Annotated in this window: 57 protein-coding genes, 2 pseudogenes and 2 riboswitches (2 of these 61 only partly in view); of the genes and pseudogenes, 17 read left to right on the top strand and 42 right to left on the bottom strand. The window is 38.4% G+C overall.

Annotated features, from left to right (window positions below; translation table 11 throughout):
* A protein-coding gene (locus ACI3K6_RS02450) for a PAS domain-containing sensor histidine kinase (RefSeq protein ID WP_435553556.1) crosses the window boundary here: on the top strand, positions 1-889 show its 3' portion. It extends 755 nt beyond the left edge of the window; the window shows 889 of its 1,644 coding nt (coding positions 756-1,644); the start codon falls outside the window, past its left edge; its stop codon occupies positions 887-889.
* A 36-nt stretch (positions 890-925) separates the two neighbouring features.
* On the opposite strand, the gene ACI3K6_RS02445 is transcribed toward ACI3K6_RS02450, so the two are convergent.
* Genes ACI3K6_RS02445 through ACI3K6_RS02435 form a run of 3 tightly spaced genes read right to left on the bottom strand, consistent with a single transcriptional unit; the run spans position 926 to position 4,863 of the window.
* Positions 926-2,053, bottom strand: coding sequence for a GerAB/ArcD/ProY family transporter (locus ACI3K6_RS02445; RefSeq protein WP_435553555.1), 1,128 nt, complete (start codon positions 2,051-2,053; stop codon positions 926-928).
* Between the two features lie 15 nt (positions 2,054-2,068).
* A complete protein-coding gene (locus tag ACI3K6_RS02440; RefSeq protein ID WP_435553554.1) occupies positions 2,069-3,277 on the bottom strand; it encodes a Ger(x)C family spore germination protein in 1,209 nt (402 codons plus the stop codon).
* Positions 3,274-4,863: a spore germination protein gene (locus tag ACI3K6_RS02435; protein ID WP_435553553.1), complete on the bottom strand. Its 1,590-nt coding sequence runs from the start codon at positions 4,861-4,863 to the stop codon at positions 3,274-3,276. Before ACI3K6_RS02435 ends, ACI3K6_RS02440 begins: the two co-directional genes overlap by 4 nt.
* Before the next feature lie 121 nt (positions 4,864-4,984).
* Between ACI3K6_RS02435 and ACI3K6_RS02430 the strand changes: the two genes are divergently transcribed.
* The gene (locus tag ACI3K6_RS02430; RefSeq protein ID WP_435553552.1) at positions 4,985-5,224 is read left to right on the top strand and encodes a YczF family membrane protein; all 240 of its coding nucleotides are present in this window, start codon (positions 4,985-4,987) and stop codon (positions 5,222-5,224) included.
* A 22-nt stretch (positions 5,225-5,246) separates the two neighbouring features.
* On the opposite strand, the gene ACI3K6_RS02425 is transcribed toward ACI3K6_RS02430, so the two are convergent.
* The 3 genes from ACI3K6_RS02425 to ACI3K6_RS02415 all read right to left on the bottom strand — a co-directional run bounded on the left by ACI3K6_RS02425 (position 5,247) and on the right by ACI3K6_RS02415 (position 7,150).
* Complete coding sequence (locus ACI3K6_RS02425) at positions 5,247-5,426, bottom strand: hypothetical protein (RefSeq protein WP_435553551.1); 180 nt, start codon at positions 5,424-5,426, stop codon at positions 5,247-5,249.
* A gap of 120 nt (positions 5,427-5,546) precedes the next feature.
* Positions 5,547-6,767, bottom strand: a complete 1,221-nt coding sequence (locus ACI3K6_RS02420) for an MDR family MFS transporter (protein WP_435553550.1) — start codon at positions 6,765-6,767, stop codon at positions 5,547-5,549.
* 116 nt (positions 6,768-6,883) lie between these two features.
* The gene (locus ACI3K6_RS02415; RefSeq protein ID WP_335476690.1) at positions 6,884-7,150 is read right to left on the bottom strand and encodes a phage holin; all 267 of its coding nucleotides are present in this window, start codon (positions 7,148-7,150) and stop codon (positions 6,884-6,886) included.
* Between the two features lie 171 nt (positions 7,151-7,321).
* On the opposite strand from ACI3K6_RS02415, the gene ACI3K6_RS02410 reads away from it, so the two are divergent.
* Positions 7,322-9,424, top strand: a complete 2,103-nt coding sequence (locus ACI3K6_RS02410) for a transglycosylase domain-containing protein (RefSeq protein WP_435553549.1) — start codon at positions 7,322-7,324, stop codon at positions 9,422-9,424.
* A 17-nt stretch (positions 9,425-9,441) separates the two neighbouring features.
* On the opposite strand, the gene ACI3K6_RS02405 is transcribed toward ACI3K6_RS02410, so the two are convergent.
* From ACI3K6_RS02405 to ACI3K6_RS02325, 17 genes and pseudogenes are all read right to left on the bottom strand, one after another.
* The gene (locus ACI3K6_RS02405) at positions 9,442-10,161 is read right to left on the bottom strand and encodes an ATP-binding protein (protein ID WP_435553548.1); all 720 of its coding nucleotides are present in this window, start codon (positions 10,159-10,161) and stop codon (positions 9,442-9,444) included.
* Between the two features lie 2 nt (positions 10,162-10,163).
* The gene (locus ACI3K6_RS02400) at positions 10,164-10,661 is read right to left on the bottom strand and encodes an ECF transporter S component (protein ID WP_435553547.1); all 498 of its coding nucleotides are present in this window, start codon (positions 10,659-10,661) and stop codon (positions 10,164-10,166) included.
* Positions 10,630-11,115, bottom strand: a complete 486-nt coding sequence (locus ACI3K6_RS02395) for a bifunctional adenosylcobinamide kinase/adenosylcobinamide-phosphate guanylyltransferase (protein ID WP_435553546.1) — start codon at positions 11,113-11,115, stop codon at positions 10,630-10,632. Before ACI3K6_RS02395 ends, ACI3K6_RS02400 begins: the two co-directional genes overlap by 32 nt.
* Complete coding sequence (locus ACI3K6_RS02390) at positions 11,067-11,678, bottom strand: histidine phosphatase family protein (RefSeq protein ID WP_435553545.1); 612 nt, start codon at positions 11,676-11,678, stop codon at positions 11,067-11,069. Before ACI3K6_RS02390 ends, ACI3K6_RS02395 begins: the two co-directional genes overlap by 49 nt.
* On the bottom strand, positions 11,636-12,424 hold the full coding sequence (gene cobS / locus ACI3K6_RS02385) for an adenosylcobinamide-GDP ribazoletransferase (RefSeq protein WP_435553544.1): 789 nt from the start codon (positions 12,422-12,424) through the stop codon (positions 11,636-11,638). Before cobS ends, ACI3K6_RS02390 begins: the two co-directional genes overlap by 43 nt.
* The gene (locus ACI3K6_RS02380) at positions 12,425-13,018 is read right to left on the bottom strand and encodes a bifunctional adenosylcobinamide kinase/adenosylcobinamide-phosphate guanylyltransferase (protein ID WP_435553543.1); all 594 of its coding nucleotides are present in this window, start codon (positions 13,016-13,018) and stop codon (positions 12,425-12,427) included.
* On the bottom strand, positions 12,976-14,076 hold the full coding sequence (gene cobD / locus ACI3K6_RS02375; RefSeq protein ID WP_435553542.1) for a threonine-phosphate decarboxylase CobD: 1,101 nt from the start codon (positions 14,074-14,076) through the stop codon (positions 12,976-12,978). The genes ACI3K6_RS02380 and cobD overlap by 43 nt, the downstream gene beginning before the upstream one ends.
* Positions 14,033-15,016 (bottom strand): adenosylcobinamide-phosphate synthase CbiB, encoded by a 984-nt coding sequence (gene cbiB / locus ACI3K6_RS02370; protein WP_435553541.1) that lies wholly within the window; start codon positions 15,014-15,016, stop codon positions 14,033-14,035. The genes cobD and cbiB overlap by 44 nt, the downstream gene beginning before the upstream one ends.
* Positions 15,010-16,479 (bottom strand): adenosylcobinamide amidohydrolase, encoded by a 1,470-nt coding sequence (locus tag ACI3K6_RS02365; RefSeq protein ID WP_435553540.1) that lies wholly within the window; start codon positions 16,477-16,479, stop codon positions 15,010-15,012. Before ACI3K6_RS02365 ends, cbiB begins: the two co-directional genes overlap by 7 nt.
* A complete protein-coding gene (locus ACI3K6_RS02360; protein WP_435553539.1) occupies positions 16,480-17,544 on the bottom strand; it encodes a FecCD family ABC transporter permease in 1,065 nt (354 codons plus the stop codon).
* On the bottom strand, positions 17,510-18,475 hold the full coding sequence (locus ACI3K6_RS02355) for an ABC transporter substrate-binding protein (protein WP_435553538.1): 966 nt from the start codon (positions 18,473-18,475) through the stop codon (positions 17,510-17,512). Before ACI3K6_RS02355 ends, ACI3K6_RS02360 begins: the two co-directional genes overlap by 35 nt.
* Before the next feature lie 170 nt (positions 18,476-18,645).
* Positions 18,646-18,838, bottom strand: a riboswitch (cobalamin riboswitch).
* A gap of 313 nt (positions 18,839-19,151) precedes the next feature.
* A complete protein-coding gene (gene ribH, locus ACI3K6_RS02350) occupies positions 19,152-19,622 on the bottom strand; it encodes a 6,7-dimethyl-8-ribityllumazine synthase (RefSeq protein WP_435553537.1) in 471 nt (156 codons plus the stop codon).
* A 57-nt stretch (positions 19,623-19,679) separates the two neighbouring features.
* A pseudogene (gene ribB / locus ACI3K6_RS02345) lies at positions 19,680-20,282 on the bottom strand (3,4-dihydroxy-2-butanone-4-phosphate synthase); the annotation flags it as partial.
* Positions 20,283-20,314: 32 nt separating this feature from the next.
* A complete protein-coding gene (gene ribE / locus ACI3K6_RS02340) occupies positions 20,315-20,971 on the bottom strand; it encodes a riboflavin synthase (protein ID WP_435553536.1) in 657 nt (218 codons plus the stop codon).
* A gap of 119 nt (positions 20,972-21,090) precedes the next feature.
* Positions 21,091-21,244, bottom strand: a riboswitch (FMN riboswitch).
* 62 nt (positions 21,245-21,306) lie between these two features.
* The gene (locus tag ACI3K6_RS02335) at positions 21,307-21,771 is read right to left on the bottom strand and encodes a GyrI-like domain-containing protein (RefSeq protein ID WP_335482629.1); all 465 of its coding nucleotides are present in this window, start codon (positions 21,769-21,771) and stop codon (positions 21,307-21,309) included.
* A gap of 370 nt (positions 21,772-22,141) precedes the next feature.
* Positions 22,142-22,342 carry a cold-shock protein CspD gene (gene cspD / locus ACI3K6_RS02330; RefSeq protein WP_335482631.1) on the bottom strand — a complete coding sequence of 67 codons (201 nt, stop codon included), beginning with the start codon at positions 22,340-22,342 and terminating at the stop codon, positions 22,142-22,144.
* A 542-nt stretch (positions 22,343-22,884) separates the two neighbouring features.
* Positions 22,885-23,010 carry a hypothetical protein gene (locus ACI3K6_RS02325; RefSeq protein ID WP_435553535.1) on the bottom strand — a complete coding sequence of 42 codons (126 nt, stop codon included), beginning with the start codon at positions 23,008-23,010 and terminating at the stop codon, positions 22,885-22,887.
* Positions 23,011-23,311: 301 nt separating this feature from the next.
* Here ACI3K6_RS02325 and ACI3K6_RS02320 point away from each other — a divergent pair, with 301 nt between their 5' ends.
* The gene (locus tag ACI3K6_RS02320; protein ID WP_435553534.1) at positions 23,312-24,223 is read left to right on the top strand and encodes a nuclease-related domain-containing protein; all 912 of its coding nucleotides are present in this window, start codon (positions 23,312-23,314) and stop codon (positions 24,221-24,223) included.
* 813 nt (positions 24,224-25,036) lie between these two features.
* On the opposite strand, the gene ACI3K6_RS02315 is transcribed toward ACI3K6_RS02320, so the two are convergent.
* The 7 genes from ACI3K6_RS02315 to ACI3K6_RS02285 all read right to left on the bottom strand — a co-directional run bounded on the left by ACI3K6_RS02315 (position 25,037) and on the right by ACI3K6_RS02285 (position 30,903).
* Positions 25,037-25,495 carry a GNAT family N-acetyltransferase gene (locus tag ACI3K6_RS02315; protein WP_435553533.1) on the bottom strand — a complete coding sequence of 153 codons (459 nt, stop codon included), beginning with the start codon at positions 25,493-25,495 and terminating at the stop codon, positions 25,037-25,039.
* 297 nt (positions 25,496-25,792) lie between these two features.
* A complete protein-coding gene (locus tag ACI3K6_RS02310; RefSeq protein WP_435553532.1) occupies positions 25,793-26,095 on the bottom strand; it encodes an iron-sulfur cluster assembly accessory protein in 303 nt (100 codons plus the stop codon).
* Positions 26,096-26,126: 31 nt separating this feature from the next.
* Positions 26,127-26,828, bottom strand: a complete 702-nt coding sequence (pssA, locus tag ACI3K6_RS02305) for a CDP-diacylglycerol--serine O-phosphatidyltransferase (protein ID WP_335482442.1) — start codon at positions 26,826-26,828, stop codon at positions 26,127-26,129.
* Between the two features lie 52 nt (positions 26,829-26,880).
* Entirely contained in the window at positions 26,881-27,537 is a 657-nt protein-coding gene (locus ACI3K6_RS02300; RefSeq protein WP_435553531.1) for a phosphatase PAP2 family protein, read from the bottom strand.
* A gap of 82 nt (positions 27,538-27,619) precedes the next feature.
* The gene (locus tag ACI3K6_RS02295; protein ID WP_335482438.1) at positions 27,620-28,222 is read right to left on the bottom strand and encodes an undecaprenyl-diphosphatase; all 603 of its coding nucleotides are present in this window, start codon (positions 28,220-28,222) and stop codon (positions 27,620-27,622) included.
* 98 nt (positions 28,223-28,320) lie between these two features.
* Positions 28,321-29,100 (bottom strand): TerC family protein, encoded by a 780-nt coding sequence (locus ACI3K6_RS02290; protein ID WP_435553530.1) that lies wholly within the window; start codon positions 29,098-29,100, stop codon positions 28,321-28,323.
* Between the two features lie 270 nt (positions 29,101-29,370).
* Positions 29,371-30,903 (bottom strand): carboxypeptidase M32, encoded by a 1,533-nt coding sequence (locus ACI3K6_RS02285; protein WP_435553529.1) that lies wholly within the window; start codon positions 30,901-30,903, stop codon positions 29,371-29,373.
* Between the two features lie 220 nt (positions 30,904-31,123).
* Between ACI3K6_RS02285 and ACI3K6_RS02280 the strand changes: the two genes are divergently transcribed.
* On the top strand, positions 31,124-33,196 hold the full coding sequence (locus ACI3K6_RS02280) for a peptidoglycan D,D-transpeptidase FtsI family protein (RefSeq protein ID WP_435553528.1): 2,073 nt from the start codon (positions 31,124-31,126) through the stop codon (positions 33,194-33,196).
* A 48-nt stretch (positions 33,197-33,244) separates the two neighbouring features.
* On the opposite strand, the gene ACI3K6_RS02275 is transcribed toward ACI3K6_RS02280, so the two are convergent.
* The 3 genes from ACI3K6_RS02275 to ACI3K6_RS02265 are packed head-to-tail and all read right to left on the bottom strand — an operon-like array spanning position 33,245 to position 36,899.
* On the bottom strand, positions 33,245-33,715 hold the full coding sequence (locus ACI3K6_RS02275; RefSeq protein ID WP_435553527.1) for a (2Fe-2S)-binding protein: 471 nt from the start codon (positions 33,713-33,715) through the stop codon (positions 33,245-33,247).
* A 32-nt stretch (positions 33,716-33,747) separates the two neighbouring features.
* Positions 33,748-34,581 (bottom strand): FAD binding domain-containing protein, encoded by an 834-nt coding sequence (locus tag ACI3K6_RS02270; protein WP_435553526.1) that lies wholly within the window; start codon positions 34,579-34,581, stop codon positions 33,748-33,750.
* Complete coding sequence (locus ACI3K6_RS02265; RefSeq protein WP_435553525.1) at positions 34,581-36,899, bottom strand: xanthine dehydrogenase family protein molybdopterin-binding subunit; 2,319 nt, start codon at positions 36,897-36,899, stop codon at positions 34,581-34,583. The genes ACI3K6_RS02270 and ACI3K6_RS02265 overlap by 1 nt, the downstream gene beginning before the upstream one ends.
* Before the next feature lie 184 nt (positions 36,900-37,083).
* Here ACI3K6_RS02265 and ACI3K6_RS02260 point away from each other — a divergent pair.
* Positions 37,084-38,467, top strand: a pseudogene (locus ACI3K6_RS02260) (MFS transporter).
* Positions 38,468-38,701: 234 nt separating this feature from the next.
* On the opposite strand, the gene ACI3K6_RS02255 reads toward ACI3K6_RS02260, so the two are convergent.
* Positions 38,702-39,586 carry a C40 family peptidase gene (locus ACI3K6_RS02255; protein ID WP_435553524.1) on the bottom strand — a complete coding sequence of 295 codons (885 nt, stop codon included), beginning with the start codon at positions 39,584-39,586 and terminating at the stop codon, positions 38,702-38,704.
* 304 nt (positions 39,587-39,890) lie between these two features.
* Here ACI3K6_RS02255 and ACI3K6_RS02250 point away from each other — a divergent pair, with 304 nt between their 5' ends.
* Positions 39,891-41,021, top strand: a complete 1,131-nt coding sequence (locus tag ACI3K6_RS02250; RefSeq protein ID WP_435553523.1) for a TIGR04053 family radical SAM/SPASM domain-containing protein — start codon at positions 39,891-39,893, stop codon at positions 41,019-41,021.
* Between the two features lie 37 nt (positions 41,022-41,058).
* Here the strand turns inward: ACI3K6_RS02250 and ACI3K6_RS02245 are convergent, their stop codons facing one another.
* From ACI3K6_RS02245 to ACI3K6_RS02235, 3 genes are read right to left on the bottom strand one after another with little or no spacing between them, the layout of a single operon-like run.
* The gene (locus ACI3K6_RS02245) at positions 41,059-42,159 is read right to left on the bottom strand and encodes a Ger(x)C family spore germination protein (RefSeq protein WP_435553522.1); all 1,101 of its coding nucleotides are present in this window, start codon (positions 42,157-42,159) and stop codon (positions 41,059-41,061) included.
* On the bottom strand, positions 42,156-43,226 hold the full coding sequence (locus tag ACI3K6_RS02240; RefSeq protein WP_335474855.1) for a GerAB/ArcD/ProY family transporter: 1,071 nt from the start codon (positions 43,224-43,226) through the stop codon (positions 42,156-42,158). The genes ACI3K6_RS02245 and ACI3K6_RS02240 overlap by 4 nt, the downstream gene beginning before the upstream one ends.
* A 19-nt stretch (positions 43,227-43,245) precedes the next feature.
* Positions 43,246-44,580, bottom strand: a complete 1,335-nt coding sequence (locus ACI3K6_RS02235) for a spore germination protein (protein ID WP_335474857.1) — start codon at positions 44,578-44,580, stop codon at positions 43,246-43,248.
* Positions 44,581-44,730: 150 nt separating this feature from the next.
* On the opposite strand from ACI3K6_RS02235, the gene ACI3K6_RS02230 reads away from it, so the two are divergent.
* The 9 genes from ACI3K6_RS02230 to ACI3K6_RS02190 all read left to right on the top strand — a co-directional run bounded on the left by ACI3K6_RS02230 (position 44,731) and on the right by ACI3K6_RS02190 (position 52,803).
* Positions 44,731-45,966, top strand: a complete 1,236-nt coding sequence (locus ACI3K6_RS02230; protein ID WP_435553521.1) for a hypothetical protein — start codon at positions 44,731-44,733, stop codon at positions 45,964-45,966.
* Between the two features lie 9 nt (positions 45,967-45,975).
* Complete coding sequence (gene corA / locus ACI3K6_RS02225; RefSeq protein WP_335474861.1) at positions 45,976-46,926, top strand: magnesium/cobalt transporter CorA; 951 nt, start codon at positions 45,976-45,978, stop codon at positions 46,924-46,926.
* A 55-nt stretch (positions 46,927-46,981) separates the two neighbouring features.
* Positions 46,982-48,031 (top strand): M42 family metallopeptidase, encoded by a 1,050-nt coding sequence (locus tag ACI3K6_RS02220; RefSeq protein ID WP_435553520.1) that lies wholly within the window; start codon positions 46,982-46,984, stop codon positions 48,029-48,031.
* A 177-nt stretch (positions 48,032-48,208) separates the two neighbouring features.
* Positions 48,209-48,358, top strand: a complete 150-nt coding sequence (gene dltX / locus ACI3K6_RS02215) for a teichoic acid D-Ala incorporation-associated protein DltX (protein ID WP_335474865.1) — start codon at positions 48,209-48,211, stop codon at positions 48,356-48,358.
* Positions 48,359-48,375: 17 nt separating this feature from the next.
* The gene (gene dltA, locus ACI3K6_RS02210) at positions 48,376-49,881 is read left to right on the top strand and encodes a D-alanine--poly(phosphoribitol) ligase subunit DltA (protein ID WP_435553519.1); all 1,506 of its coding nucleotides are present in this window, start codon (positions 48,376-48,378) and stop codon (positions 49,879-49,881) included.
* Positions 49,878-51,044, top strand: a complete 1,167-nt coding sequence (dltB, locus tag ACI3K6_RS02205; RefSeq protein ID WP_435553518.1) for a D-alanyl-lipoteichoic acid biosynthesis protein DltB — start codon at positions 49,878-49,880, stop codon at positions 51,042-51,044. The genes dltA and dltB overlap by 4 nt, the downstream gene beginning before the upstream one ends.
* Before the next feature lie 5 nt (positions 51,045-51,049).
* On the top strand, positions 51,050-51,286 hold the full coding sequence (gene dltC / locus ACI3K6_RS02200; protein ID WP_335474887.1) for a D-alanine--poly(phosphoribitol) ligase subunit 2: 237 nt from the start codon (positions 51,050-51,052) through the stop codon (positions 51,284-51,286).
* On the top strand, positions 51,283-52,485 hold the full coding sequence (gene dltD / locus ACI3K6_RS02195) for a D-alanyl-lipoteichoic acid biosynthesis protein DltD (protein ID WP_435553517.1): 1,203 nt from the start codon (positions 51,283-51,285) through the stop codon (positions 52,483-52,485). Before dltC ends, dltD begins: the two co-directional genes overlap by 4 nt.
* A 105-nt stretch (positions 52,486-52,590) precedes the next feature.
* Positions 52,591-52,803: a twin-arginine translocase TatA/TatE family subunit gene (locus ACI3K6_RS02190; protein ID WP_435553516.1), complete on the top strand. Its 213-nt coding sequence runs from the start codon at positions 52,591-52,593 to the stop codon at positions 52,801-52,803.
* Positions 52,804-52,844: 41 nt separating this feature from the next.
* Here ACI3K6_RS02190 and ACI3K6_RS02185 read toward each other — a convergent pair whose 3' ends face one another.
* On the bottom strand, positions 52,845-52,970 hold the full coding sequence (locus ACI3K6_RS02185; protein ID WP_435553515.1) for a hypothetical protein: 126 nt from the start codon (positions 52,968-52,970) through the stop codon (positions 52,845-52,847).
* Between the two features lie 105 nt (positions 52,971-53,075).
* Positions 53,076-53,639: a hypothetical protein gene (locus ACI3K6_RS02180; RefSeq protein WP_435553514.1), complete on the bottom strand. Its 564-nt coding sequence runs from the start codon at positions 53,637-53,639 to the stop codon at positions 53,076-53,078.
* Between the two features lie 250 nt (positions 53,640-53,889).
* Here ACI3K6_RS02180 and ACI3K6_RS02175 point away from each other — a divergent pair, with 250 nt between their 5' ends.
* Entirely contained in the window at positions 53,890-55,113 is a 1,224-nt protein-coding gene (locus tag ACI3K6_RS02175; protein ID WP_435553513.1) for an NAD(P)/FAD-dependent oxidoreductase, read from the top strand.
* 112 nt (positions 55,114-55,225) lie between these two features.
* Here ACI3K6_RS02175 and ACI3K6_RS02170 read toward each other — a convergent pair whose 3' ends face one another.
* The 3 genes in view from ACI3K6_RS02170 to ACI3K6_RS02160 are tightly spaced (at most 13 nt apart) and all read right to left on the bottom strand, a layout consistent with a single transcriptional unit that may run on beyond the window.
* Entirely contained in the window at positions 55,226-56,206 is a 981-nt protein-coding gene (locus ACI3K6_RS02170) for an ABC transporter permease subunit (RefSeq protein WP_435553512.1), read from the bottom strand.
* Positions 56,199-57,113 (bottom strand): ABC transporter ATP-binding protein, encoded by a 915-nt coding sequence (locus ACI3K6_RS02165; RefSeq protein ID WP_435553511.1) that lies wholly within the window; start codon positions 57,111-57,113, stop codon positions 56,199-56,201. Before ACI3K6_RS02165 ends, ACI3K6_RS02170 begins: the two co-directional genes overlap by 8 nt.
* Positions 57,114-57,126: 13 nt before the next feature.
* Positions 57,127-57,671: the 3' portion of an SGNH/GDSL hydrolase family protein gene (locus ACI3K6_RS02160; RefSeq protein ID WP_435553510.1), read on the bottom strand. Its footprint extends 232 nt past the window's final position; only the last 545 of its 777 coding nucleotides appear in the window; its start codon lies beyond the right edge, outside the window; the stop codon is at positions 57,127-57,129.

Below are 57,671 nucleotides of genomic sequence, written 5' to 3'. Positions count from 1 at the left end.
TAAAAAAGACTCACGCTATTTGCACAAATTTATCAGTTCAGTTGTTCAAGAGCAGAAACCCGCAAATTATGAAATCTCGATCCCAGATGTTCATGGTAAAATGATTATCCTTCAATGCACGGCTCAACCTATTAATATTAATGGCAATATAACCGGGATTATTGGGTACGCAAAAGATATTACATCCATTAGAGATACCGAAGAGAGACTCAGAAGAACGGAGAAGTTGTACGTTGTTGGTGAGCTTTCAGCAAGTGTGGCGCATGAAATTCGCAACCCGTTAACCTCTCTGAAAGGTTTTGTCCAGCTGTTGCAGACCGAAGATCACCGTCACCAATTTTATTATGAAATCATGTTAGACGAATTAAATCGGATTAATCACATTGTTGGAGAACTTTTGCTACTGGCAAAGCCCCAGCATATGAAATTCACCCAAACTTCCGTCCAAAAGCTTCTTCACGATGTTATTTCCTTATTAAATACGGAAGCTAGTCTATATAATGTTCAAATTCACTATGATTTTCCAGAAATTGATCTCGAAATCGAATGCGAGCCTAATCAATTCAAACAATTATTTATTAATATCATAAAAAATGGAATTGAAGCCTCACAAAATGGCGGCACTGTCTTTCTTACCCTTGAACGACTAGAAACGTCTGCCATGGCTTCTATCACAATCCGTGACAACGGTTGTGGAATATCTAAAGAAAGATTAAAAAGAATCGGTGAACCATTCTATTCCTCAAAAGAAAAAGGTACTGGTTTAGGACTGACAGTCAGTTACAAAATTGTTCAGTCTCATCACGGGACCATTCAAGTAGAAAGCCAAAAGAATCATGGCACAACAGTCAATGTTCAATTGCCAATATCTCAGAATATAACATCGTAATGAAATTATGCCCTCATTTTCTCCAAAATGAGGGCTTTATTGTGAGTATTCCTCTGTAGAACTTTTCTTTTTTGCTGTGAAACGATTTCTTATTACAGCAATCAATAATAATGTACATGGTATTAGGATTTGAAACGGCCAATGCAAATATATGGGAACCACTTTCAAACCTTCTTGAATGTGTTCAGTATAGTTTGGAGCAATAATGACTGCAGTCAATAAAATTAGAATGGCAAATGGAAAGCAAATTTGGCGATAGCTTTTCAACTTAAAAACATCTGCTGCCCCAATCACTGCAGCATAATAAAAAACCGTTACTTTTATAAAACCTGCGATCATCAAGTAGAGCATAAATAAAACATCCAGCCGTTCAATAAAATTAGCAAGTTGTATTTTACTGACTGTTGAAAGCAATGGATACGGTGAGCGCATAAACAGGTCCGTACCAAGAGTAGCAATATTAACGATCGCGGCAATTGTAAAATTAACCCCGCTTAACACCATTCCAAAAATACCAACATATCTTGTTTTTTCCGGCTTATTTACATAGGGAAGCAACATTGTAAAGACTACCATTTCACCAAAAGGAAAGGTTAATGTTTGTGTTAGCGTTGCTTTTAAAATAGCCTTCCAATCATTTTCAAACATCGGTTTAAGATTTTCCATATGAATTAATCCAGAAAATATTATTAGAAAGAAACCAACAATCGCCATAAAATAAATAACAGCAAAAAAGAGTTCCCCTACCCTTGCAATCACCTCAAACCCTTTATGGATTGCATAGGATGATGTAAGGATAAGAATGGTCATTAGAAAAAAAAGTGGTGTTTGAGTGTAGATTGTTGAAGTTAGCAGTTCACCGAAATCCCGTAAAATTCTTGATGCAAGGTACGTGTAGTAAATAATATATAAAAAGGCAATCACTTTGCCAACCCACTTACCGACAATCTTTTGAACATAGCCTGTTAGGGGAAGATCCGGATAAAATGTAAATAAACGATGGTAGACCAGGCAGAGCAAAACGCCTCCAGCCATCCCCAACGGAATTGGAATCCAGGCGTCCTGCTTTAATTGAGTAGGAAACCCCACTAATATTGCCGTACCCATTTCAAACAAAACGACGATGACAAATAACTGCTTCGCACTAATTTTTGCTTTTTCCATCACTTCCCTCCTTCTTTACTTATCCATATTCATCCAAAATGGATTATTGCGAATTCCAATTTCACGATAGATTGCCTCGACCTTTACACTAAAACCTAAGTTTGCAAATTGTTCATCCCAGTTCCTTTTCGTTTTTTTCCAATAATCAGGATAAGATCGATGGACGGAATCGCCAAAACCGAATATATCGGCCTTATATGACTGCGCGTATCGAATGGATTCTTCTATATCTTTTTTTATTATTACAGCTGTTTTTTTTTCGAGGGATTCGACACTCTCGATTTTAGTGATATCGAAGGAAGTATTCATTTCACTAAGTTTACATAATGTTTGTACCGAAATCTCCACGAACGGTTTTCCGTTGACCATTTTAACCGACACTTTTGTATCTGATAAATAGGGTGTCATACTCACGGCATCTTTTTTTCCTTTGAAATTGAAATCTATATAGGTTCCTTTCATTTTATTCATAACCCAAACGACCCCTTTGGCATTATCATTATTTAACCATCCGACTAATTTACCATTTTTCATTATGGCCATTCCGCTAGCCGTAATAATAGCAGGTGGAATGGTATTATTAATATTGTCCGGCGATGATCCTTTTTTTGTTTTACCAGTCAACGTAAAACCGTTAATGAGTGGCTCTTTCCCATCACTTACAATGGTAGAAATGATATCATCAATACTCATTTTAATATTCTCACCCAGAATGGCTTCCGTACCTTCTATTGTCTTTGTAAATTTATTAACGGGAAGCTTATCGAGATTTGTAAGAGTAGAAATGATATCCTTCGCTTTCGTGTTCTTGGATATGATTACTTCTGTCGTGGTTCGAAATTCTGAATCCCGATCCAATGCATCTAATAAATTCAAAATTCCTTCTTTAGCAACTTCCTCACTAATGATCAAAAGATTTGTATGGGAGTAGTAAATTCTCCTTGAAATAATTTTTGAGAGTTTTCTGCTTGCTTCAGTCAAATTATTACCCGAACTGCGGTAGACCACGACGGGAGGACCTTGGCTGCCACCACCAGTTTGACCGGAGGCTACATTCGAAGGGACAACAATCTGAAGGGACATTTCATACCTTTCTTTGGTTCCTTTGTCTATTCCCATTGCCGTAACAAAAGCCAAATCTGTCAATTCCCGATGGTTCCAGCACCCTTCTAATAAAGGGATCACAGTGAAGATTATGATAAATAGAGAAATTGTTTTTTTCATGATTGATTTCCTCCGTTTTGCTGTGGAGGTTCAGGCTTTTGATTGCTGCCGGTTCTAACTATGTTTCCTTTACTAATATTTTTAGGCCTTGCCTTAAATCCCCAAAGTGGAAAGCGAATAAAGACATCCTGTTGATTTTCCGGATCAAAAGGAGCTAATGGAGACATGTAAGGAACTCCAAATGAACGCAAAGAACATAAATGTATGGCCATCAAGATCAATCCAATCATTATTCCATAGAAGCCGATAAAAGCGGCAAGAACCATTAAGGCAAACCGGAGTAATCTTGCCGAAATCGCCATAGCAAAAACAGGTGTTGAAAAATTGGCGATGGCCGTGATCGACACGACAATAACCATTACCGGTGAAATAATGCTGGCCTGAACAGCAGCCTGACCGATTACAAGTGCTCCAACAATAGAGACAGCCTGTCCAACGGCCCTCGGAAGCCGCAAACCTGCTTCACGTAAAATCTCAAAAACAATTTCCATTCCTAAAGCTTCGACAAAGGCTGGGAATGGGACGTTTTCTCGTTGGGCGGCAATCGCAATCGCCAAGGTTGTTGGAATCATTTCCTGATGAAAGGTTGTGGCGGCAATATAGATAGATGGTCCAATTAAGGCAATTAAAAACGCCAGAATCCTTAATAATCGAATACTGGTTGATAAATCCACCCTGGAATAGTAATCATCCGGTGCCTGAAAAAATTGAACAAATAAAGCCGGTACCGTAAGAACAAACGGACTTCCATCTACAACGATGGCCACTCGGCCTTCTACCAGTTGAGATGTAACCACGTCAGGCCGTTCTGTATGATAGGTCGTTGGAAAGGAGGTAAACGTTTTATCCTCAATAAATTGTTCCACATAACCAGAATCCAGAATGGCGTCTATATTTATTCTTTTTAAACGCTTCTTCACTTCCTCCACAATTTTTTCATTAACAATTCCTTTTACATACATGATGGCAACATCCGTCTCTGTGACGGTACCGATTTTTAGAGGTTCAATCCAAAGGTTCGGACTTTTGATGCGTCTTCTTATTAAAGCTGTATTGGTCCTAATTGTTTCTGTAAAAGAATCCTTTGGTCCCCGAATCGATAACTGTTGAGTGGGTTCGGATATTGCACGTAATTCCCCACCTCTGGTTTCACAGCTAATGGCCTTGTTGTATCCATCAAGAAAAATAATGGTGCAGCCTGATAACAACCAATGATACATGTCATCCCATTTTTCTATGGTTTTGATTGATCCAATCGCAACTATTTTATCTATGACCAATTGAAAAAAATCTGTTTCTTGAACTAATGGCTTTGGCTCCATAATCATTTCCAAAAGATAGTCACTTATACCTTTACCGTCGACCAAACCATCTATATAAATCAGTGCCCCTGGAGTTCCGCCAATTTTCACTTCACGAATGGTTAAATCAACACTATTTCCAAGTTCTCCTCTTATACGGGATAGATTCTCCTGATAATCTCGTTGAAACATTAAATCTTTAGGTTTGTATGGATCCAGCCATTGACGATAATTGTCATTCTGTTTTTTCGGTTGTTTTTTCAACCATTTTGATAAAATTGACATGTTTACCGCCCCACTTGGAAAGCTTATTTATTAATGGTTATGTTATCCACCTAAGCATGTTTTATCCATGATAAGGGAACGATAAAAAAAATTGGATTATTTATATAAAAGGGTGGAATCGGTGAAAACAATCTTAATTATCGGCCTTTTAACAGCGTCATTATTAGTCCTTATCATTTCAATAGATTATGTTATGTATGGAAACCTACTGGAGGTTTTACATAAAGAGTACAAACCTTTTAAAGTTACTGAAGAAACAGAATTAATCACCCTGATCCTTTTTGCCCTTTATTTTATCGTTAAAGCAGTAGTTGGCTTTTTTAAAAAAAAGCAAAGTGATGTGCAAAAAAAGCCCAATTAAAAAGGCCCCGTCCCCGGAGCCTTTACATGTTTACATCTTTTTCGTGTTTTCGCTTCAAAATCTGTGTAAAACGGCTTATTCTACTCCTCCATTTATTAAATAATTCTTCATTTTTTCCATATAAATAGCGGTTCCACCAATAATAGATGGATTCTTCTAATAAAATAAGCAAGAAATAAATCAGAAATATCCAAACCCACATATCAAGAACCTCTTTTCTAACGGATTCTCAACCTCTCACATTCACAATGGTTATCTCTTTGATTGTTTTCTTTTATTTTACCAGAAATTCACTTATAATTGGTTATTTATGGAAATATTTCTATACAACTTTTTCCTTATCTGTTGCTTTCATTTTAATAAAAGTATGATTTCCAGCTTTAAAAAAGATGATGCTCGAAAAAGTAATCAAAGCAATGATCCAGAACATAATTCCGTCTTGAAATTCCTTCATGAAAAAACCACCTATAATCGGGCCAATGAAATCTCCAATTTTACGAAATTGACCAGCACCAAAATAAGTGCCCCTTAAATGCTCAGGTGCCAGCTGATCCAGCATCATGTTATTGGCAGGGAAAATGAGAATTTCACCAAAAGTTAAAAAAACAATTGCCGCTATGGCGGTGATCCACCCATTTACAAATCCAAAACCAATCAATCCAATCGTCATGAAAATGGATCCAACTACCATCCCTTGCATATGCGTATATTTTTCCGCTAAATGGCTAATAGGCATTTGCAAGAAGATTACCATAACAGCATTTATGGTTAATAAAACAGAAAAAATAACCACACCATTTTCAACTGTATTCTCTAAAAATTGCGGAAAATTAGAATCCATTTGGACATATCCAAGATTAATCAAGATAATCCCGAGAAGTAAAAAACGAAGGGCCTTGTCAGTCCTAACAATGTTCAATGCATCTACTAATGAAACCTTCTTCTTGTTAGGGACCTCTTGGGTAATGACTAATTTTTTCAATAAAATAATCAAGGCTACTCCATAAACCAAATAGGTCCCACCTGTAATGGCAAAGGATAGTTTAGCAGATGTATTTGCCAAGTAGGCTCCCATCAGCGGTCCAACCGAGGCTCCAATATTAATCGCCGTATACCTCAGAGAATATACCTTCATTCGATGGTTCTTTTCGGTGAGATCCGCCATCAATGCTTGAGATGTGGGTTCAAAAAACGAGGTACATAATCCATTAAAAGCATTGAGAAGAATAAACCACCCTTGACTATCGGCCATCATAAATCCAAAATATACAAAAGCCAAGCCAAACAATGAAAACAACATAATAGGCTTTCTCCCATAACGATCTGATAAATGGCCACCGATAAATCCGCCAATCGTTCCCATTAATGGACTCATTCCAACCGTTAATCCAATGATTATTGGTGACATTTCCATGTTTCTAGATAAATAGATCGACAGAAACGGGAGCGTCATAAAGGCAGATCCCCGGGTTAAAATAGTTCCGGTTAACAATACCCAGACAATAGGATGAAACTGTTTCATATACGTTTTGAATTTATACATATGTAAGTACCTCCCAATTTTGAGGGTGCTTTTTTAGTTAACTATTTTTCTATAAAAATGTAAAGAATTTTACAACAATAAAAAAATCAGCTCCAACTGGAACTGATTCGCACCTATTAATTAGGGTCCTTATAATTTAGTGCCCGCTCACTATCTCCATAGCCTTTCGTTGTCGGATCCTGTATGATCCCCAACAAGGATAATAGGACGAAAATGGCATTTGCAAATGTAATAACCCAGTCCTGCATCGCATTTGACAGTTGAAAATCAGTCACTCCTAAACTATTTAAACATGATAAAACTAATTGAGCGACGATAAAAAGCTGTGAAATAAATGCAATCACCCAGTTCCGATTTTTAAAACGGACCTTCCAGTTTATCATCGTATCATTCCTTTCCTAGATTCATTCTTTCTCTATTGTATGCATGGGATCAACTATGGTTGTCCACGAATGTCATCATTAGGGAAATAAAAAAAGATTTTTATTGGTCTTTTTCAAAAAAGATCATTATAATATTAGAAGCAAAACTAATGGATAAGGTAAGGAGATACCATGGACAAGCAGCATCCATTTCGAGAAATGTTCCTACGTTTCTGGAAACGAAAACATATTACTCAGATACTATTATTACTCATCCTCTTTTTTACTCTTGTAACAATTTCATACTTTGGCTGGCTTGCGTCAAGAGCCAATGTCCAATCTTTGAAAGAAGGCCTCAGTCAACCTACAGTCATTTATGATAAGGATGGTCAAAAAGCAACGAATGTGGCGACAAATCGGACACAAGGGATTAAAATCGAGGAACTACCAAAATATGTTCCTAATGCAGTAGTCGCCATTGAAGACGAACGATTTTATGACCATAATGGTTTTGACGTCAAAGGAATTGCCCGTGCCTTTTTCAGCAATCTATTTGCTGGAAGAATTACCGGAGGAGGCAGTACATTAACGCAACAATTAACGAAAAATGCTTTGCTCTCTCCCGAACGAACCTATAAACGTAAGGCCGAAGAGCTATTTTTAGCAGTAAAGATTGAAAAAGTTTATACAAAAGAAGAAATTTTGCAAATGTACCTAAATCAAGTGTATTTCGGAAGCGGTGCATGGGGAATCGGTAATGCATCTAAAAAGTATTTTAATAAAGATATAAAAGATGTTTCAGTAAGTGAAGCAGCTATGCTTGCTGGCCTTCTTCATGCTCCAAATTATCTAGATCCGTACAAAAACTATGATTTGGCCATGAAACGAAGAAATGTTGTCCTAGCAAAAATGAAAGAACTGGGGATGATTACAAAATCCCAATATAACGAAGCAAAGAAGGAAAAAATCAAGCTGGAGGATGGCGGCGGCAGCTTCGTAGATAGAAAATACCCATACTATGTGGATGCTGTCTTGAATGAAGCGATTTCCAAGTATGGTTTAACCCAGGATGAAATTTTAACTAGAGGCTATCGAATTTATACAGAATTGGATCAAAATCTTCAAACTGGTTTAGAACAAACCTATGCAAAAAAATACTTGTTTCCTAGGGGAACTGGAGATCAGTTGGTGCAGAGCGGCTCTGTATTATTGAATCCTGCAACAGGAGGCGTCATGGCCGAAGTCGGCGGCCGTGGAAATCAGGTTTTCCGCGGATTTAATCGGGCTACTCAATTAAGAGCCCAGCCGGGTTCATCGATTAAACCGCTCGTAGTATATACCCCGGCACTTGATGAAGGCTACTCTTATTCTTCCGAATTGGTAGATGAATCGATTACTTTTGGTACCTATAAGCCGGAAAACTTCTCAAAAAACTATTCTGGGAAGGTGCAAATGTATAAGGCACTTGAAGAATCTTTAAATATTCCAGCCGTCTGGTTATTAGATAAAATTGGGCTAAACAAAGGCATAGAGTCTTTAAACCGGTTTGGAATTCCTGTTGAAAAAGCCGATAAAAACCTTGCGATTGCCCTTGGAGGCATGAGTACCGGTGTGTCTCCACTGCAAATGGCCGATGCATTCTCCGCGTTTCCTAACGGTGGAACAAGGATGGACAGCCATTTCATTACAAAAATTGTTGGCCCAACCGGTAATGTCATTGCGGAAAGGAAAGAAACAGAGACAAGAGTCACGTCAGCAAAAAATGCTAAAGAGATGACTTCCATGCTCTTGAATGTGGTTGAAACAGGTACAGGAAAACTAGCCCATATTCCTGGAGTCCAAATTGCCGGAAAAACAGGATCAACACAGCTTCCATTTGAAGGCGTTACAGGCACAAAGGATCAGTGGATGGTTGGATATACTCCCAATCTTGTTGCGGCCATTTGGATTGGCTATGACCAGACTGACCGGCAGCATTACTTGCCGAGCACGAGCTCTTCTAACGTAGTGCCGATCTTTAAGGAGATAATGAGAACTTCTACCTCCTACCTGCCAAAGAAAAATTTTGATGTGGTATCGATTAATGCTCAACTAGCAGGTGAACAAAATACGGGTAAAAGCTTATCCGATCAGGCTTCAGAAATTAGCAAGGAATTAAATGAAAATGCTAAAAAAATTGGCACAACGATAAAAGAAAATGCACCACAATGGAAAAAGAAATTGGATCAGGCTATTTATCAGGTTGGAGAATCGATTAACTCTTTAATCGAAAAAATCAAAGCCCAACAAAAATAGCACGCTTTTATGGCGTGCTATTTTTGTATCTTTAAGCTATGAAAGTGGCCTCCTGCAAATTGTGTGACTGCACTTTCTTGATCTGCAGGATAACGAACAATAAAACAAGTTGCAGGTCCTGAAGATTTCTCCATGTCCAAATCGATTACTGCCGTTTCTTTGTTAAAATCACTATTAGGATACATCCTTTTCAATTCATGTAAAATCCCTTTTGATCCAACCGGCCAAGTTACAACATCCTGTAACCGAGATATTTCTTTAAACATGTGCAAAGGTGCTACTTGATTTTCAAGGGCTATTACTTCATCCCCAACTAATGGTTGACCAATTACCGCCAATTTCTTCTCGTTGGTGAACTCACCTACACTTGCGTTGGATTTCGTTCCTTCCCCCATGACGATTACCCCAATAGCTGATTGAAGCAGCGAAAAATTGCTTTCTGTACTTCCAGTTATCTCGGCATCTTTCACCCCAAGTTCAGACAATCCTTTCCGAATCCCCCGAACCAGCGCCTCCCAAGAGTCATCACCGCAAAAATTATTTAGTACTACTGCCTTTATATTCCCTCCTGCTGCCATACACTCCATTGCTGCAACGCGAAAAGAATAATAGGCAACCATTTCATAGGATACCTGAACATGGTCATGTTTCTTCAGTCCAATTGCCCCGCTGTTATCACTAGCAATAATAAGGTGATATCCATTTCCACTTGGAATCGTAATGACATTTCTCATCATGTTTATTTTCCTTCACTTATTTTGGGGTTCACAACACTCACAAGCCGCGGTACCACTACTAAGGTAATCACTATATTTATGAGAGACCCGACAAAAAGCGATGGAAGCATCCCGATAAAAAAGGCTTTACTTATTAAAAACATAAATGGAAGCGGTGCAACAATCGTATTTCCGAAGATAAAGATAAGGCCAGAAATAATCGTTTTATTTTTTCGATAAATGAAACCAAATAACCATACCAGGATGGCCATTTCTGCTGCGATAATCAAATGCATCGGGCCTAAAGGGAAACCACTGATCATGGCGGAAACTAAATGTCCTAATGCAGCCACGATTGCACCAGGACCACTGCCCATCAGTGCAGCCGCCGCTAATGCAGGGAAAGAATCAAGTGCCACACTCCCAACTAGAGCTGGTACCTTGATGGCGGCACCTACTGCCGATAAAGCTATAAATAAAGCCAGCCAACTATAAAATTTCACTTGTGTAGTATTCTTCATTATTTTCATCCCTTCTCTCCGTTTTAATGGTTTGATTCAAACCGTACCAAATCCATTCCACTTGGGTTGATCTAGCTGCTAAATCTTGATAAACCCATCCAGTGACATCCCGCCACAAACGCTGTTCTTTTTCAATCGGTACAATTCCTTTTGAGATATCTGTTCCAATAACTACCAATTGGCGGCATGTGTCTGCTTTTTCCCAAGTGTCCCAGACATCTAAGCACTCACGCCATTTTTCCAGACTACAATTACTGTCATATAGCTTGATTAATTGTTTTATCCATATTTCGAGCCCTTCTATAACAAGGAGGTCTCCCCTCACATTTGATAAATCTAACGGCAGAGAGATATTTGCGTATGCGGAGATCCAATGGTCCTTTTGAGTGAACTGATACGTTTTCTTTACCCAAGCTTTTTTTCCGTTAAAGGCACCACCTGTAATAAAGTGCATCGTTCTCCCCTCCTTAGCCCATTTCTATTAAATGCCAATTCAAACCCTTGTGAATGTGGTACTTGCCAACTCCAAAAATCCTGAATTTCGGGAGCGTATTCAGATAACAAATACCGAATCACTCCTCCATGTGTCATGACAGCACAACGTTCAAATGTTTGTGTTAAAACCATTTGGACAAGCTTTCTCCATCCAGCCTGCACTCTTTCGCTAAATTGCTGATAGGACTCGCCATTTGGAGGACTGTACCTGCTTGGGTCTGTTAGCCACTGTTCATACCGGGGTTCATCTTTTAATTCTTCATACGTTTTTCCTTCCCAATCACCAAAATTCATCTCTCTTAATTCAGACAACAAATAAGGATGTGCCTGTGGGAACACCAAATTCAGGGTGGCTGTACATCTTGGTAAGTCACTTGAAAAATAAATGTCATGTTCCTTCAGGTTCATTAGAACTGGTTCTCCCGGACATAAAGGAGAATCTGTCCAACCTAGGTAGGCTCTTCGTACATTTGCTTCTGTTATACCATGACGAAATAATGTAATAACCACACGATCATCCATAGGAATAATTCAGCCCCCTCCACAGTTGCCCCCAGTACATCACCTGTTATTCCTCCAAACCATTTCATCGCTTTTCGGCGGCAAAATAGACAGAAAACAACGGCTGAAAATATCAATATGCCCATAAATAAAATATGATTAAAAAAGAACAAACTGCCAATAAAATAAACCAGTAAATAAACTGGGTAAATCGTTAAGGCAGAAGCTCCCGCAGCAGATTGAAATAAATATCCCAGACCTTCTTGCTTAGCTGACTTAACCGTTAACAACATAACCCCCATAATCGTTTTGCTCAAAAAAGGAATAGTCATGATAAGGAAATAAGCGGAGTTCTGATTAGTGATCGTGATCTCATAGAGAAACAGGAACCGGCTGGATAATAATATAAGTATCGAAATAACCCCAAAAGCACCTGTTCGTGGGTCTTTCATAATTTCTAGTCTTTTTTCCTTATCTCGATAGGAGAAAAAAGCATCACTCGCATCCATCCAACCATCTAAGTGAATCCCACCAGTCAGAAGAATCATCGCCAGCCATAACAAAAAAGACATTGCCAAATGGGAAAACGGCGTATATTCTCTCATTACAAAAAACAACAAAGAGTATAAAATTCCTTGAAATAAACCGACCAGTGGAAAAGCTTGAATGGTCCTTTTTAAATGGCTCTGATCGATTGGTAATTCTTTGGTGATTGGAATAGCAGTAAAAAATTGTAGCCCAATTAAAAATCCTTTTATAAATTTCATTTACCTCTGATCCACAGCTGGACTTTTCTCCCCTTTCATTTTGATTGGGATTCCGTTTTCAACTAAATAAGCTTCATCAGCTAGCCTGACTAGTTCCTGATGAATATGTCCTAACACTCTTTGATACTTGAACACTAACTCATTTTCAGACGGTAGATCATTTATGACCTCATTACTGACCACTATAACTGTCATGGCATGCTCCTTTAACATGGAAATGCCCTGCACAATCGTTTCTTTTACGTTTAAAAGAAAGGTGTCCTCCATTTCTGCAGAGGTAGAAAACCATTCATTATTTAATAGAGTGGTAACGCAATCTAGTAAAATAATATCTTGAACACCCAACCATTCTAGTGCTTTTTCAATTCTGGTAGGCTGCTCGATCGTGATCCACTGATATCCGTCTGTAATACGATCCTGTTGATGCTTTTCAATTCGCCGCACCATTTCTTCATCAGATGGCATACCGGTGGCCAAATAATGTAAACGGGCACCGGTTTTTTTATGAATTTCAACTGCCTTTTTCTCTGCAAAGCTGCTTTTCCCACTTCTTACTCCACCGCTGATGAATACAAGGGATGGGATGTCCGCCATCGGGCTAACACCTCCATGAGTTTTGTATTTTCTTCTCTACTTTTTATCGCAAATCGAAGCCAATTGCCTTCTAAACCTGGAAAATTAAAGGTATGGCGAGGAATGATGGCATTTTTCACCAGGAATTCAAACATTTCATATTGATTCTTTACCGTTGGATCCTTAAATAAATAAAAATTTACAGTTGAATTTGTTACGAGAAACCTATGATGTTGAAAAAAATCAAATAGCCGATTTCGCTCCATAGCGATAAACTCCTGAGTGTTTAAAATAAAGTCATGATCACCAAGGCAAATCTCCCCAGCCAACAGGGCAATCGTATTGACACTCCAATGCGGCTGTAGAGGCAGCAATTCTCTTACCACTTTTGCACTTGCAGTTAAATATCCTAATCGCAGACCAGGTATCGAAAACATCTTCGTCATTGACCTAAGGATCATTAAATTCGGGTAATGATGGATGTAAGGAAGCATCGACTCGTATTCCACAACAAAATCGTAAAAGGCTTCATCCAGGATCACCACACATTGTTCCTCATTACAGACCTTAATGATCTCTAAGACGAGTTCCTGTGAATAGTGGATACCGGTAGGATTATTAGGATTGCAAAAAAACAGGGCGTCAACTCCCGCCAGACTCTCACGAAACTTATTCATTTCCCATTTAAATTCCGGACCCGTTAATGAAAAGTAGCGAATCTCGCATTGATTCGCGCGACAGGCACTTTCATATTCTGAAAAAGTCGGTTGCACGATTAAAACGGTTTTTCCAGTCAGCCACCGAGAAACAAGATGAATAAGCTCTGATCCGCCATTGCCAATCAGGAGTGATTCAGCTGGCAGTTTCTCCTTTTCTGAAATGAAGGTTTTGAGTTTTAATGAATTAGGGTCAGGATATACCATCAATTTATCGTAAAAATGAGGCCAATTTTCTTTTAAAACACTAGGTGGTCCCAATGGATTAATGTTTGCACTAAAATCAACATACTCTTGAGGTAATGGAAGCCCCATTGCTTTATAAAGATATTGTGGATTTGATCCATGTACTGGCCAGTTCAATCATCATCCCTCCCATCCAAAGAAAAAGTAAAAATAGAAACACTGTTTTATGTAAAATCATGTTTGCTTTTTTGATATCCTCTGCCACGATTGGTCGAAGGGGCTCCCCCATTTTTGCACGATTGGAAACAATACCTTTATAGTAATTAATCCCACCCAGTTGTATTCCCAAAATGACAGCAACAGCTGCTTCCCCCCAACCGCTGTTAGGGCTAGGGTGTTTTTTGGCATCTCTAAACAAAATCGACCATGCTTTTCGATAATGGAGGATCTTCGGCCGATTTCCCAATAACATGACCAATCCAGTTAGACGGCTAGGAATCCAATTCATCACATCATCCCATTTGGCAGAGGCCCAGCCAAATTCTTGGAATTTCTCATTCTGATAGCCAACCATTGAATCACAAGTATTCGTGGCACGATAGACCATAGCTAACGGGGCACCGCCAATCAATGCCCAAAATAGCGGTGCCGTAACACCATCACTCGTATTTTCCGCAACCGTTTCAATCGCCCCTCTGGCAATTTCACCTTCATCAAGCTCATCAGTGTCACGGCCAACAATATAGGATAGTTTTGTTCTAGCTTCACCCAAATCTCCATTTATAAGCGGTTGATAAACCTCAAGAGAGGCATTCCGCAAACTTTTTTGGGCAATGGTGGTCGATATGATGATACTTTCCACTGCAATTCCGAAAACGGGATGAATTTCATAGGCCATCCAGGTTACTAAGATGACTACAAAAAAGACTGTCAACAAAACAAAAAGGAGCATCAAAACCCCTTTCGTTTTCTTATCGTATCCGTTGTTCCAACGTTTTTCCAAATAGGCGATCAGTGAACCCATCCATTTTACTGGATGAGGCCACTTTGGTGGATCACCAATAACTAAATCGACTATGTAGGCAATGCTAATTGAAACTAAATGATAAACTAACATTTTTGTTTCCTTTTTTGAGATTTTTGTATAGCTTCTGTAGTACATTCGTAAACAGCTTTACTAATCAGTTTCCCTAATGAAGTGATCGTCCCCGCAAAGTCCAACATTTTTCCCGTTTGTGTAGCAGCGACTAAAATACTGTCAGTTGAAGTACCAGTGGCAATAGTTCCTGTTCGATTATCTTCAATCTTTAAATCATGCAATGCCTTAACCTTTGCTTCGGTTGCCGTCATAATACTTTGAATAAAAGATTCATCCGTCAGTTCTCCATTGATAAAGATCCAAGTATTAATAGTGCCTGGTACCTTTTCAACTTCATGAAGATGACTCCGTGCGGCATCAACAGCATTTCCAACTCCGGCAGTGACGACGAGAAATATCGAAAACCCTTCTCCATCTAGTTTTTTATAAACGACATCTTCCAAGATTACAGCTGTCATCATTCCGACTGTATCCGAAGGTTCAAATCCTCTCGCTAGTAAAAAATCAGTCATTTCTTGAATGTGATTACTGCAATTATAATCCTTATGTACATGTCGGTTCACGAACGTATCATGCCAGCCCACGCCTGACCCGATTACACCAGATGAAAGTGTCTTCAAAGGGATTGGTGACTTTAAAGAAATAATGTCATCGGATACATGAAGCATATCCTCAGTAACATGATAAGTGGGGCCATTATTATACACATTTGGCAACAATACCATTTGCGGCGCTGCTACTTTTGGATGAGGTTGCTTTTGGATACGCGTCCGATAAACGTCCTTAATTCGTTCTTCTTTTAAAACCTCATTCGGAATATGAAGACTATTGATCCTTCCCTTTTCCAGCAGTAATAAGCGATCACAATATAAACCCGCAAGATTTAAATCATGAAAAATCGAAATAACCGTTAATTTATGATCCAAAGTCCACTGTTTTAATAAATCCAGTAATTCTTTCTGATAAGATAAATCCAAATGATTCGTCGGTTCATCAAGCAAAAGAACCTCAGGCTCTTGAGCAAGTGCCTGTGCCAGAAATACTCTTTGCTTTTCACCCCCAGATAAAGCATTAATATCTTTATGCTGAAAATTTGAAATACCCACTTGCTTCATGACTAATTGTACTACTTCTTCATCTTGATTGCTCCAATTTTGAAAAAAACCCTTTTGATGAGCGTATCGCCCTAGTGCAACCGTTTCTTTTACAGAATAGGAAAAGGAATGTGAAGAGTGTTGTGATAATACAGCAATTTTTTTTGCAAACTGTTTTTGTGTGTATTCCTTCAGTTTTTTCCCGTTTATGAATAGATCGCCTGATCGGACGGGCAGTATGCCGCTAAGAAGTTTAAGGAGAGTAGTTTTTCCGCTTCCGTTAGGACCCAAAATCCCAAATAATTCACCTGTTTTTACTTCAAATGAAATATCTTTTACGACAAGTTCATTCCCATATCCTCCGGAAACATGTTGAACCGATAACATCTATTCATCACCTCTTTCCTTCCGTTTCCTCTGTAATAAGATAAGGGCAAAAATGGGAGCCCCAATTAAAGAGGTAATAACACCAATCGGAAGCTCGCTTGGAGATATAATTGTTCTTGAAATAAGGTCCGCGATAATCAAAAAGCCGCTCCCAGTCAAAATGCAAAGCGGTAAAAGATACTTATGATCTGGTCCCCACAACAATCTTGATAAATGGGGAATCACCAATCCGACAAACCCGATGGTGCCTGACACCGCTACTGCTGCCCCCGTTAGGATAGACCCTGAAATTAATACAATCATCTTTCTTTTTTGGACATTGACACCTAAGTGATGAGCCCGTTCTTCTCCAAAGGACATGGCATTTAATTCTTTTGCATTGTATAAAAGAATGGCAGAGCCTATGATAAAAAACGGTAATATGATATATATGTAGTCCCAGCCCCGCATCGAAACGCTTCCCAAAAGCCAACCGATGATTTGTCTTAGCTCCTCTCCCGTTAAGGCAATCATTAGAGAGATCAGTGCTCCTAAAAAAGAGCTAAAGATAATTCCAGTTAGGATGATGGTTTCCACTCTCATGGAATGCTCTATCTTTTTAGCAAATGACAAGACTAAAAAAATCGTCATTAACGAAAAAACAATACTTAAAATGGGTAATGTAAACATCCCCACTAGCGGAAGTGAAATCTGGAGGAATAGGGTTAGGACTGCACCTAGTGAAGCCCCTGATGAGACACCTAATGTATATGGATCTGCTAACGGGTTTCTTAATAAGCCCTGAAAGGCAGCACCGGCAATGGCAAGTGACGCACCAACAAGACCAGCTAAAATCACTCTAGGTAAGCGAATGTTGAGGACAATACTAGAATACATGGGGTCAATGCCACTTGTCGAGATTCCACCAAACAGCTTTGCACCTATTATCTTAATAATAGTAAAGATTGGAACTGAAACAGTTCCAATCGAAATACCAAATAAAATAGAAAGAATCAAAAAGATCCCTGCCACTAAGAAGGCTATATAATGTTTATTTAAATACTTCCGGGTAAACAGCCTTGGCAAGATCCTCTACTCCTTCAACAAGTCTTGGACCCGTACGAGTAACTTTGTCAGAATTGACATCCACAACTTGCTTGTTTTTCACAGCATTAACATTTTCCCAACCTTTTTGTGTTAACACTTGCTCTGTTGGATTTTTAACATAATAGCCATATGTAGTCACAATCACATCAGGATTGCGTTTAATCATGGCTTCCTCTTCAATCTTAATCCAGCCCTCTTGGTCGCCCGCAATATTTTCAGCATTAATCAAATTCAGCATTTCATTCATAAACGTATTTTTACCAGGAGCATAAATTTCAGGTGATGGTGATACTTCCACTAACACTTTTTTCTTCTCTTTAATATCTTTTGCTTTTGTTTTAATTTCCGCCAACTTATCTTTCATATGTTGAACGATTTCTTCGGCTTTCTTTTTCTCTCCGGTGGCAGTACCAATCATATTAATGGAATCATACACTTGTTCAAAATTTTCCGCATCATTGACAACTAGTACCTTGATGCCCGCATCGCGCAGCTGTTGAAGGCCTTCTTTTGAATTATGTACACCAGATGCATGTGCTAAAACAACGTCAGGCTTTAACGAAATAATTTTTTCAATATTAATTTCTTGTCCGCCGACTTTCTCTTTTTTAGCCGTATCTTCTGGATAATTATCAAAATCTGAAACGCCGACAACTTCTTTTCCAAGCCCTAATGCATAAGTAATTTCCGTGTTACTAGGAATTAGTGAAACAATTTTCTTAGGTTTTTTATCAATAACTACCTTTTGATCCACTGCATCTTTAATGGTTACTGGGAAGGAAACCTTTTCTGATTTCTTTTCCACGCTGGATTTTTTCTCTTCTTTAACTTGATCTTTTGCCCCTGTACAACCGGCCAAAGCCCCTAATGTTAATAGTACTACAAATAATAGTGAATACAATTTCTTCATTTCATACTCTCCCCTGCATGTTTACTATACAAAAAATAATAGGTCTTCCTTACGCCACCAAATAAAAAACATCTCCACACAAAATGGAGATGTTGGTCTGATTAGATTCAATTACTAACACATATGTAATAGTAGTCTAGTCGTCCACACCTCCCTATCCTCGTAGGTTATTTGGCGCATTCAAATAGGCAGGTCTCCTGGCTTATGGTCATCACTCCCCACGTCTTCCCATCGATTCGATAGTGACAATTTGTGGGTTGCTCCCATTTACAGTGGCGGGACCGCGTTGGCTTTTTACCAAACTTCCCTTTTAAGCAAAAATCCCTTTTCGAGGATTTTAGCACCTATTTTCATTATTTTTTGTTACTCCCATTATAAAAAACGGAATAGGATTTGTATACATTTATTTTAGGCACTTTTAAACTTGTCAGTTGATTTCCGCTCCAGGTGCTTCGCTTTCCGTGGGCGTTTCGGCGAGCCTCCTCGGCGCTTGCGCCTGCGGGGTCTCTCCAGAACCGTACTCCCACAGGACATTGATTTTCTTCTTAGAATTCACCCACGCACGAAGGAAATGCGTTAGCATTTTCGAGGAGTCTTCGCACCTTCCGCTACAATCAACAGAGTGTTAAAAATCAACTCTGTTCTTTAACACAGCCTTATTTTAAAATATTGCCTTTTACAACTCTAAGGTTCGGCAAAGATTCGCCATTTCAATAGCGGATGCCGCTGCTTCCCAGCCTTTATTTCCAGCTTTGGTACCGGCACGTTCAATGGCTTGTTCAATGGAATCTGTCGTTAATACACCGAAAATGACAGGAACCCCACTGCTAATAGAGGCAGCAGCTACACCTTTAGCTGCTTCGTTACACACATAATCAAAATGCGGAGTGGACCCTCGAATGACAGCTCCTAATGTAATAACAGCGTCATATTTTTTACTGTGTGCCATTTTTTGAGCTATTAATGGAATTTCAAATGCACCTGGGACCCAAGCAATATCTACATCCTCTTCACCAACGCCGTGTCTTTTCAGAGCATCTTGAGCACCACTGACCAATTTTCCAGTAATAAATTCATTAAATCGTCCGGCAATAATACCAATTTTCAGGCCTGAACCTACTAAATTTCCTTCATATAAATGTCCCATTTACTTTCCTCCAATCATGATTTAGACCTGGGTTGTCAAGTTGAGATTCATTGACGTTTCCATTGTCTTTCTGTATTCAATCAATTCCTTGATGGTAATCATCTTTAAATCCAGACGGTCTGCGATTTTACGAAGTTCCGGAACCCGTGCCATCGTACCATCCTCATTCATAATTTCACAAATCACTCCTGCTGGTTTAGCTCCCGATAATTTCGCCAAGTCTACAGCAGCCTCAGTATGTCCATTTCTCACAAGAACCCCACCGTTTTTAGCTATTAGGGGAAAAACATGCCCTGGCCTCTTGAAATCTTCACCCTTCGCATTTTGTTTAAGCAAATTCATGATGGTGGTTGAGCGTTCAAAAGCAGAAATACCTGTTGATGTAAATTTGTGATCAATACTAACGGTGAAGGCAGTGCCATGTGAGTCAGTATTTTTTTCTACCATAGGCTTTAGATCTAGCTTATGGGCCAACTCCTTTTCGATGGGAACACAAACTAACCCTCTTCCATAGGTCACCATGAAATTAATGATTTCTGGGGTTGCTTTTTCAGCTAAGGCAATAAAGTCACCCTCGTTTTCTCGGTCCTCATCATCACAGACTATAATAACTTTGCCTTGTTTTAAGTCAGCTATCGCCTCTTCAATTGAATCAAACATTTTCCTTCACTCCTTCTATGAAGCCCTGACTATTAAAACCCATGATCCTCTAAAAATTGTGCTGTAATCCCGCCGTTTTTGGTTGCAGATGTTCTTTTCGAAAAATGTTGAATATAGTGTTCCACATATTTACTAATCATATCGCACTCCAAATTAACAATATCACCCGTTTGTTTAAAACCAAGAACGGTTTCAGAGAGCGTATGGGGAATTAATGAAAGTGTGAAACCAGTTTCTGTAACTTCAAAAACGGTCAGACTCGTTCCGTCTACGGCAATAGACCCTTTTAAAATTACATACCTTAAAATATTGGGTTCAGTCTCGATCTCATAATAAACTGCATTTTCATAGGACTTTTTACTTTTGATTCTCCCTGTCCCATCAATATGCCCGGAAACAAAATGCCCTCCGAACCGGCCGCCTGCTGCCATGGCCCGCTCTAAATTCACTTTGGAACCCCGCCTAATCACATTCAAACTTGTCGCACGAACTGATTCAGGCATGACATCGACAGTGAACTGTTTTCCTGTAAACGATGTAACAGTCAAACAAACTCCATTCACAGCAATACTGTCACCCAAATGAACATCCTCAAGAATCTTTTGGGCTTCAATAGTCAGGACAATCGCCTCCCCTGTCCTTTGAACGTTTGAAACAATGCCAATTTCTTCAATTATTCCTGTAAACATCATTCCTTCTCCTATGCTTTATAAAATAAAAAACACCCCGTCATTCTCCTTCGGGGTGTTTAAGACAATAGTAAACTAAGGCTTAAAACCAAGCATTTTTTTGCCTGTTTTAAACCTGTCTTTTCCTTCTCCCATCCAGACTTTAACTGTCGGCTCTGGAATTTCACCAGATCCACCGGTTTACACAAACGTGTTAACCGGGTCACGGACTAAGAGACAATAGCCTGCCTCATCACCGCCGGTTCGGAATTTCACCTGACCCCGAAGGAATATGATATGTTTTTTTATATTATACAGAACTTTACCTAAATATAAAAATAATATTGCTTTTATTTTTAATAGGTTTTTACAGGCAAGTAAATCTCAAAATAGAGTTCTCCATTTGCATTCCTCTCTTTATGCTCTTGCTTGTAAATTTCCATACTAAGAGCTTGGTGATCTTGTTCATATCCATATTCATCCATAAAAGTAAACAAACGCTTATATGTCTCATCCACTTCATCCGCTTTTCCGTTATGTACGGTATATACATAGTTCTTTGCCGGAATTGTAAATCCTACCATACCTTTTGGGACCACTTCTATTTTTTCAACAGGCTTGGTCACATAATAAGTTAACTCTGTTTCACGGCTATGAAATGGAGCAACCATCATTGGTTCCACTACCTTATTTGGAATTTCTTCTAGACGTTCTTCCAATACGTTAAAGAGATTCGGGATCGTACCGGTCTCAGAATAAGTGCCACTCCAAGAAATCCCTACCACTTTCATACTTTCTTTTTCCACCACTTGAATACTCATGTTTTTCCCCCTTATTTAAAATATCTTACCTAAAATATTCGCATTAGTTAGAAAAAGTCCTGCTAAAATAATTCGACTAAATCCGAGTTTTATTATTTTGAAAGAATTTTCCATTTAAGCACAAAACTTACTTATCGTATGGAAATTACTGTATCTAAGAAAAAAAGGCCCAAAACATTATTGAATGGTTTGAAGACGGCTCCATTTTACTATGTTAGAAAAACTTTTTGTTGACTATTCCCTCTCCCCATTACCGTCCTTTCTAAAATGCCTCGGCCGCTCTCTTACATAAATATTAAAAAGAATAGACGTTATTCCTGCCTTATAAAAAATAAAAACAGACCCATAAATTGAGTCTGTTCTTCATCCATTATGCTCTTCTTACATTAACAGCTTGTGGTCCGCGCTGTCCGCTTTCAATTTCAAAGGTTACTTCCTGACCTTCTTCTAAGGACTTATAACCCTCCGTTTGAATGGCTGAAAAATGAACAAAAACATCATCCCCGCCTTCACGCTCAATAAAACCAAAACCTTTTTCGTTGTTAAACCATTTTACTTTACCATGTTCCATTTTCAAAAAAGCCTCCTAGCAAAATCTAATAATTTCTTTTGAAAATAGTATGGGCAGATTTCTTTTATTGTATTCATTATTCTATAGAAAAATTTATTTGGTTTACATAATATAATTATAATAAATCTATACTCTTAATGTGAGACATCCCAATTCATTTACAACTTTAGTTTGTCTTTCATACCCTTGATGAAGGACATCTCTCTTCCTTTTCCACTTCAGTTTGTCGTTCATACCCTGGATGAACGACATCCCCCTTCCTTTTCCACTTCAGTTTGTCGTTCATAACCTGGATGAAGAACATCCCTCTTCCTTTTCCACTTCAGTTTGTCGTTCATACCCTGGATGAACGACATCCCCCTTCCTTTTCCACTTCAGTTTGTCGTTTATAACCTTGATGAACGACATCCCTCTTCTTTTTCCACTTCTGTTTGTCTTTCATACCCTTGATGAACGACATCCCCCTTCCTTTTCCACCTCAGTTTGTCGTTCATACCCTTGATGAACGACATCCCCCTTCCTTTTCCACTTCTGTTTGTCTTTCATACCCGTGATGAACGACATCCCTCTTCCTTTTCCACTTCAGTTTGTCTTTCATAACCTTGATGAACGACATCCCTCTTCTTTTTCCACTTCTGTTTGTCTTTCATACCCGTGATGAACGACATCCCTCTTCCTTTTCCACCTCAGTTTGTCGTTCATACCCTTGATGAACGACATCCCCCTTCCTTTTCCACTTCAGTTTGTCATTCATACCCTGGATGAAGAACATCTCTCTTCCTTTACCACTTCAGTTTGTCATTCATATCTTTGATGAAGTGATCTGCTACTTCAACTTTTTATATTTATTCCCTTGGTGTTAGATCCCTAAAAATGTTAACGAAATATTCATACTTTTCTACCCGCTTTATCTTTATTTTTATTAAAATTAAAAATATAAATACATTTTTATAGGAAAGGATTTGAGCTATGATTATTAAGCCACGCCATGAACCACGTGATTTAAAAGTGTACCGGAGCTTAGACAACAGGATGATATTAACAAAAGATGAAAAGAACACCTATTTCACACTAGAAAAGGGCTATCAAGGAGAGGTGATGTTCGATGAATTTATAGAAGGAAATCTCCGAGCGAAAATGCTACTCTTAAACGACTTGTTATTCAAATCAGGAAATACCACATTTCAAGTTGATTCATTAATGATGTCAGACGGAATCAATTACCTTATCGATGTAAAAAATTTTGAAGGAGAATATTATTTCCATGATGGAAAGATGTATGTTGTTGGGAGTAATAAGGAAATACAGAATCCCTTTGATCAGCTTAAAAGGGCCAATATAATGCTACGTAATCTACTTCAAAAATCAGGTATTTTCACGCCTATCATACCTTACCTTGTTTTTATAAACCCCGAGTGCACCCTTTTTCAACTTCCACTAAATCAACCAGTTATTCTCCCCACTCAGCTAAATAGTTTTATAAGAAAACTAAATTCAACCCCTTCTTTCCTAAATCAAAAACACATGCATTTGGCAGAAAAAGTCATCAATTTACAAACAAATGAGACCCCATATTCAAATTTTCCGTCCTATTCATATAGCCAACTTAAAAAAGGAATCACCTGTTCAAATTGTCACTCTTTTTTCGGATTTGTTGAAGGTAGAAAATTTATTTGTAAAGCATGTGGATTTGAGGAGATAGTTGAATCGGCAATACTCAGAATGGTTGTGGAGTACAAGCTATTGTTTCCTGAAGAGAAAGTTACAACGAATCGGATTTATGACTGGTGTAAGGTGATTGAATCTAAAAGAAGGATCAGTAGGATACTTGAGAAAAATTATAAAATTACTGGAGCTCATCAATGGGCATATTACGAGTGATCGCGATTTTTTAGAACATCCATTCATTTGTTCAGTTCAATTCTACATTGAATTCTTTGTCCTTCATCTCCCGAATGAAAGACAATTTCTTTGGACTACTCCTTCTTTTGTCATTCATCTATCTCATGAAGGACAGTTGTTTTGGTTCTCCTCTTTCTTTTGTTCTTCATCAACCTTATGAACGACACTTACTCTGGGTCTCCTCCTTCTTTTGTTCTTCAGCAACCTTATGAACGACACTTGCTCTGGGTCTCCTCCTTCTTTTGTTCTTCATCAACCTTATGAACGACACTTGCTCTGGGTCTCCTCCTTCTTTTGTTCTTCATCAACCTTATGTACGACAATTGCAACGGTTCTCCTCCTTATTTTGTTCTTCATCAACCTTATGAACGACACTTGCTCTGGGTCTCCTCCTTATTTTGTTCTTCAGCAACCTTATGAACGACACTTGCTCTGGTTCTCCTTTCCCTTTTGTCCATCACCAACCATATGAAAGACAGTTATTTTGGTTCTTCCCAATCTTTTGTGATTCATCATTTTCCTTATAGACAATTTCAACTGTTCTTCCCTTCCCTTCCCTTTGGCTTTCATATGCCAAAACAGGTACACAATCATTCGTTTTTCCCAAATAAAGTATTTCCAACCAAAAAATGCACAAAGGTATTTCTCATGGATTCGTTAAGAAGTGCAAAATACCGATTTAAAAAGCAATTCGTATACATTTTTACAATAATTTAAATATTTGGCACTAATTTAACAATAGAAAAGCAGAGGTATGAGTTCACTCCTCTGCTTTCATTTCCTTTATTTTTTTCAAAGCTGTTTGATCATCCTATACTCTTTATATCTATTTCCGCCAGCCTCGTATTCGAACACTTCTTTTTTCTCAAATCCAAATTTTTCATATAATGAAATAGCGATTGGATTATCAACGGAAGTGCTCGTATAAAGTTGCAAATGACCATATTTGTTTGTGAAAAAATCAAGGAACTTATGTAAAGCCATTTTACCAATCCCTTTGTTTTGTTCATTTGCATCAATCATAAATCTGCTCATTGACCATCCGTTAAGTTCCTCATCAAAATCATATAAAATAAAACCAACCATTTTATTATCGCTATAAATACCTAGTGGATATAACTTGGGTTCGTATGCAGCTTGTACTAAAGAAAAATAATTAGGGGCGACATATTTTGCTTGTGCTTCATTTAAACTAAGTTCTATACATTCATTATAATTTGATTTATCAATTGGTCTAAACTCAATATTCATCTTGTACCTCCTAGGATTCTTTTTGTATTTATTTTCATTTTAGCAATCATTTTAAGCTTGTGGGTAAATAGATGTAGATTTTTCCAATATTGCATATAAATGAACATCTATTTCAGACTGTCTGTTTTCCAGCAGATTGTTGCTAATTTATTAAAACGATAAAAAAGCTTAATTAAATTTTCAAATAAAAAAATCCAATTCATATGAGAACTGGATTTCCACTTTTTTGATTTTTATGATTTTGCGCCTCTGGACAGAACCCGTTAAGTTCTTCCATGTGCTATTCCTTTGTAAAGCTTAGTGATGGTGATGTACACCTTTAGATGGGTTTGTGATGACCCATTCTTCTTTTGGTAGTTGGAAGTATTGGATCCAGACATTATCGAGGTATGCTTCCCCTTTTTCCAAAATGAAGTCAATGTCTTTATCTGTATGTACTACCTCGTCCTTTTCTGTTGGGGTGTCGAGCATTAGATCATAATGAGCATGATCTCCATGAACGCTGGAAACGTAGATACGAAAAAGCTTTCCTTGAGCTTCTTCCTGCGCTAGCATTTTCTTTAATTCTTTTGCTGCATTTTTGTTTACTTTCACTTTCATTGATTAAAGACCTTCTTTCAAGAGGTATCAATTAATTTGTTTTTCTTTTTCTATTGTTTTTGACTAGCTGGTAGCCAATAAACGCGATATAAAGCGGAATTGCCACATAAATAAAATAAGGAAAACGATGCTGTTCTTTTTTAAAGACCTGGTAAATGGCATAACCCAAAAAGGCAGTGACAATAATTCCGTATTTCGGCAGTGGCACTTCTTTTAAGCTTGGAATTTTAATGGTACTTACCATTAAAAAACAAATGGCAAAAAAAGCGATTGGTAGGATAATACTTGGCATTTTACCATGGAATAAGGTGATAAATGTCAGAATTCCCCCACCAGCAGTGATTGGAACACCGGTAAAATATTTGAGAGACGATTTGACGGCATTGATATTAAACCGTGCTAACCGATACGCACCAAACAGTGGAAACAAACCGGATATCGCCATACCCAAAACGCCAAAATCTGAAAAATATGAGTAGTAAGCCATCATCGCCGGAGCAACGCCGAAGGTAACAATATCAGCCAAGGAATCTAATTCTTTTCCTAAGTCACTTTGCACACGAAGCATACGGGCAATCCGACCATCCATGCTGTCCAACATCATCCCAATCAAGATCAGGATGGCTGCGTTCTTATAATCCCCGATGGCTGAATACATCACGGATAAAAAGCCGAAAAATAAGTTAAAAAGTGTAAATAAATTAGGAATACTGTTCCTGATAATATGTATCACTCCAATTTGTTTGAGGGGCTGGATGAGTTTATGATCACACCAACCATTATTCTCAACGATTATATTTTATATTATAACCTTTTTCTTTATAATATTGGAAAAACCAAATAGCCATTGTACACCAAAATCCGCTGGCTAAGTATCCGCCTAATACGTCACTTGGATAGTGGACACCTAAATAGATTCTGCTGACTCCAATTGCCAAAATCATCACTGTACTGATTAAGATTAACAGACATCTAGCCCATTTTCTTGGAATGTGACGCCATAACAGAAAGGTTATGATGACATAAACAGTAAATGCATTCATAGCATGGCCACTAGGAAAACTAAAACCAGATATATCAATCAAGCGATGAAAATCAGGGCGTGCCCGTTGAAAAAAGTGCTTTAATATTTCATTCAATATGGCTGATCCGCCTATCGCAAAAACAAACAAAATGAGTTCAGTTCGGTGGTGAAGGACCTTATAAAGAAAAAAGATCAACAATAGGCTCATTACGCTGACGAAAGAGGCTGATCCAATAAAGGTAAAAGTCTTCATCATTTTTGTTAATCCAGGTGATTCAAGCCCTTGTACTGCAGAAATAATTGTAGAATCAAAATGGGCAATTTCATGATCACTTATTAGGAAAGAAATCACACTGAAACCAATAACACAAACGACACTAATCATAAAAGCAATAACCAAATAAAACTTTAACTTCATTTACTATTCCTCACAATATTTTTTTCATTATCCCATAATAACATAAAAAAGGCCGATTTTCTAAAATCAGCCTTTTTTTATCCTAACGTGATATCGATTTTCGCTTTAACAGCATGTGTTCAAGTTTTTCATAAAATGCAATGATGGACTGAATCATTCTATTTCCCCATTGCCATCTTGCCAAGATCGTGTGAACCAATAATGCCGTTCCAACGCCAATAACCATTCCTGCAATCACGTCCAAAGGATAATGGACCCCCGTCCAAACCCGTGAAAGGGCAATTCCAGCTGCTAATAGCAACCATAGCCATCCCGCACCCTTGCGCCAAATCCAAATGGCTGTTGCGATGACAAAAGCCGCAGTGGCATGGTCACTAGGAAACGAATCATTTTTTACATGCGGAATTAACCAATTTACGTGATGTGTTACAAAGGGTCTATCCCGATAAATAAAGAGCCCGATCAAAACATTCAACCCTAAGGCAATTCCAGCAGAGATAATAGCTTCAATTACCATTCTTCTATTATTTTTTTTCTTTTGAAAAAACCAATATATTATAATTCCCAGAAAAAAAAGATATTGTGCTTTTTCCGCCAGCATGATCATAAATGGATTTAAAAATTGATCACTGATAGCCATGTGATTGATCAATTGAAAAGATGAATAATCCAAATGAGAAAGCATTAAACCCCTCCATACATTTAATACATTTATAGGATAGGCTTAAAGACTTAATACTGGATTAAGGAATAATTAAAAACGGATTAAATTTCTCATTTACTTTAAGAAGCTTTGGACGTTTTTTTCTGCGCCCCATCCTTAGACATAAACCAGCCGGCCAAAGCAATTCCAACTAACACCACATAAAAAGTAATTTTCCATTCTGTCGAATGAGCAAATTCTTCATTTAAAACTGATAATGCAGGGTGTGAAAGAGTATAGACAGCAAGCTTTATCCCCACCCAGCCCACAATGATAAAAGCGGCAATTTCTAAACTTGGGCGTTGTTCCAACAGTTTTACAAACAGGTTGGCTGCAAAACGCATGATGACCAAACCGATAAATCCGCCAGCAAAAATCACAAGGAACTTACCGCCATCAAGCCCGCCAATATTCGGCAGCGACGTATTCGGCAGTACCACCGCCATTGCTACAGCAGCTAGAATAGAGTCCACTGCAAATGCGATATCCGCGATTTCTACTTTTAAAACGGTGGCCCAGAAACCACTGTGCTTCTTAACCGTCTCATCCTCATGCTTTTCTTCCACTTTTCCTTTAAATATTTTTCGGAAAATATGATTTATTGCCATAAAGATTAGATAGAGCGCACCAATGGCTTGGACCTGCCACACATCGACCAGAAACGATATCACAAATAATGAGGCAAAGCGAATTACAAAGGCCCCGCCTAATCCGTAAAATAGGGCTTTTCTTCGCTCTTCTTCCGGCAAGTGTTTTACCATAATCGCCAGCACCAAGGCATTATCCGCTGCCAGAAGCCCTTCCAGTACAATTAATACCAGCAGAACCCACCCGTATTCCAGAAATAAAGATACATCCATCATTTTTCCCCCATTTTCTCATCAAATTTAAAATAAAATAGGCCTTTACCCATATCAGGTAAAGGCCTAAAAAAGCATAGAAAAAGACCTTTACTGGATAGTAAAGGTCTTGCTAACAACGTGATGTTGCCAATAAAGCCGGAGATTTTCATCCCGTAATGACGACTTTATTGTAGCAGCTACTCCCCTTTAAAAGGAACTATTTAATTACTATAAATATATATTGATATGTTTGGAATGTCAATGAAAGTTTTATAAGTTTGCAACTTTTTAGAGTTGATATACCTCAGCATATTTCTTCTCCATATACTCCACAAGATAATCAGCATTTAATTCTTCGCCGGTTACTTTTACAATTAATTCATTTGGAGTATAAAGTTTTCCATATTGATGGATATGTTCCTTTAACCAGTTTTGCAGCACATCGAACTTTCCATTTTCAATATCTCGATAGAAATCTGGCAGTTCTTTTTGGATGGTGTGAAGGATTTGAGCAGCATATAGATTCCCTAGTGCATAGGAAGGGAAATATCCGATCCCGCCAAATGACCAATGGACATCCTGTAAAACCCCCTCTGTATCAGTTGGAGGTATGATCCCCAAATAATCCTTCATTTTTTGATTCCAAATGGCTGGAAGGTCTTTCACCTCAATTTCTCCTGCCATTAGTGCTTTTTCAATTTCATAACGGACCATGATATGCAGATTATAGGTTAACTCGTCTGCCTCAACACGAACCAAAGAGGGTTCAACTGTATTTACAGCGCGATAAAACTCTTCAACTGTCATCCCATTTAATTGCTCTGGGAAATACTCTTCTAGTTTCGGATAAAAGTGATTCCAAAATTCTCTGCTACGACCAACCATATTTTCTAAAAAGCGGGATTGTGACTCATGAATGCCGAAAGAAGTTCCGCTTTGCAGCACCGACTCCTCAAACTCAGGATTAATATGTTGTTCGTAGATTCCGTGGCCCGATTCGTGAATGGTACCAAATAATGCTGATCGAACATTATCTTTTAAGTATCGTGTTGTTAGACGAACATCCCCAATATTGATGGTTTGGGCGAAGGGATGCACCGTTTCATCTAGTCGGCCAGCCTGTGTATCAAAGCCAATTAATGGCAAAATATAGCGATTAAATTCTTTTTGTTTTTCAATATCAAAATCCTGGTTAAAAACCTCAACCAGTGTCTTTTTCCCATGCTGTTGAATCCGTTCCAATAATCTCACACTAGATTCTCTTAATTTTGCAAATAACGGATCAAGGATTTTAACGGTCAGTCCAGGCTCAAATTCATCCAACATAGCATCATACGGATGTTCTTTATAGCCATAAAGTTCTGCAAACTGTCGTTTGAACGAAACGATTTTTTCCAAATATGGTTGAAAACGTTCAAAGTCATTGTTTTCTCTCGCCTCTTCCCAAGCATCATTTGCCTGGGCTGTTAACACGGAATATTCTTGGAAAAGGTCAGTTGGTATGGTTTTGGATTTTTGATAATAAGTATGGTACTCTCTAACCTTTGCTTTCGTTACTTCATCAAGGAGATCTTGGTTTTCTACTTCAGTAAGCGTTTTCAGCAAATTCCCCATTTCTTCAGAAATGGAACATTTAAATATCTCGGTACGTAAAGTTCCAATTGCCTTTGCAAATACATTCCGCCCCTTTTTCGGTGCCATAACCTTTTGATCCCAATCAGCTAAACCCAATATGCTGGAGAAATGGGTTATTTTTTCGTCTAAGGCTTGAAACTGCTCTAACGTTTTTTGTAATTCCGGACTTACCACTTTCTGTTCCATTATGTAGACCTCCTAAACATCTTCTTTTAAAAGAAACCATCGGTCTCCCTTTTTCATTATAAATTAAAAATTCAAATTTTGGATACTATTAATAACTATTTAATTTTAGTAATGTTGGAATACTTTTAACTTGAGCGCATTGGAATTTGTATAAATTTTACAACCTTTAACAAAATAAGTATGGTGTGGACATCTCGGTCGTAAAGGATGTGAAGATCATTTGGAGCAACAAAAAAAGAAAAAGTCACACTTTCCCTTTCGTTTAAATGTGTTATTTTTTAGTGTATTTTTGCTTTTTTCAATCCTGATTTTACGATTAGGGTTTGTTCAGATTGTATATGGCGAAAATTTCAAGAGGGATTTAGAGCGTAAAGAAGATATAACCATCAGTAATCCTGTTCCTCGCGGAAAAATGTTTGACCGTCATTACCGAGTGATCGTCAATAATACTCCCAGAAAAGCTATTACCTTTACGAATCAAGGGTATAGTCAGACTGAATTGTTGGAGACGGCAGAGAAATTGGCCGGATTAATTGAAAAAACTACTGAAAAAGTGACGGATAGGGATCAGCGGGATTTTTGGGTTTTAAAGAATCCGAAACGTGCTGAAGAAAAAATAACCAAGCAAGAACATGCCTTGTACGCCGCAAAAAAATTATCAGACATCGATTTATACAGGTTAAAGTTGGAACGTATCACGGAAGCGGAATTAAAAGAAATATCAGATAGAGATATGGAAGTACTGGCTATTTATAAAGAATTTAACAACGGTTATAAGTTTTCCCCACAGATTGTTAAAAATGAACATGTAACCGATCATGAAATTGCCGTAGTCAGTGAAAATTTACAATCCCTCCCTGGCGTCGATACCACCACAGATTGGGAACGTACCTATCCTTTTGATTTAACCTTGAAATCATTGTTGGGTAAGGTAACCAATTCTGAAGAGGGCTTGCCTGCTGAGCAATTGGAATACTACCTTTCCAAAGGATACAATAGAAATGATCGCGTAGGGAAAAGTCAATTAGAATTTCAATATGAAGAAATATTGCGCGGATACAAATCAAAAATCAGAAATGTTACGGATAAATCAGGCAATGTGATTGAATCTCATCCCATTACGGATGGAAAAAATGGCAAGGATTTAGTCCTGACGATTGATATGGATTTGCAAAAGGCAATTGATCGAATTATCGAAGACGAGCTGTGGGCTGTCAAAAAGTTGCCCGGGACCGTCCTAACTGACAGAGCGTATGTCGTCTTAATGGATCCCTTTACCGGAGAAATTTTGGCAATGTCCGGTAAAAAAATGATCAAAAATCCAGATACCGGAAGGACAGAAATGATTGATGATGCACTTGGGACCTTTACGACAACCTATAATGTTGGTTCTACTGTTAAAGGAGCTACCATTTTAACAGGGTATAAAACAGGTGCCATCTCACCAGGAACCACTTTTGATGATTCTGGGATCAAGATTAAAGACACTCCCATTAAAAAATCTTATGCCTATTTAGGGAGACTGAATGAAATAAGTGCACTAAAGAAATCGTCAAACGTATATATGTTTCATACTGCCATTCGAATGGGCAAAGGACATTATGAGTATGACAAGCCTTTAAACTTTAATAATCCTATGGCATTTGAAACGATTCGAAATTCCTTTGCTTCCTTCGGCCTCGGAACTCGGACTGGAATTGATCTCCCCAATGAACAGACCGGTTTTAAAGGGACCAGCAAGCTTCCCGGTTATTTGCTCGATCTAGTGATTGGTCAGTATGACACCTATTCTGCTATGCAGCTTGCTCAATATATTTCTACGATTGCTAATGGCGGCAATCGGATGCAGCCACATGTTGTGAAAGAGATCCGAAACGCACCAAGAGATACCGATGAAGTTGGTCCTGTTTTTCAAGAGATGAACCCCAAAGTTCTAAACACGATTGATATGAAAAAAGAATGGATGAACAGGGTTCAGATTGGCTTTAAAAAAGTAATGCAGGAACCCGGAGGAACGGCATATAAATTTTTTGGAAATGCTCGTTATTCTCCCGCTGGTAAAACTGGTACAGCTGAGGCATTTTATGATGGACCTTTCCGAAAAAACTACGGGAGCGAGCCCCCGCCTGTAATGAACCTGAGTTTAGTCGGCTACGCCCCTAGTACTCATCCCGAGGTTGCCATGGCCGTGCTGGTTCCTTGGGCGTATCAAGGTGAAAAGAACGACAACCGTGCTAATCTCAAAATTGGCCGCAGGGTCATGGATACGTATTTTCGATTAAAAAAAAGGTAGCAAGGTTGCCTTTTATAGGCAGCCTTCTCAGATAAAAAACATCCGCTTTTAGCCGGACGTTTCCTGTACGTTTCTTAGAACAGATTTAATGGCCTTTTCTATTTCAGCATAACCGGTACAGCGACAAATATTTGATTGTAACCATTTTTTTATAGTTTCATCGTCTGCATCCGGATGCTGTTTAATTAGTGCATGGCAATTCATAATAAAACCAGGTGTGCAATAACCGCATTGAAAAGCGAAGTTTTCAATAAATGCCTGTTGGATGGGTGCATTATTTAATCCTTCAACCGTCGTTATATCTGTCCCTACCGCTTCCACAGCCAACATTAGACATGACTTCATGGGCCAACCATCAATGTTAATAGAACATGCACCGCAGTCGCCATTTAAACACCCCGGTTTGGCCCCGGTCAAACCTAGTTGGCTTCTTAAAATATATAACAAGGTGTCAGAAGATTGAATGGTTACCTGTCGTTCCTCCCCATTTACGTGCAGTATACTTGTATGAATTTTCACGTTCTCCCCTCCCTATTTCATCACTACAAAACTTAATAACTATTAAAGGTTTCCAGGAGTTCATGTAATAAATTCTTTAACACGAATAACCGGTATTTGTCTGAACCCTCGATATCGTGTAATATTGGCTGTGGTAAAAATTCCATTGCTCTCATAATTCTCGTTTCAGCTGGTACATCAGTTTGGTTTAGAATTCCCTCAACCTCACTAGACCGGAATGGGAACGGACACAGTCCGCTGAAGGCCAGTCGTATTTCACCATCTATTTTAAGAGCTGCAAGCGTGATTAAGGGATACCCGGTTTCCCATTGCTGTCTGCGTTTGATGGAAATAAACGGTGCATCAATGTATTTTTTCTCAGTAGCAATTTGGGTTAATACTTCTCCACCCTTTAATTGAAGGGTTTGCTGAAAGATGGCATTGATATACTCCACTTTTACCCCTTCAGGACCAACAATAACCATTTGACTATCCGCCAACAAAAAGGGCAATACAGCTTCCCGATAAAAGATTTGCCCGCAGATATTTCCACCTAGAGTTATTTTTCCGCGGGCAGTATGATCAGCAATTTCACTAGATGTTTTGGATAATAACGGATAATAATTACCTTCCTCAATCTGTGTTAATGTTAATGTACTTCCTAGCACTAAATAATTTCCGTCATACCCCATTACCTTGCATTCGGCGATTTCCTTTATATCAATCACTACATCTGCATAGGAGAGGTCAATTCTACCTAATGTAATCAGCTCAGTTCCTCCTGAAAAAAAATAGGGGTGCTTTCCTTGATGCTGAAAGTATTGAAATAATTCAACTGCCTCCGTCAAGGTTTTGGGACGATAATAGTCAAAATTAAAGGGAAGCATTAACGAATTCCCTCCTTTGTCTTCCAGATAAGTTCTGGGGTTAGCGGCAGATTATGCAGAGATACTCCAGCCGCAATTGACAAAGCATTTGCAAGGGCACCCGGCATTCCCAAAAGACCATGTTCACCAGCTCCTCGAGAACCATAAGGAGAATCCTGCTGGGGTGTTTCTACAAAGCCAACTATATATTCAGGGTTTTCACCGTATCTTAATGGCCGATACGTTCTTAGCTGAGGATTTAAAATCCTCCCCAACTCATCAAAATAGAAGGTTTCCCTCCCGGCAAAAGCCAGACCCATGCTCATCGCACCCATGACTTGTCCCAATGCCGCTTTTTCATTCATTACTTTTCCAATATCGAGTACCGTACAAGCTTTTAGCAAACGGTAGGTATAATTTATTCGATCAAATTCAATTTCAACTCCATAAGCCGCAGGGGTCCATTCCGGTCCTGGCTTCCCCTCTCCCGTTTCCGGATCCAGATGGGTTAGTTGCCTTAAAATATAATGACCGCGCCCAATGACTTGCCCACCGATGGAGTTCCCATTTGGGAATTGGTATCCATATCCTATCTCCTTAAAATGCAACCCTTTTGAGGGGTCATCTCTCAAGTAGACACGACTATTCGCAATCTCTAAGTCATCTTTAGGGACTCTCATAACACAGGCAGCTACTTCTTTAAGCTGACGAATCACATCTTCTGCTGCTTCGAGTAAAGCCCTGCCCGCCATATAAGTTCCCCTACTCGCAACTGTTTTCCAATGCTCGGGTGTTGTTTGGGTGTCAACCTCCATTCGAACATGAATTTCATTAATATCCATCTTCAGCCTTTCCGCAAGAATTTGCGCAAGTACCGTTTTGGTCCCGGTCCCAATCTCAATTACGCCGGACATTAAATTGATGCTACCATCACGATTGAACGTTAATATCACACCAGATGGCGCGTTTGGGTCAATCGTTGAGGTCTTCCAGCTGCAGCTGACTCCCTTCACCCTTACATAACGCTCATTGATCTCATACACCTGACCCTTTTCCCACTCCATTAAATCACGCACTTTTTCAATACACATTCGTAAATCGCCCAGATTACTCCTGTTCAATTTTACTCGGGTGGGGGTTGTATCACCTGGTAAAATAGCATTTCGGAAACGTAGCTCAAGAGGATCCATGTTTAATTTTTGCGCAAGAAGATCCATCATTCGTTCGATTACAAAGGAGATTTCAGAATGACTAAACCCCCTGAATGGTGCTGGATATGGATGATTCGTATACATACAATAGGAATCGCACCATAGATTATCGACTTTATATGGACCTGTACAATCGACTGCTCCAGACCTTGTTACGTCAATGGCTTTATCAGAATAGGCACCGCCGTCCCATAAATATTGAATATTCATCGCTTTAATGTAACCATTTCGATCTGCACCAATCTTAAACGTAGCATCCAGACCGATATGACATGGCGAAGTAAGTATATCTTCCTCCCTGGTATTTAAAAGCGTAACTGGGGCACCCCCCACTTCCTTTGAAGCTAAGTAGGCCAAAACTTCCAATTGGACCGAAGCCTTTCCCCCGTATGCACCTCCTACCAGTGGGGTATGGACAATCACTTTCCCCATGTCTTCCCCAAAATACTCTGAGATTAATTGTTTAACCATAAAAGGGGCTTGTGAGGAGGTCATAATGATGATATTTCCATCAGGCGAAATTTCAGCTGTCGCACATCTGGTCTCCATGGCTGCATGATCAGAGGGATGGAATGAAAAACTGGCCTCAACAACCGTTTCACTTTCCGCCCAGCCCCTTTCCATGTCCCCTTTGCGAATTTTGATATGAGTTGCAATATTGGTGCCAGGCACTGGGTAAGAATCCTTTTCCTTTTGGTACTCTCCAAGACGTTCATGGACAAGTGGTGCCCCTTGTTGAAATGCTTGGGTAGGTGAGTTCACCACCGGGAGTATTTCATATTGTACTTGTATGAGATCAGCAGCGGTTTTAGCCTGTGAAGGTGTATCCGCCACGACCACGGCAACGGGTTCCCCGTGATATCGGACTTTATCAACAGCGATGGGAGGCCGGTCTCGGATTGCTTCTCCAGTTAAGGGATACTGTTTACCAGCAAGGATTGCCCTTATCCCGGGAACCTTTCTTGCCTCAGTTGTATCAATTTTGATAATTTTTGCATGTCCATATGGGCTGATCACCATTTTGGCTGACAACATGGGAACAGACTGATAATCGTTTGTATACTTTGCCCTGCCGGTGACCTTATCCAAGGCTTCTTTGCGTATAACACTTTTCCCAATTACCTCCATCGTAGTCCCTCCTTCTCTCTCTCTTAGGCACAAAGTTTCTAACTTATTTATATGGTCAGGAGGGCTATTCCTAGAATCGTTTCAATCTTAATGTTAATCAGGTATGGTTTCTCCTAAAAAGCCGAAAAATAATTACTAGTTTTCCTGCTTAAGGAAACAATGAGGATATACGATTTTTAGGGGAATGAATTCATTGAAAAAATCACGCGCACTTTTTATTACCGGTGTGGCATCAGGTACGATGTTAAATCCGTTAAACTCCTCCATGATTTCTCTCGCTTTACATAGCATTCAAAGAGATTTCCATCTTTCTTTCGCGACCGTTTCCTGGCTGATTTCTTCTTTTTATTTGGCAAGTGCGGTGGCACAAGCCGGTTACTGGGAAAATCGGCGACATATTTGGTCGTAAAAAAACATTCTTATTCGGGCTCGTTCTGGTGGCACTCTCAGCTGTTGGTGCCCCGCTTTCAGGGACATTTTTGATGTTGATTTTCATGCGTCTGATTCAATCCATCGGCAGCAGCGCCATTTATCCATCTGGCATGGCATTAATTCGCGACAATATTAAAGAGCGACAAGCCTCTGCTCTGGCAGTTTTATCTATTTTTGCCTCAGCAATGGTGGCATTGGGGCCAACCATCGGTGGATTTTTAATAGTCTGGGGTAATTGGCAGGCTATTTTCTGGGCGAATTTCCCCTTTGTCGTAATCAGCTTTATTTTAGGTTGGTTTATGTTTCCAAAGGATGTTAAAAAGGATAAAGAAACCATAAAAAAATTATGGGCTCACCTAGATTTTATAGGTATTGGTCTTTTCGCCGCGGGGTTAGCGCTCTTTTTATGGTTTTTATTATCATTTGAAACGCAGGTTCATTATGGATCAGGAATTGTGGGAATTCTCTTTTTTATCTTGTTTATTTGGTGGGAATTACGAGTAAGTGAACCTTTTATAAATGTGCGGATCTTTAAAACTCACCGAAAGTTATCACTTGTTTATCTTCAATTTATCTCATTAAATATATATTTCTATTGTTTGTTTTTTGGTTTGCCTAGTTATTTCCAGGAGGTTTTAGGTTTAAGTGTGGAGAAAAGCGGAATGTTAATGCTGTTTATGTCAGGAGTGAGTATCATTATTTCGACTGTAGCGGGAAAATGGGCGGATAAAAAAGGGGTTAATCAGCCGATCTTTGTTGGAGCGCTTTTATCAGTGATTGGAGCTTTTGCCTTTATCTTTGGATTTGTAGGTGGTTCCTATTTTATGATTGGAATCATTTTATCCATAATGGGTATGAGTTACGGAATTGGCAATGTTGTGCTGCAGGTATCCATGCTAAAAGAGAGTCCAAAATCCATTATTGGGACAACCTCCGGCTTGTTCCAGACTTGCCGTTACTTAGGTTCTATTTTCTCGTCCATTATTTTAGGGCTCGTTTTCGGCGAGGACATTTCGCCTGAGAGGATGAAGACAGTTGGAGAAATCATGCTAATGACGGGTGTTGTTAGTATTTTTATGAGTATCTGGTTTTCGTGGGATTCAATTACTTTTATAAAAATGAAAAAAATATCGTAATAGCCTTGTCCCTATTTTTCTTAATCTATTAATTGTTCCTTCATAGTTTGTTCATATTTATCCTTTAATATAAAAGCATGGTTCAGGAGAGAACCTACAACCTCCGCCCCCTTTAACATAGATTTTTCTGTTGCTGCCCGGCTCAAAGTCGGGTATTTTTTTTGTCTAATTTTACCTTAGTGAAAATGTTTAATATATACAAAAACACACGCCAGGATTGACGTGTGTTTACCATTAAAATGCTGTTCTGGCACCTAAATAGCGTGACTTCCAGTAAGTAGTGGTTATGTCACTGATGGTGACACCTGTGGATGTTCCTGCTTGGATAAATTTGTTATTCCCAAGATAGATACCCACATGAGATGGCCCTGGTGCATAGGTTTCAAAAAATACTAAATCACCAGGATTTGGAGTAGACACTATTTTTAAATTGGTATATTGAGAAGAAGTTGTTCTAGGTATGGTGATTCCTACTTTATTAAATACATAGCTGGTAAAACCGCTGCAGTCAAAGCCTGCTGGTGTATTCCCGCCCCATAGGTACGGAGTTCCAATATATTTTTTCGCCTCATCCATCACCATCTGTGCCTTTGAAACGGTTGGTGTCGGCGCTGGTACTGGCGCTGGTGCTGGTGCTGGCGCTGGTGTCGGTGCCGGCGTTGAATCAGCACTTAATTTTAAAACTTGTCCAACATAAATGGTATCTGAAGTTAAATTGTTAATTGTTTTTAATTGGCTCACAGTCATATTATTTTGAGAACTGATCAACCAAAGGGTATCACCGCTTTGAACAGTGTAAGTTTTAATGACTTGTGGAGCTACTAATGTGAGTTTTTGATTTACATAGATCGTATCACTTGTGAGGTTATTCCATGTTTTTATATCTGAAATAGATACATTATTAGCTTGCGAGATTTTCCAAAGGGTGTCTCCTGATTGGACTGTATACGTATTTTCAGCCGCACTCACAGAACCTCCAAATGCAGTAAACATGATGCCGGCAGCTGCTGCTACTGTCAGTAGATGTTTTTTCATCGATTGTAACACTCCTTTATCATTTATATTTTCATCATAAAGGAGGAATACGATTGAAATCATCCCCAAAGATATGGCTTTCATGGAAGTCAATCCCTGCCTTTGAAAATGGTTCCAACATTTTAACAAATTAATATTCTTTAAAACTTATATTTATAAATGATTTAACACGATTTCACTAGACATTATGTAATATTTTTGTAACATAGTTGTAATATCATCTAACTATTTCATGAGGAAGAATGTAGAAATATTGTAACAAACCTTCCATGCAAGCAGTATTCGAAAATTTATAATGAACCTATAGAGACAATTTCTATCATTTTAAAAATATCTATAGAAGCTTGGTGATATTATGCAGGGTATTAGTAAAGGACATCCACATGGTATGAGTAAAACAATTGATTATGATCAAAACCCCTTTATAGTGATTTGGGAGGTTACTAGGGCCTGCCAACTTAAATGTGTACATTGCCGTGCTGATGCGCAGCTAGCAGCAGACCCAAGGGAATTATCTCATGAGGAAGGGATTAACCTAATTGATCAAATTTATGAAATGGATAACCCCATGCTCGTGTTCACCGGTGGAGATTGCATGATGCGAGAGGATTTATTCGAATTGGCAGATTACGCGATCAAAAAAGGAATGCGTGTCTCCATGACACCAAGTGCGACACCGAACGTAACGATTGATAAAATGAAGCGTGCTAAAGAAGTCGGCCTTTCACGCTGGGGATTTAGTCTTGATGCCCCTACGGCTGAAATTCACGATCACTTCCGTGGAGTCCCAGGCTCATTTGATCTTACTCTTGAAAAAATTAAGTATTTGAATGAATTAGAAATGCCGCTACAGATTAATACGGTTATTTCCCGCTATAATTATGACCACCTTGAAGAAATGTCGAAGTTAGTTGCTGAACTAGGGGCAGTTATGTGGTACATATTTTTATTGGTTCCAACAGGACGAGGACAGTTAGATGCCTGTATAACCCCTGCCGAACATGAGAAAGTGTTCCGCTGGCTGTATGATTTAAGCAAAACGGCTCCATATGATATTAAAACAACCGCAGCTCAACACTATCGTAGAGTAGTATTACAGCAAAAAACACGCGACCACTTAGTGGAAAAAGGTGAAATTCACTATGAGGATACCATTACCACCGACTTTGCTTCTATGCACGACGGCTTAAAGCGTGCACCAAAAGGGGTAAATGACGGCAACGGTTTTGCCTTTGTATCCCACATTGGTGATGTCATGCCAAGCGGATTGCTGCCAATTATCGGAGGCAATATTCGCGATCGGTCTTTAGCTGATATATACCGAAATTCTAAAGTCTTCCAGGAACTGCGCCAGCCTGACAACTATAAAGGCAAATGTGGTGTTTGTGAGTACAATAAAATCTGCGGTGGTTCCCGCTCTAGAACATATGCAGTAACCGGAGATTATTTAGAAAGTGAACCATTCTGTGTCTATATTCCGCAAGCTATGCGTAGTAAAGAAACCACACCTATTGTGTAATAGTAAAAGGGCAGCCGAATCCATTCGGATGCCCTTTTTACTCGATTAACCCTGTATCCGTAATTTGAACCTTTGAATTTATCTTAAATTCAATTTGCGGATAAATTCTTTTCCATTGTTCCCAATCTTGATCGTTAAACGACCTTGACCGATAACGCAATCCAAAACCAATTGGGTCAACCCCTGCTTTATGGATTTTAACTAATAATTGTTTAACATCTTTATTCAGCTGCTTTTCTAATGCCTTTTCATATATTGATAATTGGGAATTCGTGATTTTTCGATTCGATTCCTCTAAATTTCCTGTCACATTAATAGTCATTTTTATATATGGCCGTTTTCCCTTCGGGGTATAAATCCGATATTTAGTTTTTACTTTTTCAGTGTTAACGATGAACTTTACCTTACCCTTTTGCGCCCATAAAGCACTCTTTTCTTCTTCATTCCTAATAAAATTCAATATTTTAGTTTCTTCCGAGTTAAGACGTTGTTTTACGATACTTTTATTAAACAACCCCACTGTATTAATTTCTAAATTATTTTTTTTAGCTTGTATGATCGGCAGAACCGGATCAATGCCTTTTTCAATTAATCGAAATTTAAAATCAAACAGATATTCTGATAGCACATACGGAGTTTCTGAACCATCCCTTCCTAAAGCAAGAAACATGGCATTGGATGGAAGTTGTTCGTCTTTTGGCTTTACTTTTAATACATCCATCGCAGTTGGTTTAGCAATAGCGACCCATGCAATTTCTTGCAGGTCCCGTCTTCGGGTAAACCAATAATTTAACCCCGCATTCCCCGGCTCTTTAACCAATTTTTCACCAAATAAAATTACTTTGCAATGACTAAAGTCTATTTCTTTGTCTACCTTTGTTTTAATAATTCTCACTGCTTCGGAAATGGAATCTGCTTCTTGGGTTACAATCTCCATTTGACTGGGTTGATCCCTTGAACCGCTAGGAACTGCAAATTTTAAACTGACTAGGTATTTCTTTGAAGTATTTTTTGCAGGGTCTACGCCAACACTAACTGCGAAAAACCGTTTATCTATATCTTTAAATCCGCATCCGGTTAACAATACCGAAATCAAAAGAATTAGAAAAACATGTTGTAGATACATTTCCTTCTTCATGCGACCTTCCTCCTGGCCCAAAAGAAAAAGCAAAACACGATGACAAACTCCAGTCCTAAACGTGCAACCATCCAATATTGGACAATTTTATTTAACATGACAGTGTTTAAATATAGCACCCCAATAATAGAACATGCTGCATAGGCTAGTAGAATCGCCCCAATCTTTTTAGAAGTTACCACTTTAAAGCTGCCTTTTAGTAATTCCAGACCGGAATGCCAATGAATGGAAACACTAATCATGGTGATACTCATGTAAGCCATTAAATATAGAAAAATAACTCGTTCGATTGGGCTATAAACTAGCCTTAAAGAATCAGCTGTTGAAATCCAGGGATAGAGAAATTCTTGGGCGCCATCAGAACCATGAAAACCAATTGGTATAAAGAAAGTAGTGATCGAATTTAATATTCCCAAGAAAAAAATGAGGATAAAATTCCATATTTTCAGTTTCCCTTTTATGACTCGATTGAAAATAATTAAATTCATATAACCAGTAAATACATAGGTTGCTGCTCCTATTGTTATAAGGTTTGGCATTTCAAATAGATGTGTGCCAACCTCAAGCATAGAATCCCAAGATAAAGCTTCATTAAATAGAGCTTTAAATATAATAAACCCTATAAATGGTATATTTAGGAATAAAACCATTTCCAAAAGATACATTACCCGTTCTGTCGAGAGAGTTATAACAAGAAATACGGCGATTAAATAAATAAATATGAGCATCAATTTCGGCATCTCTGGATTAATAAACCTTGAAACCATATCAATAAAACCAACGAGAGACATCAGACCAGCGGAAAACCAAGCAAAATGTATAACCCAAATGATTACTGCCTTCACTTTCACATGTTTCACATTTGCCAAGATCTCCGGTAGACCTTGTTCTGGAAATTTTGAAAGGGAGTAGCTGAATAAATAACAAAGGGTTATACCAATCGGTAATGAAACGATCATTGCCATCACAGCGCCATGATACCGGTATTGTATAAGGATTTTCGGTACGAAAATAATCACATTCATCAACATGTTCGTGAAGACTAAGTAAAGAAAATACCGATTCAAGACCCTCCCCCCGTTCGTATTATTTCTGATTTGGTTTACTTTGTAAGAGCGTAAAGAATGGTGTTCCAAAACTGTCTAGCCTTACAAAATAAGCCAAAATCATAAAAAATCCTAGAACTACACCTACTAGCCCAAAGATTGTTGCCATGAGTAGGATAAAATACTTCAAAATCCTAATGGTAAAACTAAACGTGTTAATGGGAATGACAAAGTTTGAGATGGCAACAAAGGATACAATTACAATAATAATATTGCTAGCCAGTCCTGCTTCAGCTGCTGCCTGTCCAAGAATTAAACCACCAACAGTTGTCGCTGTAGGTCCGATTGCTTTTGGCAGTCTGATACTTGCTTCTGTCAACAGCTCCACCATAAAAAGCATCAGGAGCACTTCAATAAAGGATGGATACGGTACACCTGTTCTGCTGCCGGCAATGGACAATGCTAATTGCATCCTAAATAACTCAGGATTATAGCTGGTAACTGCAACATAAATTCCAGGAAGAAGAAGGCTAAAATTAAAAGCTGTATATCTTAATATCTGCAAAAACTTGGCAATCCAATAGGTTTGATAGATATCCTCCATCGAGGACATCAGATCTTTTAAAACCGTTGGAAGTACAACAGCGAATGGCGACCCCTGCAACATAATAATAATTTTTCCGGTTGCCAGGTTAACGGCAACCCGATCCGGACGTTCCGTAATCAGCATAACGGGGATTAGAGCACGATTCTTTTTTTTAATAATGTCCAGTAATTGCTCTGGCGATTGAAACATATCAATATCGATTGAGTTAACAAATTGTCTTATTTTCTCCAACGTTTGCGCATCGGCGAATCTTTGATCATGAAGAATCATCACCTTTGTTCTAGAAATCCTGCCGATGGTTGTCGACTCCATTGTTAAGGCAGTATCAGGGTACCGCTGACGAATTAAACCTAGATTTATTGGTAGACTCTCGCTAAAACCCGCTTGTGGACCTTGAATCGTTGTTTCAACCGTTGTATCCTGGATTGCATTATTTCGATCAATTTTACAATCATATAAAAAGACAAAGTCCAAATAAAATAGGATGGCGACCCCTCTTAAAATTTCATCAATGGTTTTCTGTTCCGTTTCATATAGGCTCACTTTAGGGTGAGATTGTAAGTAGTTTAAAAACGACTCCACTCCTTGTATTTCAAAAAACGGCTTCAATACGTTATCATGTAATAATGTTTCATCACTAATTGTTTTTATATAGAGCACCTCAAGGTATTTTTCATTCGTGAAATTCTCCTTGAATACTAAATCCTCTGTATGTTGAAATTTACTTTTCAAACTATCTTTGATGAATTCCACTTTCCCTGTCGGCATATTGTCTACCTCTCACAAATTGCTTTCCCAGTAATTTCCCACAACGATTGGCATTTTATTCTAAATAGTATGAATCAGACTTTTTTTGGTTAAGTTCAATTTGTTTCGGGAATGTTGATTAGAGAATCTTGTGAAAGGATCCCGTCGAACATGAAGAAGAATCAAAAACGTATTTCAACAGGGCTATTTCAAATTATTCTACCCTTTTCCTATGACAGGGCAGACCTTCAATCACTATGTTTGGTATTCCAAAACCAACAATTTCAACTGTTCTCACTAAATGATCATGAAATGGAAACTTCCTATTATGGCCATTTTTCTGTGAATCATTCACGCCTGGAAACTGATTTTCTTCCATACGCCAATAAAATCCTTTTCCCGCAACATGTAGATAAGGGATTTGTTCGCTATTCAAAAAAGTTAAACCGTTATTCCCCTGCCAATTCACCATTTCCATATCAAATCCTTTCAGCCGATTTGATTTTTTGTCCTTATCATATTGGTTTTTTAACTGTTCGATTAGAAATAAACAATCCAATTTTGACACAGACAAAAGAGTTGAACGATTCGGTTTTCTCGATGGCACCACAATTGATTCGTGAGAATTTGTTAAATACAGGAGAACTTTCTTTGCTTCAGTTTAAAAATATTTTTTTAGCGTCACTAATCTCCTTTTCTGAATCAGAAAGTATAGAAAGTCCAGAACAATGTAGGCCGTTTACATACATGACGCATGAAAATCAATGTATATTTTGTTTCTCTTGTAAAGAGGGAAATCTATTCAATCGTTCAGCAGAACAATTTTTTGGGTCTGTTTATTATTCCTTGCTCATTCATTTATTTTTTAACCAAATATTCATAGACATTGTCGGGCAATATTCCATCATACATACGGAGAGGAACAAGAAAGAAGTGAAACAAATTCTTTTTCTCATCAATGCTTTCATGTCAAACTATTATTATGTTTTGTCGCCTGCTACTTTTGCGACGAAGGAGGTGTTTGAACTGTTGAGAAAAAGCTTTTGTATAGATCATTTATATGCCAATATAAAGGACATACAATTTACCCTTTTTAAATATCAGGAGGAAGCAGGTAAAAAGAGGGATAGTTTATTGCTTCTCATTTTAACTTTATATACAGTGATTTGCGGTATTTTCAGCATGAACTTATTTACTCATGATTTGGTGGGCAATATCAAATGGTCTCATTTTAAGTCCTATAATCCATTTGAATATTTTGCCGTTTTCATCGTATTTAGTGGTATGATGGTCGTAGGTTTTCTAGGACTACAAAGCCTATATGTTACATATCAGGATAAAAAGTCGCAGAATAAATGGATAGTGAAATCAATCTATTCTGCGACTAGCAAACGTTTTAAAAAATAAGGAGTTCATATGATCAGAAACATTGGGGTAACCAAAACTTATGAATTGGAAGTTAATCAGGATGTTGCTACATTAATAAATGGGGATTATTTGTGGTATTGGATTGATTTTAATCAGCCTACTGAAGATGAGACCGATCTGCTGAGGGATCCTCTCTCCTTTCATCCTTTGGCCATTGAAGATTGTATTCACCATCTTCAGAGGCCGAAGCTTGACTACTACGAAAATTATACGTTTTTTGTCACACAATCATTAAATCAAGAAACCATTTCAAAAGATGAAATTGACTTTTTTATTAGCAGCAAATATATCATCACGTTTCATCATAAGCCATCCATTGAAATCAATGAAACATGGAATCGTTTAAGCCATTCGTCACAAATTGAGAAATGGGATCCTGCGCATGTTTTATATAACGTGATTGATAAGATGGTTGATAATTATTTCCCGCCTATCTATCAAATTGAAGATCGATTAAGTGAAATTGATGAGAATTCCAAAGGAAGGTCAACAGAATCCTTATTGGAGGATTTATTTGATACTAGGCATCAGCTTCTCTCCCTCAGACATACAATTACACCGATGAGGGACCTCGTCTATAGAATCCTTAATTCCCAACGAATGCAGGAGATTCAAGGGAAAATGGTCTATTTTTCCGACATTCATGACCATTTATTAAAATTAACTGAAATGATTGAGGCAAACCGAGAGCTGACCACCGATATTCGCGATAGCTATATCTCGATCAATTCCGAACAAACCAACCATGTAATGAAAGTCCTTACTGTCATTACGACCATCTTCATGCCGCTTCAATTTATTGTAGGACTCTATGGAATGAATTTTAGATATATGCCTGAACTAACCTGGAAATACGGTTATTTTGGCATCCTTTTCATTATGGCAGCCATTGCCATTGGCATGTCATGGTGGTTTATGAAGAAAGGTTGGTTTAAATAAAAACTCATAACCAATATAATAAGAATTGGATAAACATTCAGAAAGGGGTACATACATGGCTTTTCCTAATTCAGAGGATACAATGCAAATAATTAAGGACTTGGTTTCGATCCCTAGTCCATCTGGTAATACTCGAGAAGTGATTACTTTTGTTGAGAAGTTTCTTGCTGAACTGCAAATTAAAACTGTACGGAATCGAAAAGGAGGTCTTATTGCAACCTTTGAAGGTACAAACAAAACACGGCATCGTATGCTGACAGCACATGTTGATACATTGGGAGCAATGGTAAAAGAAATCAAAGCGAACGGCAGGCTACGAATCGATTTAATTGGCGGATTTAAATATAATTCAATTGAAGGTGAATACTGCCAAATTGAAACAAACAACGGCAAAAAATATACTGGTACCATTCTAATGCACCAAACCTCCGTCCATGTATATAAAGATGCTGACAAAAAAGAACGGAATCAAGAAAATATCGAGATTCGAATTGATGAAAGAGTACAAAATGCTGAAGAAGTTCGTGCTTTAGGAATAGAGGTTGGAGATTTTGTTTCGTTTGATCCAAGGGTTGAAATTACCCCAAGTGGCTTCATAAAGTCACGGCATTTAGATGATAAAGCAAGTGTTGCTATTCTGCTTCAATTAATGAAACAGATTAAAACGGAGAATATGACTCTCCCCTATACAACTCATTTTTTGATTTCAAATAATGAGGAAATAGGTTATGGCGGAAATTCCAATATTACTCCGGAAACGGTGGAGTATTTGGCTGTGGATATGGGGGCTATCGGTGATGGACAATCCACGGATGAATATACCGTCTCCATTTGCGCAAAAGACTCAAGTGGTCCTTATCATTATGAATTGCGAAAACATTTGGTTAGGCTTGCCGAGGAGAACAACATTGGTTATAAACTAGATCTTTATCCCTTTTACGGCTCAGATGCCTCTGCAGCCATTCGTGCCGGACATGATATTATACATGGGCTAATTGGACCGGGAATTGATTCATCGCACGCGTTTGAACGGACCCACCGAACATCGCTTGAGAACACAATCAAACTTTTATACCATTATGTTCAATCGTCTTTAGTTGAATAGGTTTTGAAGAGACCAAGTGTACATCACTTGGTCATTTTTTATCAAATGTCCATTTAATTTTAATGGTTTTCTCATTATGTTTTAATGCAATAAACAGGTTGCCGAATTAAGATTAATAAGGGTTAGATGATGAAAAGCTGTCGTTTACATCGATAAATTCCTTGGGGGCTATCCAACATGTTAGAAAAATTAAAAAAATGTTTCGTGAATCCCAAAGTAAATTGGACCGGAAGATTTTTGTACTATTTAATCATTTTATTATTGTTATTTTTCATGTACGGCTTTAATGATGCCAGTGCAGGTACCTATATATACAACGATTTTTAAAGGGGGATGCCAGAACTATGAGACTACTAGACAATATTGAATATGTTGCCTTGAATCATCCAGAAAAAATGGCTTATATTTCTACAGACTCTCAATTGACCTACGGGGAGCTATGGCAGCAATCTAACCAAATTGCCGGTTATCTGGAATCGAAAAAATTGACAAAGAGCTCACCTATTTTGGTCTATGGTCATATGGGCGCATCAATGATTGCTTCTTTCTTAGGAAGTGTAATAGGAGGACATCCGTATATCCCTGTTGATATCTCGATCCCACATGATCGGATTTTAAAAATGGTAGAAAGTGCCCAAACAGAATTGATCATTGATACGACTAATGAATTAGCAATTGACCATGACGTTACAGTCGTCCAAATGGAAGAAATCATGTCCCATTCCAACCATGTAAAAACAGGAGCGGATAGGATCGAGGGAGATAAGAATTTCTATATAATCTATACTTCAGGAAGCACCGGTCGTCCAAAAGGCGTGCAAATCTCTGCCAATAATTTGCAATGCTTCGTTGATTGGATGTTGAACGATTTTCCCATTCAAGGAGGTCTCCGTTTTCTGAACCAGGCTCCATATTCCTTTGATTTATCCGTAATGGACATCTACCCTGCGCTTGCCAGTGGCGGTACCATTTTTACCATTACGAAAGACATGATTGCAAAGCCGAAATTATTGTTCGAGGCCCTTAATCAGTCCAATATACAAGTTTGGACCTCGACACCATCGTTTGTACAAATGTGTTTGATGGATCCTTCGTTCAATCACAATCTATTACCAGAGTTGTCAGTATTTTTATTTTGCGGGGAAATTTTGCCGGTTGCCATTTGCCAACAGCTTAAAGAGCGGTTCCCTCATGCAAAAATATTTAATACCTATGGTCCGACAGAAGCGACTGTCGCGGTTACATCTTTGGAAATTACACAAGAAATTCTGAAAAACTATCAAACTCTCCCAATTGGGAAGTCAAAAATGGATACAAACATTATTCTATTAGATGAACACGGAAATCAGGTTCCAAGTGGTGAAACCGGGGAAATAGTGATTGTCGGTCCTGGTGTGAGCAAAGGGTATCTTGGTCAGCTTGAATTAACTAAAAAGGCGTTTTTTGATGTTGACGGACAAAGGGCCTATCGGACCGGGGATGCCGGTTATGAAGATGAAACTGGGTTACTATTTTATAAAGGCCGGATTGATTTTCAAATTAAACTTCACGGGTATCGAATGGAGCTGGAGGAGATCGAATATCATATTGCCAAATCTATTTATGTAAAATCAGCTGCCGTTATCCCAGTTTACCAAAAAGATAAAATCGAATTTTTAATGGCTGTAGTGGTTCCAGGCGAACATCATTTCGAAAAAGAATATCAGCTAACCAGTGCGATCAAAAAGGAACTTGGCGAGATGATTCCTGCTTATATGATTCCTAAAAAGTTTTTTTATCAAGAAGACCTTCCATTAACGCCAAACGGAAAATTGGATAGAAAAATGATCAGGGAATTGGTTATGCAATGACTCCTTATGGTACTTTTTCATTCTTTTTCATTCTTGCCGTTCTTTTGACGCCTACGATTATACTTGGTTTAAGGGGAAAAAGGTTTCATACCTACAATATGGTCATTACCCTTATTGCGCTGGCGATTATATTTTCATCGTCACTCACACAGGCCGTTGCACTTTTGCTGTTTACAATTTGGCAAGTCGCATTAATTCGCGGCTACAAGGCTTATCGTACAAAATCCAATGCAAATTACGCCTTTTATCTCGCAGTAGGTTTATCGATTCTTCCATTGGTTATGTCGAAGCTACTGCCCTATTTTTCACAGATAAATATGATAGGGTTTCTAGGAATCTCATATTTAACTTTTAAAGGCGTGCAAATGGTCATGGAGATTCGCGATGGGTTAATTAAAAAAGATCTGCCTTTATCGAGGCTTATCTACTTTATCGTCTTTTTCCCGACAATCTCCTCAGGACCGATTGATCGATATCGTCGTTTCGAAAAAGAACTGACAGCCGAAATTTCCAGTGATCAATACAAAGTATTGCTCTACGAAGGAATCAACAAAATTTTTCGCGGGTTTTTATACAAATATATAATTGGTTACTCGATTAATCATTATTTTATTGCTAATTTGCGCTTTATCGCCCATAGCCATTTAGAGAATCACCTTTATTATATGTATGGATATAGTCTGTATCTGTTCTTTGATTTTGCTGGTTATAGTGCGTTTGCGATTGGGGTCAGCTATATCATGGGCATTAAGTCCCCAGAAAACTTTAATCGGCCTTTTATCAGCCGGAATTTGAAAGATTTCTGGAACCGTTGGCACCTTAGCCTGTCCTTTTGGTTTAGGGATTATGTCTTTATGCGCTTTGTTTTTTGGATGACAAAGAAAAAATGGATCAAAAATCGAAACATTGTTTCTAATCTTGGCTACGTTTTATTGTTTTTATTAATGGGTGTATGGCATGGTTTAGAAATTCAATATATTTTATATGGTGTCTATCACGCCATTTTAATGGTCCTGTACAATTCATTTGAGCAATTTAATAAAAAACACAAATGGTGGCCGCAAAATCGATATACAAAGATCATTTCCATTGTTATAACATTTCATGTAATTTGCTTTGGCTTTTACATTTTTTCAGGACAATTATTTCATAAAGGAGTTTGAATAAAATGGAATTTAAAAATGAATTGATTAACTTATTAGCAGAAATATGTCAGGATGACTGTGTTAAAGAAAATCCTGATCTAGATCTATTTGAAGCTGGTCTTCTAGATTCTTTCGGTACTGTAGAACTGCTTGTACAACTAGAAGAGCGGTTTGGAATTATTGTCCCTATCACCGAATTTGATAGAGATACCTGGAATACACCAAATCAAATTGCCATTCAATTGGCTGATTTTCAATGAAAAAAGTGATTTTTTCACCACTAATTTTTGCATTGGTGGTATTGCTTGGAATCGTCCTTATTCCTAATAAATGGATCGAGATGATCATTCCTAAAAATCGTGTTGCCGAAGCAGCGACAGAATTGAATCCATTTATGTTCCAAGGGAAGTATATTCAGCAAAAAATGCTGGATGATCCACGGTATCTTCCCGTTTATGGTTCTTCCGAATTAGCAAGACTGGACCGGTTTCATCCTTCAAATTATTTCAAAGAAACACATGCTGGTTTTACTCCCTTTTTAATTGGCCGTGGTGGAACTGAATCGTTAATCCACTTTTTGAATTTTTCGGAGCACACCAATCAGCTGAAAGGGAAAAAATTGGTGTTTATCTTATCACCGCAATGGTTCCAGCCGAATGGCACTGATGAGTCGCATTTTGTTCCTAACTACTCTTCCTTGCAAGGATATGATTTAGCTTTTAATCAGCAAATCAATCCTGCTCTAAAGAAAAAAGCAATTAAACGGTTATTAACTTTTTCACCTGTTAAAAATGACCCGATCTTATCAACGTTATATAAAGCTGAAATTACGAAAGACCCATGGACAAAACGGAAAGCAATGTTAGCTACTCCTATCGCTAAAGTTTATCGAAGTTTATTGATTAAGAAAGATCTTTATTATTCCTTAGCAGGTGGTTTTCAGCGGAACCGAGAATTAAGTCCAAAAGTTAGACAAAAAACATGGAAGCAATTAGCCGTTCAAGCTGACCATATTGGTGCGAGGAAATCGACGAATAATCATTTTTTTGTGATAAACAGTCAATACAATCATATAAAAAAAATGGTCCCTTCCCTTAGAGATACAAAAGAAGGAGCCTCATACGGCGTCTCACCCGAGTATGATGATTTCCAGCTAATCTTGGATTTATTAAAGAATGCGGGAGCAGAACCCTTGTTTATTTCAATCCCGGTAAATGGGAAATGGTATGATTATACTGGATTCCCAAAAGAAGGACGGTTATCCTACTATAATCGTGTAAAATCACAAATACAAGCAGAGGGATTTCAAGTAGCCGATTTCTCCAGCCATGAATATGATCCGTATTTCATGAAAGACACTATTCATATCGGCTGGAAAGGCTGGGTTTATACCGACCGTGCCATTAAAAACTTTTATCAGAAAACAGCAACTGTAAATGTAGTTGTTCGTTCAAAATAACATAAAATGGCTTGACTGCTCTTTCAATGAAACAAGTCTGGCATTCTAATAGGCCAAAAGATATTATATGTTTGATGAACCAGTATTTGTTTGGAGATGAGTTATATGTTATCGAATATTGGGGTTCCGGGGCTAATCCTTATCTTTGTGGTTGCATTGGTTATTTTTGGACCAAATAAACTGCCTGAAATAGGACGTGCATTTGGAAAGTCGATACGTGAATTTAAAAATGCAACACAGGATATAGTGGAAGATACGAAAGAAGAAATAATCGAAGACATCAAAGAAGCAAAAGATTCTGCCGACCCCCAAAAATAGGTCTGCAATAAAAATCCCCTGAATGGTCAGGGGATTTTGTGTTATCTTCTGCCTCTTTCAGCAAGTCCTTGAAACTGATTCATTAATTTTTTTCTAGATTTTTCATTCCGCATTAAATAGGCAGCTCCCAAAGCCGCCGTCGTTAGCATCATTTTTTTCCGATCCATGTCTCTACCTCCTCACGTTTTATAAGATTTCCTTCATAATGACTTTTTAGTTACGGCAGTATTTCCCAAAAAAATGCCGATCCTGATGGGATTGGCATTTTTTTGTTATTTAGCTAAAAGTTCCTTTAATCTTTTGTTATGTTCTTCATACTGCCTTAGCAATTGATTGAGAAGGGTTGTAGCTTGCTTTGTCTCTTTTTTCTCTGCTGCTATTTCTAATTCGTGGAAAGACTTCCAATGGCCCATGTCTTTTCCTCCGTGAATTTGCTTAACAAATTCTTGCTTCGTAATCTTGCCTTCTTCTAACTGTTTTCGAAGTTTTTGCATTTTCTCCATTTTTTCTTTATGCCATTGTTCCCGCTTTGCTGCATTCTCTGGACTCATCCATTTATTTCGCAGCTGTTTCTTCTCCTCAAGGACCTTTGTCCATTCTGCTTTTTTTTCTGGGGTAAATTGATTCACATACCCCAACAGTTGCTTTTCCCTTTCTGCGATAAACGATTGCCAATCTTTAGTCCTTTTATGATGCTGCGAACCCTCTTCCGCCTCGCAATCACATTCCTGATCATGAAAATGATCATGGGTGTTAGGTACCGTCCCCACCGCTCCACCGATTCCTGGGGCCGTAAAGAGTATTCCCATCAGTAATAGAAAAATTTTTGATTTCATAACGAACACCTTCCAAACATAATTTCGGTTCGAAATTATCATTCCCTACTGTAATTAAAAAAATTTACCATTTTATCATAAAATTTGTGAAATAATATTGAAGTATTTATGAAAGTATCGTATCCTGTAGCTAGAAATAATGTGAATATTTTCACATACACATAGTCTTTTGCTCGTTTTTTTTCATCTGAGAAGTGAAGTATTTCACAAATAACTTATATTCTTTTAAAGGGTCTAGGAGTGAATGAAGATGAATAAACCAAAAATTGTAATCTTGGGCGGCGGCTACGGAGGAATTATTACGACAAAGAGATTAGAGAAATTATTAAAAACGAATGAGGCTGAGGTCACCTTAATCAATAAGCACGGATATCATTATCTTACTACCCAATTACATAAAGTTGGAGTAGCAACTGCTGTTGATCGGCAAATCGCTATTGCCATACCTCAATTAATTGATCAACGCAAAACATATTTCATTCAAGACGAAGTTTCCTTGGTAGATATAAACAATAAGGAAGTAAAGCTTGCAAGTGGTAAAACTGTTGAATATGATTACTTACTAGTTGCTCTTGGATTTGAAGTAGAAACCTTTGGAATTCCAGGAATTAAAGAACATGCCTTTGAAATTCGCAGCTTTAGAAGCTCCAAAGCCATCTATCACCAAATTCTTAAGCAATTTGAATTGTACAAGCAAGATCACGACCCAGCAAGATTGACTTTTGTCGTGGCAGGCGGAGGTTTTACTGGTATCGAAATGGTTGGTGAATTTATTGATGCAATGCCTAAATTATGTACCCAGCACGGTATCCCATTAAAAGACATTAAAATCGTTGCTGTGGAGGCGGCACCATCAGTTATTCCATTTTTCCCTAAACAGTCAGTAGAATACACAACCCATTTCTTTGAGAAGAACCATATCGAATTAATTACTTCCAAGAAAATACTGGAATGTACGGCAGAAAAATTATTGCTTGAGAACGGAATTGAAATTCCTACACGCACTGTCATCTGGTCATGCGGTGTAAAAGGGAATTCCATTGTTGAAAAATTTGGCCTTCAAATCGAAAAAGGGAAAATCCCAGTTGATCCCCATCTTCGAGTAAGAGGTATGAGCAATATTTTTAGTATCGGAGATTGTTCGTTGTTTAGAAAGAATGAAAATTCCGCTTTACCGCCTACAGCACAGGTAGCTCTTCAACAAGCTCCTGTTTGTGCCAAAAATATTGTGGCATCCATTCGTGGCGAAGAATTAAAAATATTTGAATACCATCATAAGGGCTCTGTAGCCTCCCTTGGAAATTGGGCAGGTGTAGGCCTGGTAGGAAAAGTCCGATTATCAGGATTGATTGGTGCATTCATGAAGCAAGTAATCGAAGCCCGATATTTATTCAATCTTGGCGGTTTATCCTTGATTGTCAAACAACATTTTGGAGTTGACCGAGAACCGGTTAAAGTTACGGCAAAAGAATAATATGCGTTACACGGGGAATCCTCCCCTGTATGATAGATTCATCCCGAATCAGGATTCCTTATCTCCCCCACAGTAAGGAATCGGCCCCACTCCGATACAGAGCGGGGCTTTTTTAATATACATCTTTTCTTGTAAAGACAATAAAGGAAACCAATAGGGCTGCTGCCCACCATATAAGCAATACCATTAAGGAAAATGATAAATTCATCCCTTCAATAGGAGGCGCGTTACCCCTCATATAATCAGTTAACCGTAAGTTGACCATGAAAAAGTATTTGGCGGAATTCCATGAAGAAACCATATTACTCAGGATCGCTCCTGATATTAAAGCGGCTAACATGACCCCCATACCTGCAGCGGTGCTGCGTATTAGCACAGAAAGCATAAAGGATAACGTTCCGACGACGATGGCAACAAACCAAACAAGTCCAAAATCCATTAATAAATACTTCCAAAGACTTAACAGTTTAACTTCAGAAGTATTTAATCCTGAATCGGTAACATTAAATCCTGTTAATATTGGGGTACCCCAACCTTTGTAGCCAAAAACTACTCCTGAAATCAAATAAGAAAGAATGCCAGCTATGGCTATAATTAATGAGACCGCTAGACATAACGTTATGTATTTACTTAAAAGGACCTTCCACCTTCGAACCGGCCTAGTTAATAAAAGCTTCACAGTACCAACACTATGCTCTGAGGAAACCAAATCGCTGGCAATCACCATGACCATCAATGGAATAAATAAATCAATTGAATTTTCAAGAAAAATTCGAATAAAGGTTGGTGCTCCGGGTTCAGTGGGATTGATATCATGATCGAGATAATATTGTTGCTGCTGCAAGCTAATTTGCAATTGTTTTTTCCATTCATCGGAGATCCGGCTGCTGCTGAGTCTGTTCGTGGTATCAACAATTTGCTGCTGTAAAATCGTCCTCCAATCACTGGTTCCCAATTTTTCACGCTGTGTCTCGGTTTGCTTATATTGTGCATACGTAAATAAAACAACTAAAACTCCGATAATCAGAGCAATCACGACTAGTCGCTTTTTGGCAATAACCTTCATCATTTCATTTTGTACCAGTTTAGTCAATGGTCTCACCCCCGGTTAACTCCAGGAATAAATCTTCCAAGACTGGCATTCTACGATTCATTTCCAAAACGGAAACACCCTCATTTACAAGCCGCCTGTTCCACTCCGGAGTTTTTTGCTCATCAAACTCGGTCCAAATGGTGTCATCATCCTTCACCTCAATAGCAGTCCACTTCTCTAATATTTCTTTCCCTTTTTCTAAAGGCTGCAAACGCCAAACCATTCGTTCACGATTTTCTAATAAGTGTTGTACTGTATCAATAGTGATGATGGTTCCTCTAGTCATGATAGCTACCCTGTCACATAAAAGCTGAATTTCACTTAATAGGTGACTCGAAACAAGGACACTAAGACCCTCTTTCTCAGCAAGAAAACGAATAAATTCTCGCATTTCGCGGATGCCTGCTGGATCGAGTCCATTAGTCGGTTCATCTAATATTAATATTTTGGGATTACCTAATAAGGCTTGTGCAATCCCTAGACGCTGGCGCATTCCTAATGAATAGGTTTTAACTTTATCATGAATCCTTTCTGTTAAACCTACAAGTTCTGTTACTTCTTTAATCCGTTCATCCCCAACCCCATCAAGCATTCTGGCAAAATGCAGCAAGTTGTTAAAGCCTGATAGATAAGGATACAATTCTGGATTTTCTACGATACAGCCAAGATTCTGCATCGCTTCCCGGAAGTGGTGATCAATATTATAACCGCATAGCTCAATTTTTCCAGAACTTGGTTTAATAAGACCTACAAGCATCCGAATCGTGGTGGTTTTACCGGCTCCGTTTGGTCCAAGGAAGCCAAATACCTCACCTTCACGCAAATCAAAGGTGAGCCCCTTGATAATTTCCTTTCGGCCAATCGTTTTCTTTAAGTCTCTCACTGATAACGTAATTTTTTTCTCCATGGACTTTTTCTCCTCACCAAGTAAGCAATGAAGCCACACGTTCCGCAATCAAGCGGTACCCTTTGGCATTTGGATGAAACTTATCAGAATATAGATAATCATTAACCTTCAGCTCAAATAAATCAAATGTCGGGACAAAGATAATCTTGGGAAATGTTGCACTTACCTCAGCACTATCATAATTCCAATGTCTAATGACTTTTGAGGTTTCCTTCCCTTGGTCGAGTTCGATAAAAGGATTATACAAGCCAATAAAAAAAACATTAGCGTTCTGGTTGTGTTTCCGGATTTCCTCAAAAATAATCCTTAGATTTTCAAGGTATTTTTTCTCTATGGCGGCAATCTCTCCAGTCTGAAAATCTTCGAGACCTTGTCCTCCCCTAAATAAATCATTTCCACCAATGGTGACTAAAATTACATTTGCTTTTGCTATTTGCCGGCCCACTTCAGTCTGCTGTATCTGCTCACGAAGCTGATCGGATCTTTGACCGTTTATGCCAAGATTGGTAAGTTGGACTGCTCGTTTTGTTTTTTCTTTTATTTCATCCACTACATCCC

This window comes from Neobacillus solisequens (assembly GCF_051233465.1).
Taxonomy (GTDB): Bacteria; Bacillota; Bacilli; order Bacillales; family Cytobacillaceae; genus Neobacillus.
This window is presented reverse-complemented; position numbering and strand designations above follow the sequence as displayed.

Excerpts from the sequence above, each read along its gene's own strand:
- ACI3K6_RS02445 (WP_435553555.1), bottom strand. The coding sequence starts at position 2,053 with ATGGAAAAAGCAAAAATTAGTGCGAAGCAGTTATTTGTCATCGTCGTT.
- ACI3K6_RS02440 (WP_435553554.1), bottom strand. The coding sequence starts at position 3,277 with ATGAAAAAAACAATTTCTCTATTTATCATAATCTTCACTGTGATCCCT.
- ACI3K6_RS02435 (WP_435553553.1), bottom strand. The coding sequence starts at position 4,863 with ATGTCAATTTTATCAAAATGGTTGAAAAAACAACCGAAAAAACAGAAT.
- ACI3K6_RS02425 (WP_435553551.1), bottom strand. The coding sequence starts at position 5,426 with ATGTGGGTTTGGATATTTCTGATTTATTTCTTGCTTATTTTATTAGAA.
- ACI3K6_RS02420 (WP_435553550.1), bottom strand. The coding sequence starts at position 6,767 with ATGTATAAATTCAAAACGTATATGAAACAGTTTCATCCTATTGTCTGG.
- ACI3K6_RS02415 (WP_335476690.1), bottom strand. The coding sequence starts at position 7,150 with ATGATAAACTGGAAGGTCCGTTTTAAAAATCGGAACTGGGTGATTGCA.
- ACI3K6_RS02410 (WP_435553549.1), top strand. The coding sequence starts at position 7,322 with ATGGACAAGCAGCATCCATTTCGAGAAATGTTCCTACGTTTCTGGAAA.
- ACI3K6_RS02405 (WP_435553548.1), bottom strand. The coding sequence starts at position 10,161 with ATGATGAGAAATGTCATTACGATTCCAAGTGGAAATGGATATCACCTT.
- ACI3K6_RS02400 (WP_435553547.1), bottom strand. The coding sequence starts at position 10,661 with ATGAAGAATACTACACAAGTGAAATTTTATAGTTGGCTGGCTTTATTT.
- ACI3K6_RS02395 (WP_435553546.1), bottom strand. The coding sequence starts at position 11,115 with ATGCACTTTATTACAGGTGGTGCCTTTAACGGAAAAAAAGCTTGGGTA.
- ACI3K6_RS02390 (WP_435553545.1), bottom strand. The coding sequence starts at position 11,678 with ATGGATGATCGTGTGGTTATTACATTATTTCGTCATGGTATAACAGAA.
- cobS (WP_435553544.1), bottom strand. The coding sequence starts at position 12,424 with ATGAAATTTATAAAAGGATTTTTAATTGGGCTACAATTTTTTACTGCT.
- ACI3K6_RS02380 (WP_435553543.1), bottom strand. The coding sequence starts at position 13,018 with ATGGCGGACATCCCATCCCTTGTATTCATCAGCGGTGGAGTAAGAAGT.
- cbiB (WP_435553541.1), bottom strand. The coding sequence starts at position 15,016 with ATGTTAGTTTATCATTTAGTTTCAATTAGCATTGCCTACATAGTCGAT.
- ACI3K6_RS02365 (WP_435553540.1), bottom strand. The coding sequence starts at position 16,479 with ATGTTATCGGTTCAACATGTTTCCGGAGGATATGGGAATGAACTTGTC.
- ACI3K6_RS02355 (WP_435553538.1), bottom strand. The coding sequence starts at position 18,475 with ATGAAGAAATTGTATTCACTATTATTTGTAGTACTATTAACATTAGGG.
- ribH (WP_435553537.1), bottom strand. The coding sequence starts at position 19,622 with ATGGGACATTTATATGAAGGAAATTTAGTAGGTTCAGGCCTGAAAATT.
- ribE (WP_435553536.1), bottom strand. The coding sequence starts at position 20,971 with ATGTTTACAGGAATAATTGAAGAAATTGGCATTGTTTCAAACGTTCAA.
- ACI3K6_RS02335 (WP_335482629.1), bottom strand. The coding sequence starts at position 21,771 with ATGAGTATTCAAGTGGTGGAAAAAGAAAGTATGAAAGTGGTAGGGATT.
- cspD (WP_335482631.1), bottom strand. The coding sequence starts at position 22,342 with ATGGAACATGGTAAAGTAAAATGGTTTAACAACGAAAAAGGTTTTGGT.
- ACI3K6_RS02325 (WP_435553535.1), bottom strand. The coding sequence starts at position 23,010 with ATGTCGTTCATCACGGGTATGAAAGACAAACAGAAGTGGAAAAAGAAG.
- ACI3K6_RS02320 (WP_435553534.1), top strand. The coding sequence starts at position 23,312 with ATGATTATTAAGCCACGCCATGAACCACGTGATTTAAAAGTGTACCGG.
- ACI3K6_RS02315 (WP_435553533.1), bottom strand. The coding sequence starts at position 25,495 with ATGAATATTGAGTTTAGACCAATTGATAAATCAAATTATAATGAATGT.
- ACI3K6_RS02310 (WP_435553532.1), bottom strand. The coding sequence starts at position 26,095 with ATGAAAGTGAAAGTAAACAAAAATGCAGCAAAAGAATTAAAGAAAATG.
- ACI3K6_RS02300 (WP_435553531.1), bottom strand. The coding sequence starts at position 27,537 with ATGAAGTTAAAGTTTTATTTGGTTATTGCTTTTATGATTAGTGTCGTT.
- ACI3K6_RS02295 (WP_335482438.1), bottom strand. The coding sequence starts at position 28,222 with ATGCTTTCTCATTTGGATTATTCATCTTTTCAATTGATCAATCACATG.
- ACI3K6_RS02290 (WP_435553530.1), bottom strand. The coding sequence starts at position 29,100 with ATGGATGTATCTTTATTTCTGGAATACGGGTGGGTTCTGCTGGTATTA.
- ACI3K6_RS02285 (WP_435553529.1), bottom strand. The coding sequence starts at position 30,903 with ATGGAACAGAAAGTGGTAAGTCCGGAATTACAAAAAACGTTAGAGCAG.
- ACI3K6_RS02270 (WP_435553526.1), bottom strand. The coding sequence starts at position 34,581 with ATGCTTCCCTTTAATTTTGACTATTATCGTCCCAAAACCTTGACGGAG.
- ACI3K6_RS02265 (WP_435553525.1), bottom strand. The coding sequence starts at position 36,899 with ATGGAGGTAATTGGGAAAAGTGTTATACGCAAAGAAGCCTTGGATAAG.
- ACI3K6_RS02255 (WP_435553524.1), bottom strand. The coding sequence starts at position 39,586 with ATGAAAGCCATATCTTTGGGGATGATTTCAATCGTATTCCTCCTTTAT.
- ACI3K6_RS02250 (WP_435553523.1), top strand. The coding sequence starts at position 39,891 with ATGAGTAAAACAATTGATTATGATCAAAACCCCTTTATAGTGATTTGG.
- ACI3K6_RS02245 (WP_435553522.1), bottom strand. The coding sequence starts at position 42,159 with ATGAAGAAGGAAATGTATCTACAACATGTTTTTCTAATTCTTTTGATT.
- ACI3K6_RS02235 (WP_335474857.1), bottom strand. The coding sequence starts at position 44,580 with ATGCCGACAGGGAAAGTGGAATTCATCAAAGATAGTTTGAAAAGTAAA.
- ACI3K6_RS02230 (WP_435553521.1), top strand. The coding sequence starts at position 44,731 with ATGAAGAAGAATCAAAAACGTATTTCAACAGGGCTATTTCAAATTATT.
- corA (WP_335474861.1), top strand. The coding sequence starts at position 45,976 with ATGATCAGAAACATTGGGGTAACCAAAACTTATGAATTGGAAGTTAAT.
- ACI3K6_RS02220 (WP_435553520.1), top strand. The coding sequence starts at position 46,982 with ATGGCTTTTCCTAATTCAGAGGATACAATGCAAATAATTAAGGACTTG.
- dltX (WP_335474865.1), top strand. The coding sequence starts at position 48,209 with ATGTTAGAAAAATTAAAAAAATGTTTCGTGAATCCCAAAGTAAATTGG.
- dltA (WP_435553519.1), top strand. The coding sequence starts at position 48,376 with ATGAGACTACTAGACAATATTGAATATGTTGCCTTGAATCATCCAGAA.
- dltB (WP_435553518.1), top strand. The coding sequence starts at position 49,878 with ATGACTCCTTATGGTACTTTTTCATTCTTTTTCATTCTTGCCGTTCTT.
- dltC (WP_335474887.1), top strand. The coding sequence starts at position 51,050 with ATGGAATTTAAAAATGAATTGATTAACTTATTAGCAGAAATATGTCAG.
- dltD (WP_435553517.1), top strand. The coding sequence starts at position 51,283 with ATGAAAAAAGTGATTTTTTCACCACTAATTTTTGCATTGGTGGTATTG.
- ACI3K6_RS02190 (WP_435553516.1), top strand. The coding sequence starts at position 52,591 with ATGTTATCGAATATTGGGGTTCCGGGGCTAATCCTTATCTTTGTGGTT.
- ACI3K6_RS02185 (WP_435553515.1), bottom strand. The coding sequence starts at position 52,970 with ATGGATCGGAAAAAAATGATGCTAACGACGGCGGCTTTGGGAGCTGCC.
- ACI3K6_RS02180 (WP_435553514.1), bottom strand. The coding sequence starts at position 53,639 with ATGAAATCAAAAATTTTTCTATTACTGATGGGAATACTCTTTACGGCC.
- ACI3K6_RS02175 (WP_435553513.1), top strand. The coding sequence starts at position 53,890 with ATGAATAAACCAAAAATTGTAATCTTGGGCGGCGGCTACGGAGGAATT.
- ACI3K6_RS02165 (WP_435553511.1), bottom strand. The coding sequence starts at position 57,113 with ATGGAGAAAAAAATTACGTTATCAGTGAGAGACTTAAAGAAAACGATT.